Annotated in this window: 43 protein-coding genes (2 of these 43 cut by a window edge); 20 read left to right on the top strand and 23 right to left on the bottom strand. The window is 36.0% G+C overall.

The window, feature by feature from the left end; translation table 11 throughout:
* Both ACFINE_RS02330 and ACFINE_RS02325 read left to right on the top strand, forming a co-directional pair.
* Positions 1–460 carry the 3' portion of a hypothetical protein gene (locus ACFINE_RS02330; RefSeq protein WP_375620898.1) on the top strand. The gene continues 38 nt to the left of window position 1, outside the view, so 460 of the gene's 498 nt are visible here — the last part of the coding sequence; the start codon falls outside the window, past its left edge; the stop codon is at positions 458–460.
* A gap of 196 nt (positions 461–656) precedes the next feature.
* Positions 657–1,124, top strand: coding sequence for a hypothetical protein (locus ACFINE_RS02325; protein ID WP_375620897.1), 468 nt, complete (start codon positions 657–659; stop codon positions 1,122–1,124).
* Between the two features lie 23 nt (positions 1,125–1,147).
* Here ACFINE_RS02325 and ACFINE_RS02320 read toward each other — a convergent pair whose 3' ends face one another.
* From ACFINE_RS02320 to rho, 6 genes are all read right to left on the bottom strand, one after another.
* Positions 1,148–2,044 carry a ParB/RepB/Spo0J family partition protein gene (locus ACFINE_RS02320; RefSeq protein WP_375620896.1) on the bottom strand — a complete coding sequence of 299 codons (897 nt, stop codon included), beginning with the start codon at positions 2,042–2,044 and terminating at the stop codon, positions 1,148–1,150.
* Positions 2,045–2,085: 41 nt separating this feature from the next.
* Positions 2,086–2,883, bottom strand: coding sequence for a ParA family protein (locus ACFINE_RS02315; RefSeq protein ID WP_273790170.1), 798 nt, complete (start codon positions 2,881–2,883; stop codon positions 2,086–2,088).
* A gap of 6 nt (positions 2,884–2,889) precedes the next feature.
* Positions 2,890–3,537, bottom strand: a complete 648-nt coding sequence (rsmG, locus tag ACFINE_RS02310) for a 16S rRNA (guanine(527)-N(7))-methyltransferase RsmG (RefSeq protein ID WP_375611339.1) — start codon at positions 3,535–3,537, stop codon at positions 2,890–2,892.
* A complete protein-coding gene (gene mnmG, locus ACFINE_RS02305; protein WP_375620895.1) occupies positions 3,537–5,405 on the bottom strand; it encodes a tRNA uridine-5-carboxymethylaminomethyl(34) synthesis enzyme MnmG in 1,869 nt (622 codons plus the stop codon). The genes rsmG and mnmG overlap by 1 nt, the downstream gene beginning before the upstream one ends.
* Before the next feature lie 106 nt (positions 5,406–5,511).
* Positions 5,512–6,819, bottom strand: coding sequence for a tRNA uridine-5-carboxymethylaminomethyl(34) synthesis GTPase MnmE (mnmE, locus tag ACFINE_RS02300; RefSeq protein WP_375620894.1), 1,308 nt, complete (start codon positions 6,817–6,819; stop codon positions 5,512–5,514).
* A 31-nt stretch (positions 6,820–6,850) separates the two neighbouring features.
* A complete protein-coding gene (gene rho / locus ACFINE_RS02295) occupies positions 6,851–8,116 on the bottom strand; it encodes a transcription termination factor Rho (protein WP_015857121.1) in 1,266 nt (421 codons plus the stop codon).
* A 551-nt stretch (positions 8,117–8,667) separates the two neighbouring features.
* Here rho and ACFINE_RS02290 point away from each other — a divergent pair.
* From ACFINE_RS02290 to polA, 6 genes are all read left to right on the top strand, one after another.
* Positions 8,668–9,507: a pyruvate, water dikinase regulatory protein gene (locus tag ACFINE_RS02290; protein ID WP_375620893.1), complete on the top strand. Its 840-nt coding sequence runs from the start codon at positions 8,668–8,670 to the stop codon at positions 9,505–9,507.
* Positions 9,504–10,100, top strand: coding sequence for a Maf family nucleotide pyrophosphatase (locus ACFINE_RS02285; protein ID WP_375620892.1), 597 nt, complete (start codon positions 9,504–9,506; stop codon positions 10,098–10,100). Before ACFINE_RS02290 ends, ACFINE_RS02285 begins: the two co-directional genes overlap by 4 nt.
* Positions 10,093–10,965 carry a shikimate dehydrogenase gene (locus ACFINE_RS02280; RefSeq protein ID WP_375620891.1) on the top strand — a complete coding sequence of 291 codons (873 nt, stop codon included), beginning with the start codon at positions 10,093–10,095 and terminating at the stop codon, positions 10,963–10,965. The genes ACFINE_RS02285 and ACFINE_RS02280 overlap by 8 nt, the downstream gene beginning before the upstream one ends.
* Positions 10,962–11,561: a dephospho-CoA kinase gene (gene coaE, locus ACFINE_RS02275; protein ID WP_375620890.1), complete on the top strand. Its 600-nt coding sequence runs from the start codon at positions 10,962–10,964 to the stop codon at positions 11,559–11,561. Before ACFINE_RS02280 ends, coaE begins: the two co-directional genes overlap by 4 nt.
* Positions 11,554–12,261: a DNA polymerase III subunit epsilon gene (dnaQ, locus tag ACFINE_RS02270; protein WP_375620889.1), complete on the top strand. Its 708-nt coding sequence runs from the start codon at positions 11,554–11,556 to the stop codon at positions 12,259–12,261. Before coaE ends, dnaQ begins: the two co-directional genes overlap by 8 nt.
* 301 nt (positions 12,262–12,562) lie before the next feature.
* Positions 12,563–15,490 (top strand): DNA polymerase I, encoded by a 2,928-nt coding sequence (gene polA, locus ACFINE_RS02265; RefSeq protein WP_375620888.1) that lies wholly within the window; start codon positions 12,563–12,565, stop codon positions 15,488–15,490.
* 5 nt (positions 15,491–15,495) lie between these two features.
* Here the strand turns inward: polA and ACFINE_RS02260 are convergent, their stop codons facing one another.
* The 7 genes from ACFINE_RS02260 to ihfB all read right to left on the bottom strand — a co-directional run bounded on the left by ACFINE_RS02260 (position 15,496) and on the right by ihfB (position 21,405).
* Entirely contained in the window at positions 15,496–16,359 is an 864-nt protein-coding gene (locus ACFINE_RS02260) for an endonuclease/exonuclease/phosphatase family protein (protein ID WP_375620887.1), read from the bottom strand.
* A gap of 112 nt (positions 16,360–16,471) precedes the next feature.
* The gene (locus ACFINE_RS02255; protein ID WP_375611347.1) at positions 16,472–17,245 is read right to left on the bottom strand and encodes a Bax inhibitor-1/YccA family protein; all 774 of its coding nucleotides are present in this window, start codon (positions 17,243–17,245) and stop codon (positions 16,472–16,474) included.
* Positions 17,246–18,368: 1,123 nt separating this feature from the next.
* Positions 18,369–18,872, bottom strand: coding sequence for a signal peptidase II (lspA, locus tag ACFINE_RS02250; RefSeq protein ID WP_375611348.1), 504 nt, complete (start codon positions 18,870–18,872; stop codon positions 18,369–18,371).
* On the bottom strand, positions 18,862–19,716 hold the full coding sequence (locus ACFINE_RS02245) for a TrmH family RNA methyltransferase (protein ID WP_375611349.1): 855 nt from the start codon (positions 19,714–19,716) through the stop codon (positions 18,862–18,864). The genes lspA and ACFINE_RS02245 overlap by 11 nt, the downstream gene beginning before the upstream one ends.
* 2 nt (positions 19,717–19,718) lie before the next feature.
* Complete coding sequence (locus ACFINE_RS02240) at positions 19,719–20,651, bottom strand: class I SAM-dependent methyltransferase (protein WP_375620886.1); 933 nt, start codon at positions 20,649–20,651, stop codon at positions 19,719–19,721.
* A 171-nt stretch (positions 20,652–20,822) separates the two neighbouring features.
* Complete coding sequence (locus ACFINE_RS02235) at positions 20,823–21,119, bottom strand: lipopolysaccharide assembly protein LapA domain-containing protein (RefSeq protein ID WP_273790185.1); 297 nt, start codon at positions 21,117–21,119, stop codon at positions 20,823–20,825.
* A 7-nt stretch (positions 21,120–21,126) separates the two neighbouring features.
* Positions 21,127–21,405 (bottom strand): integration host factor subunit beta, encoded by a 279-nt coding sequence (gene ihfB / locus ACFINE_RS02230; RefSeq protein ID WP_273790186.1) that lies wholly within the window; start codon positions 21,403–21,405, stop codon positions 21,127–21,129.
* 183 nt (positions 21,406–21,588) lie between these two features.
* Between ihfB and lptC the strand changes: the two genes are divergently transcribed.
* From lptC to rlmN, 6 genes are all read left to right on the top strand, one after another.
* Complete coding sequence (lptC, locus tag ACFINE_RS02225) at positions 21,589–22,233, top strand: LPS export ABC transporter periplasmic protein LptC (RefSeq protein ID WP_375611351.1); 645 nt, start codon at positions 21,589–21,591, stop codon at positions 22,231–22,233.
* A gap of 76 nt (positions 22,234–22,309) precedes the next feature.
* Complete coding sequence (locus ACFINE_RS02220) at positions 22,310–22,909, top strand: LptA/OstA family protein (RefSeq protein WP_375612778.1); 600 nt, start codon at positions 22,310–22,312, stop codon at positions 22,907–22,909.
* A 6-nt stretch (positions 22,910–22,915) separates the two neighbouring features.
* Positions 22,916–23,710 carry an LPS export ABC transporter ATP-binding protein gene (lptB, locus tag ACFINE_RS02215; RefSeq protein ID WP_012754448.1) on the top strand — a complete coding sequence of 265 codons (795 nt, stop codon included), beginning with the start codon at positions 22,916–22,918 and terminating at the stop codon, positions 23,708–23,710.
* A gap of 912 nt (positions 23,711–24,622) precedes the next feature.
* Positions 24,623–25,087, top strand: coding sequence for a PTS IIA-like nitrogen regulatory protein PtsN (gene ptsN, locus ACFINE_RS02210; protein ID WP_375611353.1), 465 nt, complete (start codon positions 24,623–24,625; stop codon positions 25,085–25,087).
* 1,886 nt (positions 25,088–26,973) lie between these two features.
* Positions 26,974–27,477, top strand: a complete 504-nt coding sequence (locus ACFINE_RS02205; protein WP_375611465.1) for an invasion associated locus B family protein — start codon at positions 26,974–26,976, stop codon at positions 27,475–27,477.
* A 41-nt stretch (positions 27,478–27,518) separates the two neighbouring features.
* A complete protein-coding gene (gene rlmN / locus ACFINE_RS02200; RefSeq protein ID WP_375620885.1) occupies positions 27,519–28,745 on the top strand; it encodes a 23S rRNA (adenine(2503)-C(2))-methyltransferase RlmN in 1,227 nt (408 codons plus the stop codon).
* Between the two features lie 791 nt (positions 28,746–29,536).
* Here the strand turns inward: rlmN and ACFINE_RS02195 are convergent.
* Positions 29,537–30,175 carry a LysE family translocator gene (locus ACFINE_RS02195; RefSeq protein ID WP_375620884.1) on the bottom strand — a complete coding sequence of 213 codons (639 nt, stop codon included), beginning with the start codon at positions 30,173–30,175 and terminating at the stop codon, positions 29,537–29,539.
* 170 nt (positions 30,176–30,345) lie between these two features.
* Here ACFINE_RS02195 and ACFINE_RS02190 point away from each other — a divergent pair, with 170 nt between their 5' ends.
* The 6 genes from ACFINE_RS02190 (at position 30,346) to trxA (ending at position 42,676) form a co-directional block, all read left to right on the top strand.
* Positions 30,346–31,581, top strand: a complete 1,236-nt coding sequence (locus ACFINE_RS02190; RefSeq protein ID WP_375620883.1) for an argininosuccinate synthase — start codon at positions 30,346–30,348, stop codon at positions 31,579–31,581.
* Positions 31,582–31,954: 373 nt separating this feature from the next.
* The gene (locus ACFINE_RS02185) at positions 31,955–33,616 is read left to right on the top strand and encodes a lysine--tRNA ligase (RefSeq protein ID WP_375620882.1); all 1,662 of its coding nucleotides are present in this window, start codon (positions 31,955–31,957) and stop codon (positions 33,614–33,616) included.
* Positions 33,616–35,190 (top strand): peptide chain release factor 3, encoded by a 1,575-nt coding sequence (locus ACFINE_RS02180; protein ID WP_375620881.1) that lies wholly within the window; start codon positions 33,616–33,618, stop codon positions 35,188–35,190. The genes ACFINE_RS02185 and ACFINE_RS02180 overlap by 1 nt, the downstream gene beginning before the upstream one ends.
* 386 nt (positions 35,191–35,576) lie before the next feature.
* Positions 35,577–38,696, top strand: a complete 3,120-nt coding sequence (gene addB / locus ACFINE_RS02175; protein ID WP_375620880.1) for a double-strand break repair protein AddB — start codon at positions 35,577–35,579, stop codon at positions 38,694–38,696.
* 2 nt (positions 38,697–38,698) lie between these two features.
* Entirely contained in the window at positions 38,699–42,175 is a 3,477-nt protein-coding gene (addA, locus tag ACFINE_RS02170; RefSeq protein ID WP_375620879.1) for a double-strand break repair helicase AddA, read from the top strand.
* A gap of 177 nt (positions 42,176–42,352) precedes the next feature.
* Entirely contained in the window at positions 42,353–42,676 is a 324-nt protein-coding gene (trxA, locus tag ACFINE_RS02165; protein WP_375611361.1) for a thioredoxin, read from the top strand.
* 689 nt (positions 42,677–43,365) lie between these two features.
* Here trxA and tsaE read toward each other — a convergent pair.
* From tsaE to ubiB, 9 genes are all read right to left on the bottom strand, one after another.
* Positions 43,366–43,836 carry a tRNA (adenosine(37)-N6)-threonylcarbamoyltransferase complex ATPase subunit type 1 TsaE gene (tsaE, locus tag ACFINE_RS02160; RefSeq protein WP_375612787.1) on the bottom strand — a complete coding sequence of 157 codons (471 nt, stop codon included), beginning with the start codon at positions 43,834–43,836 and terminating at the stop codon, positions 43,366–43,368.
* 51 nt (positions 43,837–43,887) lie between these two features.
* Entirely contained in the window at positions 43,888–46,353 is a 2,466-nt protein-coding gene (locus tag ACFINE_RS02155) for an ATP-binding protein (RefSeq protein ID WP_375620878.1), read from the bottom strand.
* Positions 46,354–46,387: 34 nt separating this feature from the next.
* Complete coding sequence (ahcY, locus tag ACFINE_RS02150) at positions 46,388–47,785, bottom strand: adenosylhomocysteinase (RefSeq protein WP_375620877.1); 1,398 nt, start codon at positions 47,783–47,785, stop codon at positions 46,388–46,390.
* A 713-nt stretch (positions 47,786–48,498) separates the two neighbouring features.
* Positions 48,499–49,497 carry a complex I NDUFA9 subunit family protein gene (locus tag ACFINE_RS02145; protein ID WP_375620876.1) on the bottom strand — a complete coding sequence of 333 codons (999 nt, stop codon included), beginning with the start codon at positions 49,495–49,497 and terminating at the stop codon, positions 48,499–48,501.
* A 44-nt stretch (positions 49,498–49,541) separates the two neighbouring features.
* On the bottom strand, positions 49,542–50,861 hold the full coding sequence (locus tag ACFINE_RS02140; RefSeq protein WP_375620875.1) for a bifunctional folylpolyglutamate synthase/dihydrofolate synthase: 1,320 nt from the start codon (positions 50,859–50,861) through the stop codon (positions 49,542–49,544).
* Between the two features lie 4 nt (positions 50,862–50,865).
* A complete protein-coding gene (accD, locus tag ACFINE_RS02135) occupies positions 50,866–51,786 on the bottom strand; it encodes an acetyl-CoA carboxylase, carboxyltransferase subunit beta (protein WP_375611366.1) in 921 nt (306 codons plus the stop codon).
* Positions 51,787–52,792: 1,006 nt separating this feature from the next.
* Complete coding sequence (locus tag ACFINE_RS02130; RefSeq protein ID WP_375620874.1) at positions 52,793–53,491, bottom strand: sulfate transporter family protein; 699 nt, start codon at positions 53,489–53,491, stop codon at positions 52,793–52,795.
* 1,879 nt (positions 53,492–55,370) lie between these two features.
* On the bottom strand, positions 55,371–56,792 hold the full coding sequence (coaBC, locus tag ACFINE_RS02125; protein WP_375620873.1) for a bifunctional phosphopantothenoylcysteine decarboxylase/phosphopantothenate--cysteine ligase CoaBC: 1,422 nt from the start codon (positions 56,790–56,792) through the stop codon (positions 55,371–55,373).
* 69 nt (positions 56,793–56,861) lie between these two features.
* A protein-coding gene (gene ubiB / locus ACFINE_RS02120; RefSeq protein ID WP_375620872.1) for a 2-polyprenylphenol 6-hydroxylase crosses the window boundary here: on the bottom strand, positions 56,862–57,671 show its 3' portion. Its footprint extends 777 nt past the window's final position; the window shows 810 of its 1,587 coding nt (coding positions 778–1,587); its start codon lies beyond the right edge, outside the window; it ends in the stop codon at positions 56,862–56,864.

The raw sequence follows: 57,671 nt of genomic DNA, 5'->3' as shown, positions 1-57,671 counted from the left end.
TTTCGTGATACATATTCAACTAACAAGGGCAGAGGAAAAGGAAACAGATAATTCTTCTCTTATATCATCTCTCATTGCAAATTATCCCTTAACAGAAGATTTTCTTTTAAAGCTGGAAAAAATTGAAAAAGAATGTAAAAACTTACTTCCAGAAACAAAAAATAATCTTATAACTTATGATTCTAGTATCCACTCTAGTATTGAAAATTACACTACCTATATTTCTAGTAAACCAAAACTTGTAAATATTTTAAAAGAAAATAATATAACACCGAAAGATTTTGCTTCAGGAACCTTAGCTCTTAAAGAAATATCAACGCTTCTCATATTTGTACCTGAAAAGGAATATTCTACTGAGAAAAATACTATATTTCTAAACAATCTTGAATTTGTTAAAAAACATTTTTTTAAAGCGACAATTCTTTTAGATAGCTGTGAAAAACTCATTTTGAGCAACTAATCAGCTATGACACATTAAAAATATCATCCCATTAATCTAATAAAAAAGTACGTGCATTAAAAAATCACCGTGTTTTTATCATTCCTAATAATTGTGTTTATTTCGACTATATTTAACAAATGTTTTTATAAAAATAAAGAATAACAAACGGAAAAATATTTATTGAAATTCAAAAAAGAAAGGATAATTTTTCGTCATGTTTAAACTTCTATTGTGTTTTTTCTTCATTTTTCCTTTTGTAGCATACGCTCAAGAAAAAAAACAAGAAATAGATGATCCTTCTTTTATACCGCCTTTCATTGCAAATTATCCCTTAACAGAAGATCTTCTTTTAAAGCTGGAAAAAATCAAAGCAGAATGTAGAAATTTATCTTCAGAACCAGAACAAACAAATACAAAAAGTGATCTCAGTACTTATGATGATAATATTGAAAAATACGCTTCCTATATTTTTAATAATCCAAAACTTGTAAATATTTTAAAAGAAAATAATATAACACCGAAAGATTTTGTTGTTGCTCACCTAGCACTTCAAGCGACATTGTATGTACTTACTGATGAAGAAAATTCTACTTATGAAAAAAACTCTTTACCTGCAAGAAATATAGAATTTGCTAAAGAGCATATGTATAGAATAATAAAAATTTTAAAAGATAACTGTTAAAAAAATCTTTTTAGAACAATTGATTAACTTTGTAAACGCCGACAAATTTCATCTAATTGTTCTAATGAAGAGTAATGTATTTTTAAATCTCCACCTTTTTTACCATGTCGAATAATAACTTTCATTCCTATTACATCTGCAAGTAATTTTTCTAAAGATTTTGTTTCAGCATCTTTCTCCGTATTGGTACGCTTTTTAGTTTTAGGATTAGCTTGCTCATATGCAAGTATTTCTGTTTGACGTACTGAAAGCCCTTCACGAATAATTTTCTCAGCTAAATTTTGTGGATCATCAACGGTTATAAGACAACGTGCATGACCTGCAGAAAGTTGTCCATCAGTTAAGAATTGTTGTACTTTTTCTGGAAGTTTTAACAAACGAAGCGTATTTGCAACATGACTACGACTTTTTCCTATAACTTGCGCTAAATCTACTTGCGTATAATCATGTTCATTTAGAAGCATCTCATATCCCTTTGCTTCTTCGATAGGATTAAGATCTGCACGTTGAACATTTTCAATAATTGCCAATTCCAAAGCCGTTTTATCGTCCACATCACGAATAATAACGGGTAATTGACTTAAATTTGCACGTTGTGCTGCACGCCAGCGCCGTTCACCCGCAATCAATTCAAACTGATGAGGATGATCTCTTAAAGGCCTCACAATAACCGGTTGAACCACACCGTGTTGACGAATTGATTGTGTCAAATTATCAAGCTCTGTTTCAGTAAAATGACGCCGAGGATTGTGAGGATTACATGAAATAGATTCAATAGAAATAAATCGCTCAGAAAGACTACCGGATTCATTTAATTTATCAAAGCTTGATGAACGTGCAATATTGTTGTTTAAATTGATATCTCCAATCAATGCCGCTAATCCACGTCCTAGTCTTTTTTTTGATAGATCATCGTTCATAATTTTGCTCTTTGAGTTTTCTTACAAAAAATTTTACATTTTTAAGCAGCAGCACGTGCTTGTTTTTCACGTTGAATCATTTCTGATGCTAGACGCAAATAAGCTTGGCTCCCAGCACATTTAAGATCATAAAGCAATACAGGTTTGCCAAAAGAAGGCGCTTCTGATACTCTTACATTTCGTGGAATAACAGTACGATAAACTTTATCTCCCATAAAAGAGCGTACATCTTCAACAACTTGATTTGAAAGGTTATTACGTCCATCATACATTGTTAAAACAATACCTTGGATCTCTAAAGATGGATTAAGTACGGATCGCACTTGTTTTACTGTTTCAAGTAATTGACTTAAACCTTCAAGTGCTAAAAATTCACACTGCATAGGCACTAAAACAGAATCCGCAGCCCCCATAGCATTAAGTGTTAAAAGATTAAGGGAGGGAGGACAATCAATTAAAATATAATTGAATTTTTTTTCCATTTCCGGATCATCATAGAGAGCTTTACGTAAGCGTTGTATGCGATCTTTTGATGAAGAAATTTCCATTTCCACACCTAAGAGATCAAGTGTAGAAGGAACTATATAAAGATTGGGTACGGCTGTTTTTAAAGCCGCCTGTGTAATTGAAACGCCCGAAACCAAAACATCATAAGAAGATAAAGGACGGCTATTACGATCAATCCCTAAACCTGTACTAGCATTACCTTGTGGATCAACATCCATAATAAGGACATTTTCACCAATAGCCGCTAAAGCTGTAGCAAGATTAATTGCTGTGGTTGTTTTTCCGACTCCACCCTTTTGGTTTGCAATAGCGATAATTCGTGTTTCGCTCATTTTGCTCTACCCTCTATATGATCGAATATGAGAAATTTCCAAAATAACAGAATTTTCATCAACTTTACTTTTATGTTTTAACAGATCAAAGTGCCAATTGGCAGAGGCATTTTTTATTTCTGTAGCGTAATCCCGACCTTTTTGCAAAAGAGCTATTGTTTTTTCTGTTAATAAAGGAAAAATGAGTTGTAAAAGAGTATCAAGCGGCGCTAATCCCCGTGCTGTTATAATATCAGATATGGGAATTTTTTGATATATATCTTCAATTCTAGCGTGATAAACCGTTGCTGGAAGATTAAGTTGAGCAATAACTGTTCGCAAAAAAGCAACTTTTTTCCCATTACTTTCAACAAGATTAATATGTCCTGCTTTTTTTTCTTTCAAAAAGATAGCAATCACAATTGCAGGAAAACCTCCTCCTGATCCTAAATCACACCAATGTAAAGAATGAGCATACAAAGGAAAAATTTGTGCTGAATCTAGAATATGTCGTGTCCATAGATCTGGTATAGTTGTAGCAGATATCAAATTAATATGTGCATTCCACTGAAGTATTAAAGACTCAAACTGAATTAAATTTTCCATCGTTTCACGTGAAACAGAAGGAACAATATTTAATAATTGTTGATATTTTTTTTCTGTAGAAAAATTCATTAAGCTGTTTTAGCCTTTTCACGTCGTTGACGTTGAATATGTGTAATAATAAGCGATAACGCGGCGGGTGTCATGCCATCAATTTTTTGTGCATCAGCAATTGAACGCGGCGACACTTCTTGAATTTTTGATTTAAGTTCATTTGAAAGACCTGAAATTGCCTGAACATCGAGAGAAGAAGGAATTTCTAAACGCTCATCTCTCTGAAGAGAGGCAATATCTTGTGCTTGTTTATCTAAATAAACCGCATATTGTGCCTCAATTTCTAAAGATTCTGCTGTTTTAGAATCAATTGTTTTTAATTGTGGCCAAAAATCTGAAAGACGCTCTAAGGTCATATGAGGATAAGCAAGAAAATCATAAGCCGAACGCCGAATTCCATCATGATTAACATGTAATCCATGAGCAGAAGCTTCATTGGGTGTTAAAAAAAGATTTTGACATATTGATCGTGCTTGATCAAGCCGTTGTTGTTTTTTCTGATAACATTCCCAACGTATTTTACTTACAATACCCCATTTTTGTGCCAAAGGTGTTAAACGCGTATCAGCATTATCAGATCGTAAAGATAAACGAAATTCAGCACGTGATGTAAACATCCTATAAGGTTCACAAACACCACGTGAAACCAAATCATCAATCATAACACCAATATAAGCAGTAGAACGACTTATAAGTATTTCATCTAATTTACCTACTTTACGTGCAGCATTTAATCCAGCTAAAAGTCCTTGTGCTGCTGCTTCCTCATATCCTGTTGTACCATTAATTTGGCCTGCTAAAAATAAACCTAGTAAAGAGCGTAATTCTAAGCTTCTCGTTAATTGTTGTGGATTAACAAAATCATATTCAATAGCATAACCAGGTTGCAAAACTATAGCATTTTCCAATCCTTCAATGGTTTTCAATAGAGAAATTTGTACATTTTCAGGAAGAGAAGTAGAAAGACCATTTGGATAAACAGTATCATCATTTAATCCTTCTGGTTCCAGAAAGATCTGATGCCCATCACGTTCTCCAAATTTCACAATTTTATCTTCAACAGAAGGACAATAACGTGGTCCTAACCCTTCAATATTTCCAGAATATAAAGCAGAGCGATAAATATTCTCGCGAATAATTTGATGTGTTTTCTCATTTGTACGTGTTATTGCACATTCAATTTGTGGTTGTTCAATTTTCTCTGTTAAAAGAGAAAAGGGTATGGGATTTTCATCTGCTTGTTGTTTTTGGAGAGCTTCCCAAGCAATTGTTTTTTTACTCAAACGAGCAGGGGTTCCTGTTTTTAATCGTCCAAGTTTTATATGATATTTTTTCAAATGTTCAGCAAGTTTTACACTTGACTGATCTCCCATACGACCAGCAGCCCATGTTTTATTACCAATATGAATAAAGCCATTTAAAAACGTACCTGTTGTTAAAACAACAGCACCAGAAAAAATTGTTCCTTTTTTTTTTAAAATAACACCTGATACACAATTATCTTTAACAACCAGATCAATAACTTCATCCTCAATAAGAGTAAGATTTTCTTGTTCTTTTAATAATTTTTGAATTGCTTTTTTATAAAGTTGTCTATCTGCCTGTGTCCGTGGTCCTCTTACTGCCGGTCCTTTACGTCTATTAAGTAGTCTAAACTGAATTCCAGAAGCATCCGCTGCTCTTCCCATAAGACCATCTAACGCATCTATTTCACGAACTAGATGCCCTTTTCCAAGTCCACCAATAGCAGGATTACACGACATTGTTCCCAGTGCTGATATTTTATATGTAACAAGCGCTGTTTTGGCTCCTACACGTGCTGAAGCTGAAGCCGCTTCACAGCCAGCATGACCACCACCAACAATAACAACATCATATGATTGCATTTAATTCATTCCGTAGAAAATATTCTAAGGTTTCACGTGAAACAGTATATAAATTACATAATCTTTATAATCTGTCTATGAAATAATCAATGTTTCACGTGAATCATTATTTACCAACACAAAATTCTGAAAAAATAATATCAAGCAAATCTTCAACATCAATATCTCCTGTAATTTTCCCAAGAAAATCACTTGCACAACGGAGATGTTCTGCACGTAAACTGAGATCAAGAGAATGATAATTAAGAGAAAATTCAATCTCTTTAACAGCCTGCTTTAATAATTGAAGTTGCCTTTTACGTGCTGGAACAATATTTCCAATTTCAGAAGCACGATGATGACAAAATAATTCAAGTTCTTTTATAAAATAATCAAAATTTAAACCAGTTAATGCGGAAAATTGTATAGACCAACGCTGATCATTTTTTTCATAAAGATCAAGTTTATTGCCAACACACCATATTTCAGCCGATGTTTCTGGTAAATCAACTTGCTTAGGATTTCCTATATCATAAACCAAAATAACCAAATCAGCTTCCCTAACATGCTGTTTAGCAATTTCTATTCCCATCTGTTCTATTTTATTTTCTGTTTTTCTAAAACCAGCAGTATCGGTTAAAAAAATAGGTAAACCACCAAGAATAATTCTCATTTCTAAAGCATCACGGGTTGTTCCTGCTTCTTCCGTTACAATAGCAACAGATCTTCCTGAAAGACGATTCATAATGCTTGATTTTCCAGAATTTGGAGCACCAGCAATAACAATTTTTAATCCATCACGTAAAATACTTGCACGTTCTCCTTCAGTAATATATTCCCGAATAGAAGTACAAAGATCCTCAACATCTTTCCAAACTTTATCAGATATTGCGTTGGGAATATCTGCTTCATCAACAAAATCAAGTTCTGCCTCAATAAAAGCACGCGCCTTCATAAGCTTATGACGCCAATCACGATAAAGCGTCGTTAAATGTCCACTTGTACCCATAACAGCTAAACGCCGTTGGCTTTCCGTTTCTGCTTCTATTAAATCAGCAAGACCTTCTGCTTGAACAAGATCTAATTTTCCTTCCATAAAAGCACGACGTGAAAATTCACCTGCTTCTGCAATACGGCATCCAGAAAATGTCGACAATTCATCGAGAAAACGATTAACGACTGCTTTTCCTCCATGTAAATGGAATTCTGCACAATCTTCCCCCGTAAAACTATGAGGAGCAGGAAAAAAAACAGTTAAACCAGAATCTAAAAAACTACCATCACGAGCAGTAAGATTTCCATAATGCATAAAACGTGCTTTAGGTAAACGACCACAAAGCGTTTTAACTATATCCACAACATGAGGACCAGAAAGCCGAATGACTGCAACCCCTGAAGGTAACAATCCACTCGAAACAGCAAAGATTGTATCCACAGGTTTTATCCTAATAAAAACTTTAATGACTCTACGTATTCATTGAATCAAAAAATTCACTATTGTTTTTTGTTTGCTTTAATTTATCAATCAAAAATTCAATTGCATCTGTTACATTCATAGATGCTAAAATACGACGAAGAACAAAAATTTTGTGTAAATCTTGTCGTTCTACCAGAAGTTCTTCCTTACGCGTTCCTGACTTTAAAATATCCATAGCAGGGAAAATACGTTTATCAGCAACTTTTCGATCAAGAACAATTTCCGAATTACCTGTTCCTTTAAATTCTTCAAAAATAACCTCATCCATACGACTTCCTGTATCAATCAAAGCCGTTGCAATAATGGTTAAAGATCCGCCTTCTTCAATATTACGTGCTGCACCAAAAAAACGCTTTGGACGCTGGAGGGCATTTGCATCCACACCACCTGTTAAAACTTTACCCGAAGAAGGAACAACTGTATTATATGCACGCCCAAGACGTGTAATAGAATCGAGAAGAATAACAACATCACGCCCATATTCAACGAGACGTTTGGCTTTTTCAATAACCATTTCTGCCACTTGTACGTGACGTATTGCAGGTTCATCAAAAGTAGAAGAAACCACTTCTCCTTTTACTGAACGCTGCATATCAGTAACTTCTTCTGGTCGTTCATCAATTAAAAGAACAATGAGATAACATTCAGGATGATTAGTGGTAATAGAATGAGCAATATTTTGAAGTAAAACTGTTTTTCCCGTCCGAGGAGGAGCTACAATTAACCCTCTTTGTCCTTTTCCCAATGGAGATATCAAATCAATCACACGTGATGACATATCTTTCTCTGTAGGATCTTGTATTTCCATTTGGAAACGTTCATTTGAATAAAGAGGAGTAAGATTATCAAAGTGGATTTTATAACGAATCTTTTCAGGTTTTTCGAAATTAATTGTATTAATTTTAAGGAGAGCAAAATAACGTTCTCCCTCTTTTGGACTGCGTATGGGGCCTTCAATTGTATCGCCTGTTTTTAAAGAAAACGACTGTATTTGTGCAGGTGAAAGATAAATATCATCAGGACCAGGAAGATAATTAGCATCAGCAGATCTCAAAAATCCAAATCCGTCTTGTAAAACTTCAACAACACCTTCTCCTATAATTTCAACGTCTTGTAGAGCAAGTTTTTTCAAGATAGCAAACATTAATTCTTGTTTGCGCATAAGGGAGGCATTTTCAACTTCTAATGTTTCAGCAAAAGAAACAAGCTCAACGGGATTTTTGCTTTTAAGTTCTTGTAGTTTCATTTTTTGCATGAAATATGCTCTTTGTAATTAAGGAGAAGATTGTTCTAAATAATTTATGGAAATTTATGAGTGAAATATTACTAAGAAAAAATATCCTACACTCAATTTTTTTAATCTGCAAGTACCATTTATATGAAATTTGTTCCTGTAATATTAAGTAATTATATGAAAAACTTGAAAAAATATAAAATCCAAATAGTATTTAATTATTTTAATAACAAAAATGTGAGTTAGTATTATAGCATTAATGAAATGCTATTCAAAAGTATTTTTTACAGAAATTTATATTAATAAATTTATATTAAAGAAAGGATTATTCTTATTTATAACTGTGTTTAGTGTGGATTATTATTTATCCTCAATTTTATCCACAAAAGGAACTGAAAAAAGAATAAAAATATCACTATCTTAAAGATATTATCCCCTCTTTTTTATAAGAGGGATTAAATTATCACAAGCATTTAATTTGTGCATAAAAAAGGAGAATTTTTCATAAATTTTAGTTTTATAAAAAACGGCGAGGATATATACACATGTCTTAACAAGGAGTTAAAATTTTTGTGACAAAAGAAAAAAAATTCTTTCATTTACACATGCTTTCTGATGCAACAGGAGAAACATTAATTTCTGTTGGAAGAGCTGTAGCATCGCAATATGCAATGATTCAGGCAACAGAGCATATCTATCCTATGATTCGTAATAGAATACAGTTACAGAAAGCTCTTGATGAAATACAACAAGAGCCAGGTATTGTTCTTTACACAATGATTGATGAAGAATTTAAACTTCTCCTTCAAAAAAGGTGTAAAAAAATAAAAGTTCCCTGTATTGATATATTGCATCCTGTTTTAAATGCTTTTCAGTCTTACCTTGGAATGCCAACACATTTACGTGCGAGCGCACAACATGATCTTAATGCAGATTATTTTCGCCGTATTGAGGCACTGGATTTTACAATAGAGCATGATGATGGACAGTCTTCCAGTAGCTTATCCGAAGCAGATGTGATCCTTGTGGGAATTTCAAGAACCTCTAAAACGCCAACAAGTATCTATTTAGCAAATCGCGGAATAAAGACGGCTAATATTCCTCTTATTCCTAATATTGATTTGCCAGAATCCCTTTTAGAGGCAAAAAATTCTTTAATTATTGGTTTAATTGCTTCAGCTGAAAGAATCTCACATATCCGCCAAAATCGAGATTTGGGAGAAAGTTTTGCTCTTGATAATTATACAAATCGTATCAACATAGTTGAAGAATTAATCTATGCAAAACGCATTTGCGAACGTTTTGGTTGGCCTATTATTGATGTCACAAGACGTTCTATTGAAGAAACTGCTGCTGCAATATTTGAACTGTTATCACGATTTCGTGAAGGAAATGAGAGAAAATTCTCATGAACGCAGATACTTTAATATTAGCATCTCTTAGTTTTTATCGTGCAAAATTATTAAAAAAAGCAGGTTTAAATTTTTTCATTGAAGGAGCTTCTTTTGATGAAAGAGAAGTAGAAAAAAAAGCAAAAGAAAAAACACCTAAAGAACTCAGCTGTTTTCTTGCGAGCGCAAAAGCAAAAAATGTTTCAGATCGTTTTCCTGATGCTTTCGTTATTGGTTGTGATCAAGTTCTTGATTTGGAAGGTCAAGTTTTTCACAAAGCAACAAATATTAAAGAAGCACATCAACGTTTATGTGAATTATCAGGAAAAATCCATTCTCTTCATAGTGCGGTAGCTTTATTTAAAAATGGTCAAAAAATTTGGGTTGAAGCTTTTAGTGCACATATGTCCGTCCGTTTACTCTCATCAGAATTTATTGAACGTTATTTAGCACGCGTAGGAAAAGATGTTTTAAACAGCGTGGGAGTATATCAAATTGAAGGAGAAGGAATTCATCTCTTTGAAAAAATTGAAGGAGATTTTTTTACCATTGTTGGTTTACCTTTGCTGCCTCTACTCATAAAACTGCGCCACTTAGGAATTATTGATGGTTGACTTAACAATAAAAAAAACAAATTATCCGCGTGCTTTTGTTGTTGGTTCTCCAATTCATCATTCAAAATCGCCAAAAATTCACAATTTTTGGCTTAAACAATATGGTTTACAAGGAGAATATATTGCACAAGAAGTAACATCTGAAGAATTCAGTCATTTTATTGCGTCTTTACAAAAAATAGGCTTTTGTGGAGGAAATGTTACTTTGCCTTATAAACAGGAAGCTTTTCGTTTAGCAGATTATAAAGATGAGAGAGCAACAATGATTGGTGCTGTTAATACACTTTGGTATGAAGGAGATAAGCTTTGTGCCACGAATAGTGATGCCTATGGTTTTAGCGCTAATCTTGATGATTTTGCATCTGATTGGGGAGGGGAAACAGCTCTTGTTTTTGGAGCAGGTGGTGCCGCACGCGCTATCATATATGCCTTAAAAAAACGTGGATTTGAACAGATTTATTTAATTAACCGTACAAAACAACGTGCTGATAATTTAGCTCAGCATTTTGGAAAAATCATTAAAGTTTACGATTGGCATAAAATCCATGAAATACTTCATCAAGCTGATTTGATTGTTAATACAACCTCTATTGGCATAAAAAGTCCAGAAGAAAAAAGTGATTCTTTTTTTTGCGATTTTCATAAAGCAAAAAAAACGGCATTAGTAACAGATATTATTTATACACCATTGATAACTCCTTTTTTACAACAGGCAAAGGCTTGTGATCTCAAGACGGTTGATGGACTTGGGATGCTTCTACATCAGGCTGTTATAGGGTTTGAACAGTGGTTCGGAATAAGACCACAGGTAACAAAAGCGTTACGGACAGCTATTTTAGAGGATATGAGTGAAAAAAGAGAATGAAGATCATAGGATTAACGGGATCAATTGCTATGGGAAAATCAACAGTTGCTGATTTTTTCAAGCAAGCGGGTATTTCTGTTTTTAGTGCTGATGAAGCAGTACAACAGCTTTATAAAAGTGAGCCAGCTTTGTCATTCATAGAGCGTATTTTTCCTGGTGTGGTTGAAAACGGAGAAGTTAACCGTTTAAAACTTTCTGAAATTTTGATTGATGATAAGGAAAAATTACAAACATTAGAAAAAATAATTCATCCTTTGGTGCAAGAAAAAGAAAGGGAATTTATTGATATAGCGCGTGAACAAGGGAAAAAATTAGTTATTCTTGATATTCCACTTCTGTTTGAAAAAAATGGTGAAAGTCGTGTGGATAGCGTTATTGTTGTTTCTGCTCCACCAGAAGTACAAAAAGAACGTGTAATGATTCGCCAAGGTATGAATGAGAAAAAATTTGCCTTTATCAACGCTCAACAAATGCCAGATGAAAAAAAACGAGAACGTGCTGATTTTATTATTGATACAGGGAAAGATTTAGAGAATACACGTCAACAGGTTTTTGATGTGATAAAAAAATTGCTAAAGAATTTAAATTATGCGTGAAATTATTTTTGATACAGAAACAACAGGTTTAGATAAAGAGAAAGATCGCATAATCGAAATTGGTTGTGTAGAAATGGTTGATCGTTATCTCACAGGACGCCAATTTCATGTTTATTTAAACCCTGAAGGCGTTATTATTCCTGATGAAGTTGTAGCAATTCACGGATTAACCAATGAACGCTTGAAAAACGAGAAAAGTTTTAGTGATATTGTTGATGAATTTTTGGAATTTATCAAAGACGTGACAATGATTGCGCATAATGCGAGTTTTGATATTGGTTTTATTAATGCAGAATTAAAACGCGTCAACAAACCGCTTATCAGTGTTGATAATATTATTGATACATTGGCTATGGCGCGGCGTAAATTTCCTATGGGTCCTAATTCTCTTGATATTTTATGCAAACGTTTTGGAATTGATAACAGCCATCGTGTTCTTCATGGTGCTTTGCTTGATGCAGAGATTCTAGCCGATGTTTATATTGAGCTCATCGGTGGAAAGCAAGGTGTATTGGGTTTTGATAACAGAAGGGATGTTGATGAACATATCCAAAACGATAAAGATACATCTTATGCCGTTAAAATTCGCCCACAGGCTTTACTTTCAAGATTGAGTACGCAAGAAAAAAAGTTACACGCTGATTTTATCTACAAAATGGGTGAAAAAGCTCTGTGGAAAAATTTCAAAATTCATGAATAACATCATTTTTTATCTAAAAGAGTCACGATTGAAATTAAAAAATATCGATGTCAAAAAAAAACGGTCGTTGTGGGGAGGGGAACACCACAACGACCCTGTCGCTACATCGTACCTCAGCTATCATAGGAGGAGCAAAATGAAAGCTATTAATCCTGTAACAGCAAAGAAAAGCTCTAGGTACTTAATATAAAGTGCAACGACTTCACGTCTTATGAAGAGAAAAAATGGCTTTTTAGAGGCAAAGTGAAAAAATATATAAGGGTAATTTGTTTTTTTTAGCTGAAATGGAGAAAAAATTGTCATGAAAGCAACAGATCGTCTTTTTTTGGTTGACGGATCAGGCTATATTTTTCGTGCTTATTATGCTTTGCCGCCTTTAAAACGTAAAAAGGATGGACTTCCTGTAGGAGCAGTAGCTGGTTTTTGCAATATGTTATGGAAATTACTTTGTGATGCTCGTAATACAGCTACGGGTGTTGTTCCAACACATTTTGCTGTTATTTTTGATTATTCATCTGATACTTTTCGGAAACAAATTTATCCTGAATATAAAGCGAATCGCGTTGAACCTCCTGAAGATCTAATTCCTCAATTCGCGCTAATACGCCAAGCAACGAAGGCTTTTAATTTGCCTTGTATTGAAAAGGAAGGCTTTGAAGCGGATGATTTAATTGCTACCTATGCAAAGTTGGCAACAAAGGTTGGGGTAAAAACAACCATTATTTCTTCTGATAAGGATCTTATGCAACTCGTAAATACGCATGTATCTTTGTATGATGGAATGAAAGATAAGCATATAGGTATCTCAGAAGTTATAGAAAAATGGGGTGTTGCGCCTGAAAAAATGATTGATTTACAAGCATTAATTGGAGATTCAACGGATAATGTACCGGGTATTCCAGGCATTGGTCCAAAAACTGCAGCTCAGTTGTTAAATGAATTTGGTTCTCTTGATCTTTTATTGCAAAACGTAACAGAAATTAAACAAACAAAACGACGTGAAAACATTCAAGCTTATAAAGAACAAGTTAAAATATCTCGTGAACTTGTCAGGCTTAAAACAGATGTTCCTATAGATAATGATTTAGATGATTTTATTTTGGAGCCACAAGATGGTCCACGTTTAATTGCTTTTTTGAAAGCAATGGAGTTTTCAACATTAACGCGTCGCGTGGCAGAGGCAACAACATGCGATGCAGCTGTTATTGACGCACTTGATATAGATGTTGAATGGGAAAAACTAAGCCCCAGGAATGATTCTGATATCAGGCATGATTCTGATATCAAGAATACTGAGCGCGCATCCCTTCATAATTTTTCTGAAAATTCTCCACAAGTTTTTGCACAAGAACGTAAAGATCAAGCGCTGACTCAAAAAATTACAAGAGATGCTTATACAACAATTCTTGATGAGGAAATTTTAAAAGACTGGTTATCACAAGCACAAGAGCGGGGTTTTTTCGCTTTTGATACTAAAACAACATCTCTTGATCCGATGCAAGCAAAGCTTGTTGGTTTTTCACTCGCATTACAGCCGGAAAAAGCAGCTTATATACCTCTTGAACATTTTGATGAAGGAGAAGAGGACCTTTTGAGGGGCGGGCGCATTGCTTCACAGATTGGGGCTCGAAAAGCTTTAGCACTTTTAAAACCGATATTAGAAGATTCAGCGGTGTTAAAAATTGGTCATAATATAAAATATGATTGGTTGGTGATGAAGCAATACGACATTATGATAAGCTCTTTTGACGACACCATGCTTTTATCATATGCTTTTGATGCTGGAATGTTAACCCATAATATGGATGATTTGTCTGAACGTTGGCTTAAGCATAAACCAATTGCCTATAAAGATTTAACGCATAACGGGAAAAAAATTACTTCTTTTGCACAAGTAGATTTAAAACAAGCAACCCTTTATGCGGCGGAAGATGCTGATATAAAGCTACGTCTTTGGCAAGTATTGAAACCACAACTTGTTGCTCGTGGAATGACAAAAATTTATGAGCGTCTTGATCGACCTCTTGTAGAAGTTCTTGCAAGAATGGAAGAACGGGGGATTCTTATTGATAGGCAGATTTTATTGCGTCTTTCAGGAGAGTTGGCACAAGCTGCTTTGATTCTAGAAGAGGAAATTTACAAACAAGCTGATGAAAAGTTTAATCTTGCTTCGCCAAAGCAATTAGGGGATATCCTTTTTGGCAAAATGGGATTGCCTGGAGGCGCTAAAACAAAGGGTGGACAATGGTCAACTTCTGCACAGACCTTAGAAGAGTTGGCTGCTGAAGGTCATATTTTACCGCGTAAAATTATTGAGTGGCGTCAACTTTCAAAGCTAAAATCTACCTATACAGATGCCTTGCCTTCTTATATTTTTTCAAAAACAGGGCGAGTTCACACGAATTATTCTTTGGCAATAACATCAACAGGTCGGTTATCATCATCAGAGCCAAATTTGCAAAATATTCCAGTGCGAACTGCTGAAGGACGTAAAATTCGAACAGCTTTTATTGCTCCCAAAGGACATGTGTTACTTTCTGCTGATTATAGTCAGATTGAGTTGCGCATTCTTGCACATATTGCGGATATAAAAGCATTAAAAGAAGCTTTTGCTAAAGGGCATGATATTCACGCTATAACGGCATCACAAATGTTTGGTGTTGCGATAGAAGGAATGCATTCAGATATACGACGGCGTGCAAAAGCGATTAATTTTGGTATTATTTATGGTATTTCAGCTTTTGGATTAGCCAATCAGTTGGGAATTTCACGCCAAGAAGCGGGTCGTTATATTCAACTGTATTTTGAAAGATTTCCAGGAATTAAAGATTATATGGAGAAGACCAAAATCTTTGCACGTGAAAATGGTTATGTAGAAACAATTTTTGGACGTCGTATCCATTATCCAGAAATAAAAGCAAAGAATGTAAAAATTCGTTCTCTTAATGAGCGGGCAGCTATCAATGCTCCAATTCAAGGTTCTGCAGCCGATATTATTCGCCGCGCTATGATACATATGGAAGATGCTTTAAAAGCAGAAAAACTATCAGCAAAAATGTTGCTGCAAGTTCATGATGAACTGATTTTTGAAGTACCAGAAGAAGAAAGTAAAAAAACCATGACTGTTGTTAAAAATGTTATGGAAAATGCTACAATACCGGTTCTATCTTTATCTGTCCCGCTTGAAGTAAAAGTTATGACGGCTCAAAATTGGGATGAGGCACATTAATTTTTTTATTTATTTTTAAGAATATTGATTGCGTTGGAAAGATTAAGATAGGCTTTGATAGGCAAATGATCTGAAGCAATGCGTGCAAGTGGTGAATAATGATTTTCAATACTTGTTACCAATTGGTGGGGAAAAGAAAAAACTCTATCAAGGGCTAACAAAGGAAAACGAGAGGGAAAGCTTGGTACAACTTCAAAAGTGCTATCAAAATAGGGAAAAAAATGATTTAAAGATGAGCCTTTTCCCATTCGCCATTCATTAAAATCTCCTATGAGGAGTGTAGGCATAAGGGGGCGTTTTTGGAAAATTTCAAGGAGCATTTTTGTTTGTTGTTTACGAGAGTAACGTAATAAGCCAAAATGAGCCGCAATAATACGAATAGGTCCTGCTGCCATTTCCAACTCTACAATTACAGCCCCACGTGGTTCAATACTAGGAAGAGTGACTTGTAAAGTATCACGTACATATCCCTTTCGCAAAAAAAGAGCATTCCCATGCCAACCATGGCCATGAGGTGACATAGTATTAAGAGGTACAGGAATCAAACCGGTTTCAGCTTTTAATAGCTGAAGATTAATCAAACCGATGCGTTCCCCAAAACGTTTATCTGCTTCTTGAAGAGCAAGGATATCAACTTGTAATTCAGTAATAACACGGACAATTCTTGTAGGATTAAAAACTTTATCAACACCTACACATTTATGCACATTATAGGAAGCAACGGTCAGATCATAATTACTATTTTGATTGACGATGTTTGATTGATGATGAGAGCGGCTGTGAATTGTATTTAAAAAGGAGCTATGGAGTTTTTGTTGGATAAAACCGGTAAACCAAGGGAATTTTTGCTTATAAGGGATTTTTGTCATTTTGCGAAAAGAATAGTTTCTAAGAAGCAGAAGGTAAAGATTTACACTAAAAACAAAAGAACCTTGTTTCTTTTAGAAACAAGGTTCTTTAATTAAGTAATGATTTTTGCAATCAATCACGATTTGAGCCAAGAAACTGTAGCAAGAAGACAAACATATTGATGAAATCAAGATAAAGATTCAGTGCGCCCATAATAACTTTACGTCCTCTGGTATCGCTTTCATCTCCTTCATAATACATCAACTTAATGCTCTGGGTATCGTAGGCTGTTAAACCAGCAAAGATAAAAACACCAATCACAGAGATAGCAAACTGCAAAGCGCTTGATCCAAGAAAAATGTTCACAATCATGGAAAGCAACAAGCCGATCAATCCAATGAATAAGAATGAACCGATTGCTGTGAGATCACGCTTTGTTGTGTATCCATAAAGTGAAAGAGCTCCAAAAGTTGCGGCGGAAATGACAAAGGTTTGCACAACACTTTCTGTCGTATAGCGCAAAACGATTGAAGACAGTGAAAGACCAACCAGAGCAGCATAACCAAAAAAGAGACTACGAGCAGCATTTGTGCTCAATGTATTAATTTTAAAACTGAGAAATAAGACTGCTATGAGTGGTGCAAACATAACAATATAAGAGAATGGCGATGTATAAAATGTTACTCCAAATGGTGTTAGATAAACACTGCTATTGATTTGAGCTGCTGCTTGGCTCATATCTGTTGTCGTTGCTAATGATACAATTGCATAAGCGGCAGCAGCTGTAATAAGCAAACCAATGGCCATTGCATTGTAGACACCCAACATATAGTCGCGTAATCCCTGATCAATTGATGCATCGGCATGAGAAGCAGGTGCCGAACGTAAATCTTTAAAATTAGCCATAATATAAAATCCTTTAGCATATGTTCTGTCAGATATAGGGCTTTAAAGGTGTCTCTGTCATTACACAGATAAGCTTGGTATAAGCCTTAATTGGGCAAATACAAAAACCCTTAAGAATCACTGACAGAATTCCAGCATATATGCTCTTATTATGGAGATTTATTTAAAAATTACAAGAGATTTATATGAAGAAGGAACCTTACAAATTGGTAAGGAAATAGTTCATTTTAATAAAAAATATTTCCATTTTTTGCCATATTTTTGCAAGATAAAAAGACTACACTTAAAAACTTTTCTATTTTCACAAAAACTATGTAATACAATCCCTTATAAAATATTCACTATTTTTGCGTTTATGAGAAGAGCGGCAAGTATCATCACACTATTTTCAACCTCTAATATTGCATCTGTTTTGCACGGTTATAAGAGCTATTGAATTGGATTTTTATATAATATATCGATGTATAATGATAAATTGTCTTTTTGAATGCTAAATGATACTCCGAATATCGCAAGATTCTCTGGTTGAAAATCTGTTCATATTAAATCAATCAAGATTATTGACTTGCTTGTGTCTTGCAAGAGACATGGTTTTAATGGATTCAACATGAACAGATTCCAAATAAAAGAGATTTAGGATAGTAAGGGCTTTTATTCAATATGAAAAACGGTAATTTATATTTATAATCAATATGTTGCTTTAACAAGACACTATTGAAAATAGTTGAAAAAATGTTTTTTATTAAACAATATATAAAATAAAAAAGGAGAGTTTTTAAACGAAGCACTTAAGAAAGGCTCTGTAAAATCGATATCTGTAAAAACTAAAAAACATACGAAAAGCAATTGTTCTAATCAAATAAACAGAACTTCAAATGCTGTGAAATGTCTCCTCAAAAATTGTGATGTAGGACACATGGATAAAAAATATTGATTCTATTTGAGTTCATTTCTTTTGCACTAACTAAGTGTAGAAATGTAAAGTTGAAAAGAAAGTAAGATCTTATAGTCCCATGAAGAGAAACACGTGAAATGACGAGCAACAAGAATTGATTAAGAGAAATCAATGCGTAATCAGACTTGTGATGGTCAATAATCTCTGTTTTCTAAGGCACTGAACATATCAGTGAGAAGATGTACTATTGGAATGACGCCTTGCTTTCATCCAAGTACGCAATTCTTCAATAAGGATGGCAATAACACCGAGAGTGATAAAACTATCTGCAAGGTTGAAAATAGCAAAATAAAAAATATCATCAATATGAAAAAGTATATAATCAGTGACATGATGAAAGCGAATACGATCAATGAGATTGCCGATGGCTCCCCCAATAATAAGAATAAGGCCAAAGCGCATTAAAGACTTATTATATTCAGTATTTTTCCATAACCATAGAAGGAAGATAATCACAATGATCGTGATGGCGATGATTCCCCACTGAGAAAAGGAAGAAAAAAACGAAAATGCAATGCCAGAATTGCGCACATGATAAAGGGAAAGAAAAGGAATAAGCGAAATTTCTGTTCCTAAAGGCATATTGTGCATAACCCAGTATTTGACAGCTTGATCAAGTACTACTGTAAAAGCCAAGCCCAAGAGAAGAAAAGGGAGTGATTTACGAATCATGTTTTTCCTCACATGGTTCCAGTATTAAATAGGGGCGACGGATTTCATAAAGCATAACAGCTGTTGCTACAGCTAGATTAAGCGAGTCTGCACGTCCGCTTTGTGGAATACGCGTAAGTTTATCACACCGATTTGTAAGAAGATCTGATAATCCCTGTTTTTCATTCCCCATTAAAAGGATAATAGGGCCATTTTTGAAGTCAAGTGTGCGATAATCCAGAGAACCTTTGAGGTGTGTTCCAACAATCATACCTTTAAAGTGAGAAGACCAGTTTAAAAAGCCGTTTTCATCAAAACGATAAAGTGGTACAGAGAAAATAGATCCCATGGTTGCACGGACTGTTTCAGGCGAGAAAGGGTCTGTTGTCTCGCCAATTAAAATAACACCTTTAGCACCTACAGCATCAGCGGTTCGAATAATGGTACCAAGGTTTCCAGGATCACGTACACGATCAAGCGCGATGTAAACATCTTTAATCTGCCCTTTTATCATTTCAAAAGAGTGCCATTTTTGCTTGAAAATACCAATAACTGTTTGTGGATTATCGCGTCGGGTAAGTGATTCCATAACCTTTTGTGAGGCTTTAATAACAAAACCACCGTTGGCTACAGCACGTGCGGCAGTATTTTCGATAGTAGCATTACCGATTTCACTTTTAGAAAAAATAAGCGTCTGTATTGTCCAGCCAAGATTGAGAGCATCAATGACCAATTTCAATCCTTCTGCCATGAAAAGACCTTCTCTATTACGGTTTTTCTTTTGGCTAAGTGCTTTAAGATTTTTTATGATGGGGTTGCTAAGAGAGGTAATTTCTTTCACTCTACCAGTTTTGGGTCTACACATATTCAAGCAATCCAACGGCTAAAAAGAGAAGTAGAAAGAGCACGTCCTGCAACTTCTTCACGCAAAATAAGTTCTCCTGATTCGACCGTACCACCAAGATTTACAAATGCATCACGCATTAAAGCATGAAGTGCAAAGAAGGAAGCACGAATAGAATAAGCTGTAAGGACAACAGAGAGCGGTTTATCAGAGAGAAGTTTACGACAATTTGTGATCATGGCGGGTAAATGATCAAACAGTTGCCAAATTTCACCATGGGGTCCACGCCCATAAGCAGGGGGATCAAGAAGAATCATATCATAGCTTTTCTTACGACGCAGTTCACGCTCGACAAATTTCATAGCATCATCGCAAATCCAGCGAATAGAATGATCTGGTAATCCTGCTCTTTCTTGATTAGCTTTTGCCCACGCAATGGCTTTTTTAGAAGCATCAACATGGGTAACATTCGCACCCGCTCGTGCTCCAATCAAAGAGGCAATACCTGTATAGCCAAAAAGATTCAACAATTTTATAGGGCGTTCGGCTTTAACAATTTGTTCTTCCATAGAGCGCCAATGGGCATCTTGTTCAGGAAAAACCCCCACATGACGAAAGGAAGTAAAACGGCCTAGAAAAGACAATCCATTCCAAGCAAGAGCCCATGTTTCATCAAGTGGCTTTTTAGGAAAATGCCAACGCCCAACCCCTTCTTCATCAAGGTTTCCTGTGAAAATAGCATCAACATCAGCCCATTGTTTTTGTGGTAAAGCGGGTTTCCATAGTGCTTGACCTTCTGGTCGAATAATGCGGTAAGCTCCATAACGTTCTAATTTTTGTCCATGACCAGAATCAATGAGAGCATAGTTTTCGCTTATACCCGTTTCTAAAATAAGGGGCAGCTTTTCCTGCGGATATCTATTGTTATGGGAGAATTGAAAGCATTGTGCGGGCATGTTTTGTATCACGGTATATGAGGTATAAAAATATATTATAAAGCTCTTAAATGTTTCGTAAAAGTGCAAAAAAGCTAAAGTCAATTAAAACATGTATAAAAAAGAAAAAGAGCACTTTTAACTCTGTACTGAATATAGAATACAGAGAGAAAAGATTTCATTTAAATACCATTACACCAGATTTGTGATAGATGTTTTCAATTTTTCAATCTCGGCTTTACTTTTTTTGAGAGCTTTTTTGTATTTGTGATAGGAAAACCAACTGATCAGATTTCCTAATAAAATACCAAAACCAAAGAAAATAAAGAGCCATATAAAGAGGGGAGCATGATAAGTAAAACTTTCAGGATTTGCTCGAAAAGGATCAAGGGTTAACGGAACCATTTGACGATTAGCCACGATAAAAACAATCAAAACCGCTGCGAGAATCACACCGATACTTGTTAGAAGAATACGTTTAATTATCATAAGTTTCTCACTGATTAAGACGGTCGCGTAAATCCTTGCCAGTTTTAAAAAAAGGAATCCACTTTTCTTCAACAGAAACGGCTTCACCTGTTCGTGGGTTACGTCCATTACGGGCTGAACGGCTTTTTACAGAAAAAGCTCCAAATCCACGAAGTTCAACGCGATTGCCATTTGCAAGTGCTGTTGCAATTTCCTCAAAAATAGCGTTTACAATATTCTCCACATCCCGTTGAAAAAGATGCGGGTTATGACGAGCGATAATTTGTACAAGCTCTGATTTTACCACAATAGCCTCACTTTCACACAAAAAAAATTTGTAATTGTGCACTCCATGCATATTACAATATATAAACGGATAAAAGCAAAATAAAATCAAGAAAAAACAAATTGCAAGAAACAAAATTTGAAAATACCTTCTATAAAGGGTATACAGATTAAAAATGCGGAGGATTTAAGAGATCAGGAGAGTATGTCCGTACACAATCATTATAAAGCCTTTTCAACGCAATCATCTTTTGGAGATGTTTTAAAAAAAGCATCCCGTCATTCGCGTCGCATTAGCATATTAAAAATTTTTTTACCTCTCTTAGCGTTGATTTCAGCGCTGGTTTTTTGCTGGTTTACGTTTTTCTTGGTTCCCGTTACTTCTGATTCTATGCCTTTGAATAATGGAGAAAGTGGCGTGATGAATTTGACGATGCTCAATCCAAAATTAGAAGGGTATACGCGTGCTCATGAACCTTATTGGCTTAAAGCAGAAAAGGCATTTCAAGATCATACCCACGCTGGAATGATTGGGTTGCAAAACATTACAGCTAGAGCATTTATGGGCCAACAACGACAGGTTTTTCTCGTCGCACAAGGGGGGGTTTACGATAACATTAATGGTTTTTTACAGTTGGATAAGCCATTCACGATTACGACGAATGATGGGATGATGGTACAATTTATGTCAGCTAGTATTAACTTATCCGAGGGACAGTTAAAAACAGATCAACGTGTTAATATTCAGCAAGCCGGTTTGAATCTTGCCGCAAACGCCTTACAAATTCGAGAAAAAGGAAAAAACATATATTTCCATGGTGGTGTGCATTTAGTGCTTCAAAAGCAATAACGCAATATCAATACAAATCTTTAAAGGATATTTATAAAGAGAAGTATGTGTATATACAAACAGAAGAATTGAAATAATGAAATCGTACAAAAGATGGATAGGTGTGATGTTAGCTTTTAGCATGGGAATGTTAGGAGAAGGAGCAGTTTTAGGATATGCTGAAGTGGCTCATTTTGGAATAAGTCTATCAAGCGACAAAGAACCGGTAGAACTTCATGCAGATTCTTTGGAAATACGTGATAAAGAAGGGATAGCGCTTTTTAAGGGTGATGTTTCAGTGGTACAAGGTGAACGTCTTTTAAAAACGGCAGAATTAGTTGTTTACTACGATAAAGCATATAAAGAAATTGATAAAAACAAGGAAGATACAAAGGCATCATCTGTTTCTTTATTTGGTTCGTCGAGTATACAAAAAATGGAAGCTTTAGGAAAAGTTTATATAAAAATTGCTACGCAAGTTGCTACGGGTGATAAAGGTGTTTTTGATGGAAAGTCAAAAATGATGAGTTTGACAGGGAATCATGTTGTGTTAACTGATGGTGACAATGTGGCAACGGGGTGCAAACTAACGGCAAATATGGAAAGCGGAAAGGCTTTTTTAGAAGGTTGTGAGACGCCTAAGAAAAAAGGTCGTGTTTCTATTATTTTAAAACAAAATCAAAAGAATGGCCATTAAGATTTCATGTTTGGAATCAAAAGAAAAAAACAGACCGATAGGTATAATCTTGAAAGTGAAGCTTCAAAAAATCCCTTAAAAGGGACCTTGATTGCCAGTAATTTGATTAAAGTTTATCGAGGAAGACGAACTGTTAATGGTGTTTCTTTTGGCATTCGTACAGGAGAAGCCGTTGGCATTTTAGGGCCCAATGGGGCAGGTAAAACAACTTGTTTTTATATGGTGACAGGGCTTATAAAATCTGATGGAGGATCCATTAAAATTGATGGATTTGATATTACGCATCTTCCGATGTATCGACGTGCGCGTTTAGGTATTGGATATCTTCCACAGGAAGCGTCTATTTTTCGTGGTCTTTCAGTAGAAAATAACATTAAAGCTGTTTTAGAGGTCGTTGAAAAAGATCGCCTTAAACAACGTGAAGAGTTAGATAGCCTTTTACATGAATTTAAAATTGATCATTTACGTAAAATGTCTGCACTTTCGTTATCTGGAGGTGAACGTCGGAGACTTGAAATTGCGCGCGCTTTAGCTTCTCGTCCCCATTTTATGTTACTTGATGAACCATTTGCAGGAATTGATCCTATCGCTATTTTCGATATTCAACAACTTATTCGTCATTTAACGAGGCGTGGCATTGGTGTTTTAATAACGGATCATAATGTGCGTGAGACATTAGGGCTTGTCGATCGCGCTTATATTATTCATACAGGGCGGGTGTTAGTGCACGGTTGTCCTAACGATATTATCAACAACGTTGATGTACGCAGAATTTATTTGGGAAATCAGTTTTCTCTTTGATTTTACAGCTTTCACGAGTTTCCATTTAAGTTTAACCAAACATTATTACTGAAAATTTCCTTATTTATGCCAAAACTTCTTTTATGACTATAACCTTAATGTTGTTATTGAGTGGTGAAAAAGGCTTCATCATTAGAGGTTAGTTTGTTGTTTTATAAGTTTAGCTTACTCATAATTGTATCATAGAAAAGATATCACTAGATTAACGTGATAATGAGTGATAAACGAAGCTCTCAATAAATGCGTGTGTTATTGAAAGGTAAGAGATATTTATCATATTTTTCTCTGTCGAATCAAAAAATATATCGATGATGCTGTTTTAGGTATTTTGATGGGAGCACCGGTTTATATATTGCGGTTATTCAATAGGAGTTGTCGTATTTTATTGGTTTATATCGCCTATTTGAAAACAGGAGCTTGGCTACAGATATCAGGCTAAATCTATAAATCTTTTAAAATAATCATTAAATTTCTAAAAATCTTTATATTCTTGTTATAAGTCGATGTTCAAGCTATACAGTAATTTTCAAAGTAAAGGTCCATTTTGCTCAGTATGCTTTTCATCTTAATTTAAGGGCTCATTTTTAAAGAAAGAAAAACTTTGATGGCGGATTATACATCAAACTCTTATGACAAGTTTAATAAATTTATGAATAATGGCCTTTTCTAGAGTCGTAAGGAAATTAACTTTATGAACAACTTCATTTCTTTGGTTTCTCATGCCGTTAATGATGATCCGAATACTATTTATTATTGTTTTAGAAGTGATATGAGATGTATTGAGCCATCACCTATTATAAATTGAAAAGTAAAAACACATGCGATGTTGCGAAAAGTGAAAGAACATTAAGTATCTATAGCGTTTATAGGTTTATTGATGAGCATTTTAGCGTGTAAGAGGAAAATTAAAGTATGAATTTGAGTGAGTTAATAGCACCGGAAGCGATCATTCCGGCTCTTAAGGCTAATTCGAAAAAACAGGTTCTGCAAATTTTAGCCGAAAAAGCTTCTAAGCTAACAGGTCTTAGTGAGCATGTGATTTTTGATGTTGTTTTACAACGCGAGAAGCTTGGTTCAACGGGTTTGGGTGGAGGTATTGCGATTCCTCATGGAAAATTACCTGATATTAATCGGATCATTGGTATATTTGCACGTCTTGAAAGTCCTGTTGATTTTGAAGCTCTTGACGATGAACCTATAGATCTCGTTTTTCTCCTTTTAGCACCTGAAAATGCTGGTGCAGATCACTTAAAAGCTTTATCACAGATCGCACGTGTTTTGCGTCACACTGATGTTGTACAAAAGTTGCGCAGTACGCATAATGCCAATGCGCTTTATGCTTTATTGATTCAAACTTCAGAATCAAATGCAGCTTAAAAGTTATTATGAGCGTATAAATTGCGAGGTATGCACTACAGAGCGTAGGAAATAATATAATTTGCATCTTAAGACTAATAACAAAAGGTTATGTCATGAGATTTAAGAAAATTACTTCTAATTGAACCTTCTTTTTAAAGAGCAACCAACAAAAACGAAGGGCTTTTCCTTTCTTGTTCTCGTATATTAAAGCATCTAATTATTATGTTCGTGGATTCTTTTATCCTGTTATACTGTAAAAACACTATCATTTGAGATATGGTGAGATAAATTCTGTAAGTCTTCTTAATATATTAAGTGCTTTTAGAGTGTGTGGTAAATATTTTTAAACAGGACTTGTCTGTAGAGCCTTTAGTTAAGTGAATCACATGAGTGGGAAGAAAAGAGGAGATCGCTCGACAAGAATCCAAACTTTTTCAGTCCAGATTGGATTAAGAATCTTCGTCCTTTGAAAGCGGGAAAGAAATCAACAGAAAAGTTTATTTGTGCATTGAATTTTTTTGTAAGTTGAGTTTGAGTGTTTAGGGATAATATTTTAATGCTCAAGAAGAAATAAGAGATATATTGTATCTTCAGTATAGCAAGATATTGATTTTAAATATAATTCACTATTTCGCATGTTAGATGAGAGATCCGAATATTGTAAAATTCTCTCATTCCAAACTTGCTTATGTTGAATCAATCAAAACCATTTCCTTGCACGTTGTAAACGAAATTAGCGTGTGGATAAAAACTGTACAAGAAAGGGGTAAAAATGCTTCCTATGAATCGTCTCAAGTATCGAGAGTTGTAGCAAAACATTGGGAGCTGGAAAATAGTGTTATGGTGCCAGCTTTCTTCTTCACAAGTGGAGAGATCAACTATTTTATAGATATGATTTAGATGTCTGCTGTTGTATAGAGCTCATGCTAAAGAACAATTTTGTACGGTAAGAATGAAAATTATACCTTTAGGTTAGGTGAAAGAGTTTTTATGCATAGGAAGATTTATTTAAGTGTCTTTAATTGATTAAAATATTGTTTAAAAAACGGTAATGTTAGAACTGCTATAGAAAAAAGTTTTATATTTCTTTTTATAAATTACTTAGAAATAAGATAAGAAGACTTTCCCAAAGAATTCTTAAGAAGTTTTTTATAACAGAAAGAAAAATATCGTCTAATACATTAAAATAATACGATTAAGCTATTATAAGCTACTAAAATCATTTTAGAAATTAATAATTGGAGATGAAATATATAGGGAAATAAGATAAAAAGAAACAAAATTGTATGTGATTATTGAGATAGAATCTAAACTCTTTATGTTTTATTATTAATATCTTGATAATATTTTATTATTTTTACAAGGTCTTTTGAAGATTGAGAAAAAGTGTTATCGGGACGATATTGAATACGAAATATGAATGCACTATAATGAATAAAAGATGGAGTATTTTGCGAACATAAATGTATTGAATGCATAAAGTCGAGAAGTGATATTCGTAAGGCGATTAAGCTTTTTTGCGGGGAGTCTGGGGTGTATTTTCAAAATTTTGCATCAGATTGCTTGTGATATAAAGAGTATGGTTTATTTCTTAACAGAGTGATGGTATATTTTCATCTCGTTTTGAAGTTCTATAGCTTAAAGAAATCGTTTTTTATACAAAAATGAAATAAGTAGCGTAAAATGAAGATATTATTTTTTAATGTGGTTATTGAATAAGAAGTTTATGTTTTGGTAACGATTAAAAGGTCACAATGAAACGTAGAAATCTATTTTGATTAGTGTGAAAATATTTCGCTTATTGAAGGAATTAGGACAATAACACATGAATATCGAGGAGTTTTTGTTGAATTTTTCCAATGAAGAAAATCTTGTTAGAGACTAAAGAAGTGAGCTAAATGAAGATGTTTGAAAAGACTGTTATTGCTGCATCTGTAATGGTTCTTGTTACAGCGGGAGTGGCATATGCACAAACGCCAAGCCGTTTAAATCAATTTGAAGCGTGGGGAGCCTATTCTTATAAATCGCCCAAAAATACGATTTGCTATGTGTTATCGGTACCTTTGAAGGCTCTTCCAACGACAGTTAATCATGGTGATAATTTTTTCTTGGTTACCAAGCGTTCTCATTCACCTATTTCGTTTGAACCGCAGTTTATGGCTGGTTATACCCTTCAAGAAGGGTCGAGAGTGACAGTGACCATTGGAGGTAAGGACTTTGATTTTTTCACGAAAGATTCCTCAGCTTGGCTGGCGTCATCAGAGCTAGAAAAGCAGCTTGTTTCTGCTATGCGTGCTGGAAGCAATATGACAGTGCAAGCGATATCAAAACGAGGAACGCATACCACTTATACTTATTCCTTAAAAGGGGTCACTGCTGCATTAAATGCAGCTCAAAAGTGCCATTAAGGTTTCGATAACTCTAAAATAGTGATGTGAATTGGAAAGCAATGGCCATTTCCTATGACCTTAGACCAGTTGGTTCATGTTTTGCACGAAAAACAGATAATGTGGTCGTGAAGGAGAGTTCTAAGCTCTCTTTAATTGGTTTGTCGCAAGATGAAATGATGCAAGCTTTAAAGACAGTTGGTGTACCAGAGCATCAAACGCGTATGCGTGTGCGTCAGCTTTGGCATTGGCTTTATGTGCGTGGTGTTTCAAATTTTGATGAGATGCTGAATATTTCTAAAGCAATGCAAGAAACACTTAAGTGTCATTTCTCCATTGCGCGCCCAGAAATTGTTGGAGAACAAATATCAAAAGATGGTACGCGTAAATGGCTCTTACGTTTTCCTGCACGTGGAGCTGGAAGGCCTGTTGAAATTGAAACGGTTTATATCCCTGAAGAAGGACGTGGTACTTTATGTCTTTCATCGCAAGTAGGGTGTACGTTAACCTGCTCTTTTTGTCATACGGGAACGCAGATACTTGTTCGTAATCTGACCGCAGAAGAAATTTTGGCACAATTATTGGTTGCACGTGATTGTTTGGGTGATTTTCCTGATAAGAATACCCCTGATGGAGCAATTGTTCCCATTGAAGGACGAAAAATTACCAATATTGTTATGATGGGAATGGGAGAACCTCTTTATAATTTTGAAGCTGTTAAAAAAGCTTTATTGATTGCCTCTGATGGCGATGGACTTTCTTTATCAAAACGTCGAATTACGCTTTCAACTAGTGGAGTTGTTCCTGGAATTATCCGAACTGGAGAAGAAATTGGTGTTATGTTAGCAATTTCACTCCACGCAGTACACGATACACTAAGGGATATGCTTGTTCCCATTAATAAAAAATATCCGCTTGCTTTACTAATGGAGGCTTGCCGTAATTATCCTAGTCTTTCCAATGCAAAACGAATCACATTTGAATATGTTATGCTGAAAGATATCAATGATAGTTTAGATGATGCTAAGCGATTGATTCAGTTATTGAAAGGGATTCCTGCTAAGATTAATTTAATCCCTTTTAATCCGTGGCCAGGGAGTAATTATCAATGTTCTGATTGGGAGCAAATCGAGCGTTTTGCTGATGTCGTTAATCAAGCGGGCTATGCTTCTCCTATTCGGATACCGCGTGGACGCGATATTTTAGCTGCATGTGGACAGCTTAAATCAGCTTCAGAGCGCTTACGTAAATCTGAACGTTTACGACTTGAAAATGCCATTGGTCATTAGGTAACGCAATTTTCAGCGATATCGAGGCCTATACTTTTTTGTTTGTAATTTAATATCCAAACTTCATGCGATGGCATATGTGAGACAGAGATTAAGATGGATAAGTGCTAGATGAACAGTTTCAGCGTTTATATGCTAAATGGGGTAAGAGATTGTCTATAGTCTGTTTACATAATCTCTGAAATAAGAAGGAAACCTAATTTAGAGGGAATATGAGGTCTTAAGGATTATAACTAATTTCTACCTTATTATCATACTCGTTAATTCGGTTTTATGTCTTTTAAAAGCATCTACGGTAATATCTTTTAAAAAGTGGAGATTGTGCAGTGCTTCATGCTTTTGTTTATTATTTTTTTTAATAAGATCACGCTTCACAAGCAAAACAGAGGATCTAAAATATAAATACCATTGAGTTATCCATTGATATGTTTTTTAAGTATCTCTTAGTGCACTCTTCATATCACGATAATGCTTGTGAGGAGTATAACAAAAAGCTTCTGTGAAATGTATTGTACTCCTCCACCTTTATGTTTAATAAAGGTGTAAATTGGTACCACCATTCTATTTTTCAGCTCCCAATGTTGTAACAGCTTTTAGTACTTGAGATGGTTTATAAGAGGTGTTTTTATTCTTTTCTTAGATAGTTTTTATCCATACGAAAACTCCAGCTTCTTTTGTGATGTACAAAGGAAAGGTATTGTTTTATTCAAAATAAACAGGTTTGAAATGAAAAAATCTTATAATATTTGTTTTTTTATTTAAATTAAAAGCGATACATTACACCTTATAAATCAATTTGTAACGATAAGAAGATGGAGGGCAAAGCTGGTAAAAATACCTGCAATAAGCCAGTCAAGAAAGCGAATATAAAGAGGGTTCTTTTTGAGAGTTTTGGTAAGTTTATGCGCTGTAAAAACGATTGCAATTGTAATGGGGAAAGAAATAGGAATATAAGAGAGTCCTAAAAAGAGTAGCTTTTGTGTTGCCATAGGATCATTCGCATTGATAAATTGTGGTAAGAATGTTGCGTTAAAGAGTATGACTTTAGGATTGAGAAGATTAATTCCAATACCAGCAAGATAGTTACGTTTAGCGCTTTGAGATTTAGAAGATGTCTGTTCAAAGGAAAAAGTGGGGTTTCTCCGTAAAGCTTGAAAGGAAAACCATAAAAGATAAAAGGCGCCAACAATTTTCAGAAGAACAAAAGTATGTGGGGCAGCAAAAATAAGCGCTGATAAGCCAAGTGCTACAGCCGTAACCTGAATGGCAAATCCTGTTGCACTACCCAAGGCGCACATAATTCCAGCTTTTTTGCTTTGTGTAATGGTTCGTCCTACAGAAAGCATCATATCTGGTCCTGGAATAATTGCTAAAATCAACGATGCTAAAGCAAATTGTACAACAATAGACCACTCCGGTAGAAATGACACGTAAATCTCCTTTTATTTTTAAGCAGTGTTCACTATTTATACTTTGAGGCGCCTTTATTTACGCTTTTTGCGTCTTTTTAATGTTGCTTAAAAAGAATTTATTTTTATATTTCTTGCATCGTTTTGATTTTTGGGTAGAAATAAAAAAGTAGCTCATATAGAACGTTAAAATGAAAAAGTGGCAAAATATTAGAAAAGTTGTTTTGGCTTATTCAGGTGGATTGGATACGTCAATTATTCTCAAATGGTTACAAAGTGCGCTAGGTGTTGAAGTTGTAACTTTTACAGCAGATTTGGGGCAGGGAGAAGAGCTAGAACTTGCTCGTCGTAAAGCTGAAATGCTAGGTGTTAAAGAGATCTACATTGAAGATTTGCGCGAAGAATTTGTGCGTGATTTTGTGTTTCCGATGTTTCGAGCCAATACCGTTTATGAGGGGACTTATCTTTTAGGAACATCAATTGCACGTCCACTTATTTCAAAACGCCTTATTGAAATTGCTGAGGAAACAGGGGCAGATGCCATTGCTCATGGAGCAACAGGAAAAGGCAATGATCAGGTACGCTTTGAGCTTTCCGCTTATGCGCTTAATCCTGATATAAAGATTATTGCTCCATGGCGTGATTGGGATTTTAAGAGTCGGACAGATCTCTTTGAATTTGCTCGTATTCATCAAATTCCTGTAGAAAAGGATAAGCAAGGTGAAGCGCCTTTTTCAGTGGATGCAAATTTATTGCATTCTTCATCAGAAGGAAAGATTTTGGAAGATCCAGCACTTCCTGCTCCTGAATATGTCCATATGCGTACTCTTTCGCCGGAAGATGCTCCAGATCAAGCAACCAGAATTACTCTTGGCTTTAAAAAAGGCGATGCTGTTTCAATCAATGGAAAAAATTTATCACCTGCAACTTTACTTGCAGAGTTAAATCATTATGGGCGCGATAATGGTATTGGTCGGTTAGATTTGGTAGAAAATCGCTTTGTGGGTATGAAATCGCGGGGTATTTATGAAACACCAGGTGGAACCATTCTTTTGACGGCTCACAGAGCTATAGAATCTTTAACGTTAGATCGTGGCGCAGCTCATTTAAAAGATGAATTGATGCCACGTTATGCAGAACTCATTTATTATGGATTTTGGTTTTCGCCGGAACGTAAGATGTTGCAGGCAGCGATTGATTTATCTCAAGAACATGTTGAAGGTGAAGTCACGTTAAAGCTTTATAAGGGGAATGTAATTATTGAAGGGCGCCAAAGTAAAAAATCACTTTATTCCAGTGAGTTGGTAACTTTCGAGGATGATCAAGGTGTTTATGATCAAAGAGATGCAACTGGTTTTATTAAATTAAATGCTCTACGTTTGCGTACATTAGCAAGGCGTCATCAAGTTGATAAAGAAAAGAAATAGAAAGTTACGGTGACAAGTGTAATGTGGATTAATGCTTTTGTATGAAATGCCTAGTTTAAACATTTTTCTGTTGGTTTTTACCGTTCTTTCGTTCAATACTAGAAGCTTATCTTCTGCGTTAATAAATATAATAAGCAAAACCCATGATAATAATAGCAATGGAGGCTTCGATAATCAAAACAAGTCAATTTTGCTTTATAATATTGAATGTTTTTGATTTTTATCAGAACAAAATATGTTTATAACGAGGGCGGTTTTTGTATAGTGACTTAAGAGTATAAAGAAATTTTCATCTTTTTGCTTGCTATTATTGACGAATAAATTCAAGAACCATACACCCTATTTTGAAAGAGTGTAATTTTTAGGATAAATAATGATGCGTGATCAGTGTGATACCCTCAACCTTACGCCTGAATTAAAAGATGCAGCTTCTCAATCGAGAACTTGGCCATTTGAAGAAGCACGTAAGATTATCAAACGGTATGAAAAAACGGGTTATCCAGACAGTGTGATATTTGAAACAGGTTATGGCCCTTCTGGTTTACCGCATATTGGAACTTTTGGGGAAGTTGCACGTACAACCATGGTGCGTCATGCATTTCATATTCTCACGGAGAATAAAGTAAAAACAAAATTACTTTGTTTTTCTGATGATATGGATGGTTTGCGCAAGGTTCCTGAGAATGTGCCTGATCGCGAGAGGATGGAACATTATCTTGGTCAACCGTTGAGCCGTGTACCCGACCCTTTTGGAGATGATTATCCTTCTTTTGGAGCGGCAAATAATGCGCGGTTACGGGCTTTCCTTGATCGTTTTGGTTTTGATTATGAATTTGCAAGTGCTACGGATTATTACAATTCCGGTCGTTTTGATGAAACACTTTTGAAAATCCTTGCCTGTTATGACAAGGTTATGGCAATTATTTTACCAACATTAGGTGAAGAACGGCAAGCGACCTATTCACTCTTTCTACCGATTTCTCCCTTTTCTGGAAAAGTATTACAGGTACCGATGATTGCGCGTAATGTTGAAAAAGGGACTGTCACTTATATTGAACCTGAAACAGGAGAAACCATAGAAACAGAGGTTACGGGGGGCAAAGTTAAGTGTCAGTGGAAGGTAGATTGGGCAATGCGTTGGACAGCACTTAGCATTGATTATGAAATGGCCGGAAAAGACCTTATCGATTCCACAAATCTTTCTTCTAAAATTTGTAAAGTATTAGGTGGAACCCCCCCAGAAGGATTCAACTATGAGCTCTTTTTAGATGAGAAAGGGCAGAAAATTTCCAAATCCAAGGGAAATGGCTTAACCATTGATGAATGGCTTACTTATGCCCCAACAGAGAGTTTAGGGCTTTATATGTTTTCAAAACCTAAAACAGCAAAAAGGCTTTATTTTGATGTTATTCCTAAAGCTGTAGATGAATATTATGCTCATCTTTCTGCTTATGGTCGTCAAAAATGGCAAGAACGGCTCAGTAATCCTGTATGGCATATTCATAATGGTTGTCCACCGCAGGTTGATTTGCCTGTATCCTTTGCGATGCTTTTAAATTTGGTAAGTGCTTCAAATGCGGAGAATGCAGAAGTTCTTTGGGGTTTTATTTCTCGTTACGCTAAAGAAGCAAATGCACAAACTTATCCAGAACTTGATCAATTGGTGAAGTTTGCCATTAAATATTTTGATGTTTTTGTTAAACCAAACAAGAAATTTCGTATACCAGATGATAGCGAACGAGCAACATTAGCACAAATTGATGAAAAATTAGCTCATTTACCTGAAACTGTTGATGGCAACATATTACAAAATATGCTTCTTGATGTTGCACGATTAACGGAACGCTATCAAGATCATAGCAAAAAAAGCCCTGAAGGTGGGCCTGGTGTTTCTAATGTTTTTTTTCAAATGTTGTATGAAGTCCTTCTTGGACAAGAGCGAGGTCCACGATGGGGATCATTTATAGCGCTTTATGGGATTAATGAAATGCGTGCACTGATTGCTGAAACACTTGCACGTCCTGTGGAGGAATAATGGAACGAAGAGTGCAGGAAGTAAAGCGACGCCGTACATTTGCAATTATTGCTCACCCAGATGCGGGGAAAACAACATTAACAGAAAAGCTTTTATTGTTTGGTGGTGCTATTCAACTTGCAGGAGAAGTAAAAGCCAAAAAAGATCGTATTCAAACCCGTTCTGATTGGATGAATATTGAGCGTGATCGTGGTATTTCCGTTGTGACTTCGGTGATGACGTTTGAATATGAAAATCATATTTTTAATCTCCTAGATACCCCAGGCCATGAAGATTTTTCAGACGATACCTATCGCACACTCACAGCTGTTGATAGTGCTGTTATGGTGTTGGATGGGGCCCGCGGGATTGAGCCTAGAACATTAAAATTGTTTGAAGTGTGTCGGATGCGGGATATTCCTATTGTTACTTTTATCAATAAAATGGATCGTGAGGCACGTGATCCTATAGAGCTTTTAGATGAAATTGAAGAAAAGCTTGCTCTTGATACCGCCCCCATAACATGGCCCATTGGGTCGGGTAAAGATTTTGTCGGGACCTATGACCTTCATCATAACCGTTTTCGCCAAAAAGATGATGAGATAACACAGCGGATCGTTTCAAATCCCAGTGAGGTTGTCCATTTACTCCCTAAATATCAACGTTCCACTTTTATTGAAGGGGTAGAACTTGCTCAAAGTGTTTGCAAGAATTTTGATCTTCAAGCTTTCCGTGAAGGTCATATGACTCCGGTTTATTTTGGTTCAGCTTTACGAAATTTTGGTGTTCGTGATTTGATCAATGCACTTATTGATTTTGGTCAAAGTCCTCGTGATCAAAGTGCAGATCAGCGCAATATCATAGCAACTGAACCTAAAATGACGGGATTTGTTTTTAAAATTCAAGCGAATATGGATCCTAATCATCGTGATCGTATTGCATTTTTTCGGGTATGCTCGGGAACACTTGAACGTGGTATGAAAACAAAGTTGGTCCGAACAGGAAAACCGATGACACTTTCGGCTCCACAATTTTTCTTTGCGCGTTCGCGCCAAATTGCTGATCAAGCCTATGCTGGTGATATCGTAGGAATCCCTAATCATGGAACATTGCGTATCGGCGATACTTTGACTGAAGGAGAAGATATCCTCTTTAAGGGAGTACCAAATTTTGCACCAGAGATTTTGCGTCGTGTTTGTTTGGGCGATCCAATGAAAGCAAAAAAGCTCAAAGAAGCTTTGCAACAAATGGCTGAAGAAGGGGTTGTGCAATTGTTTATTCCTGATGATGGGTCGCCTTCTCTCATTGGTGTTATTGGTGCTTTGCAAATTGATGTTTTAAAAGAGCGATTAAAAATAGAATATTCTTTGCCAGTGAATTTTGAGTTTGCACGCTTTAATTTATGCCGTTGGATTTCAGCGCAGAGCAAAGATGAGTTGCAAAAGTTTCTCAGCAATCACCGCTCTGCTATTGCGTATGATTTAGAAGGTGATCCAGTTTTTTTAGCGGAGAACCATTTTTCATTAAATTATGAAGCAGAAAGAGCTCCTAAGATAAAATTTTCTACTTTTAAAGATTATCAAGTAAGCTTTTAATGTAAAGAAGAATTTTTTATGTAACAATTTGGTTGATAATGATTTTTCATATTGAGTTGGGGATCTGAATATTGTTATTTTTTCTGAAAACAAAAGGAGTATGTAAAGAACACTTTCAGATTGCACTGTATAAAGAATACGGTAAATTTATTTTATAATATTCAATAAGTTATAATATATTTGTAATTGTAACGTCTTTTAAAATTTTGATATATTTTTTCACAATAGCTTAAGACAAGGTCATATATTTCAGTATTTTGAATGTCAGCTAAAAATCTCCTGTATAAATAGAGCTTTTCAGTTTTTTCTTGTATGAAAATTGTATACAGTCAAAATAAAGCAAATAATCAATAAGATGAAATTTGTTATTCCCAATATGAGATCATATGACTTATAAACCACGTGTCTTTTCTATATCTTCTGGAATGGCTTTTTTGCCTCACTTTGTTGAGGCACTGCTCTCCGGTACCCTTATTGATAATTTCGCTCCCAATGGAGACATTCAAACTGCTCTTGCCGATAGCTTTATTTATGTTCCGACACGTCGTGCTGCTCGCGCTTTACGTTTAGCCTTTGTTGAAAGAAGCGATACACAATCAACTTTCTTACCAACCATTCGTGCTCTAGGCGATGTCGATGAAGACAGTTTCCTTTTTGTTGAAAATCATACCAGCACTCTGAATCCACCCATTGGAAAAAGTGAACGCTTACTGCTTTTAGCGCGCCTTATTCGCCCATGGCGTGAAAATTTACCTGCGCATCTGCGTGCCATGTTTGGTACAGAAGATGTACTTATTCCGGCTCATAGTGCTGATGCAATTTGGCTTGCTCAGGATTTAGCGCATTTGATGGACGAAATTGAAACAGAAGGAGCAGATTGGTCGAAACTTAAAGATATTGCACCTGATATGGTCGCTGAATGGTGGCAAATAACGCTCGACTTTCTGACTATTGTTACGCAAAATTGGCCACAAATCTTGACCGAAAGGCAACGAAGCAATCCCGCGGAATGGCGTAATCAAGCACTCACAATGCATGCAGAGACTTTGCGATGCACGCAGCCTGATAAACTTATCATTGCTGCTGGTGTGTCAGGTTCTATGCCCGCAGTTTCTCATCTTTTAAAGGTTATAGCTTCTCTGCCCAAAGGGGCTGTTGTTCTTCCTGGCCTTGATCTTCATATGGATGAAGAACAATGGAATGCACTAAGCACAAGCAATAAAGAAAAAACAGCTTGTGATTTTTTTGATCCTGCAGAAAATGTTTTTAGCCATCCTCAATATCATTTAAAAAAACTTCTAACTCTCATGGAGTGTCAACGTCATCATGTTTGCGAAATTGGCCAACAAAGTATAACAAAGAAAAAACGAATGGCTCTTTTATCAGAAGCACTCCGACCTGCTTCTACAACAGATAAATGGATACAAATTGTCCGTGATGATTATGAAAATCTTTGTGCAGATTGGTCATTTATTGAAGCTATAAATGAACGTGAAGAAGCTCTCGCTATAGCTGTTACCTTACGCAAAGCTATTGAAAAACCCAAAAAAACTGCAGCCCTTATTACAAATGACCGTAATTTAGCACGCCGTGTTGCCGTGGAATTACAGCGATTTGGAATTGAAGCAAATGATTCAGGCGGAATACCACTTGCACAAACATTGCCTGTAACTCTCTTACGACTTATCTTAGAAAATGTATTGCAACCTGATGATCCCATTGCTTTTCTTTCTCTTCTTAAACATCCCCTTACAACACTCCAACAAAATCGTCATCGTTTACGGGAAATGGCAGAAAATTTTGAACTTTTTGTTCTTCGAGGGAATACAGGGGGCATCAATCTTTGCGAGTGTGATCAATTTCTTGAAAAATGGATTGATACATCCTTTCATAATAGTTCTGAAATCGACACCCTTGATCAGCAGAAATGTGAAGAAGCACGTCTCCTTTGTCATCTTTTGAGGACAGCTGTTGAACCTTTAACATCTCTTATGAAACAAGAGAAAGAATGCACCATCAATGAGGCTGCAATAGCAACTGTTGAGGTTTTTGAAAATTTTGGTCGCAATGAGGATAATTCTCTTGCACATCTTTATCAACACGAAGCAGGACAAGCCCTATCAAAGTTTCTACGTGAATTGGTCAGTGATCAATCAGGATTAACATTTCATCTTTGCGAATGGCCTGCTATGTTTTCTGCCATAATAGCAACTCGTTCCGTCGCACCTTCGCCTGGAGGACATCCACGTTTATTCATCTGGGGTACTTTGGAATCGCGTTTGCAAACGGTTGATACAGTGGTCATCGGCGGTCTTAATGAAGGATCATGGCCAATATCAACCCGAAATGATGCTTTTTTATCGCGACCGATGAAAATGATGTTAACTCTGGAACCACCAGAGCAGCGTATTGGTCTTTCTGCGCATGATTTTCAATGGGCGATGGGAATGGATAAAGTGGTGATGAGTCGCGCATTGCGCGTTAATCATACGCCTTCCATTCCATCACGCTGGCTACAACGCATGGAAACAGTTGTAGGAAAACAGGTTTGGGAACAAATCCGTGAACGAGGTGAAATACTACGCCATTGGGCAAAGATGCTTGATCATACAAGCATAACTTCTGAGGTGGAACGTCCTTGCCCTTCTCCACCTCTTGATATACGCCCGCGCCATTTTTCAGTCACTGAAATAGAAACATTGCGATATGATCCCTATGCTATTTATGCCAAAAAAATCTTAAGGCTCAAACCACTTAAAGAACTTATTCATGATCCTAGCGCTTCAGAACGTGGAACACTTTATCACGCTATTCTTGCAGCTTTTTGCACACAAATGAAAAATCCAAATGCTGCAAATGCACTCAATGTACTGCTTGCTATTGGGCGTAAAGAGTTTGATAAATTCAACTTTCCACCCGATATTGAAGTAATTTGGTGGAATAGTTTTGAAAATCTTGCTCCACGCTTTATTCAATGGGAACAAAGTTTAGGACTGCGAGAGCGATATTCGGAAGTGGTATCACAAAAAATCCCTATAGGAACAACAGGGGTAACCCTTTCAGGACGTGCTGATCGTCTTGATGTTTTGCCAGATAAAACGGTTGAAATTCTAGATTTCAAAACCGGAACGCCTCCTTTATCAAAACAAGTTCGTGAATTATTATTTCCGCAATTGGCTTTAGAAACAGCTTTACTCATACAAGGGGGCTTCCCAGATTTTCAAGATTTTACACCCTCAAATTTATTTTACATTCCCCTTAACAAAAAAGGTGAAATTAAATCCCAATCAATTCTTTTAAAGAAAAAAGACGGAAAAACTTATCTAAGTGCTGTTGATCTTGCTGAAAATGCATGGGAAAATCTTATCGCACTCATAACTTATTATCAAAATCCACAACAAGGCTATCTCTCACATGCTGTCCCCATGTCAAAACGATATGAAGGTGACTACGACCATTTGGCTCGGTTGTGGGAATGGTCAAGTGGTTTTCATAAAGAAGAGTAATCATGACGTTTTTTTCTATTCCTGAAGCCGCTCTTGATGCACAAGCAACAGCAACACATCCCCAAAAAAACGTGTGGGTTTCTGCAAATGCTGGATCTGGAAAAACCCACGTTTTAAGTGAACGTGTTATCCGTTTGCTTTTAAACGGTACGCCTCCAGCACGTATTTTATGCCTTACTTATACAAGAGCTGCTGCTGCTGTTATGCAATCACGAATTTTTCGCACGCTTTCTAGTTGGAATGAGCTCGATGATGCACAGCTGCAAGAAACCTTAACACGGTTTGAAAAAAAACCTGTTAATGCGCAAAAACTAACTTATGCAAGGCAACTCTTTGCGCGTGCCCTCGAAACGCCTGGTGGCTTAAAAATTCAAACGATTCATGCTTTTTGTGAAGCTCTCTTACATCAATTTATGTTAGAAGCCAATATTGCAGGGCATTTTGAACTTCCCGATGATATCGGTCGAAAAAAATTACAACAAGAATCCCGTCGCGAACTTTTAGCCCGTCGTGATGTACAACCTGCTTTGCAACAGTTACTTCAAGTTATTAGCGAACATACTTTTAATCAATTGCTCTATGAGGCAGTTGAAAAGCAACATAAATTGTCTGATTTTTTATCTTCTCTTTTATCTGAAAATGGAGAAGAAAAATTGCGCGCGCTTTTTAACTTAGCGCCCAATGAAACAAATCAATATCTTCTGGAACAAATTAAACAAACAGCGCGCCTTCCTCTTTATGCTCTTAAGCATTGTGAAACCAATGGTAATCAAAGCTTTAAGGATATGGTGGCAAAACTTTCCCAATTAGAAAAGGTGCATGATGAGACAAATATTCTCAATATTATTTCTGATATTTATTTTACAACAAAAGGTGAGCCGCGTAATTTTTCACATTTATTTCATAAAAAATCAGATGAAATTTGGCCTTTTATTCAACAAATGCTTGAAGATAAACAAAACAAGCTTTCTGTTCTTTTAGAAAAATATCAATGCGCAAAGGTTGCCACCCTCAATATGGCTGCTTTTCAGCTCTGTACTATTTATCTCAAAATTTATAAGAATCTAAAAAAGTCCAATGGCTTCTTAGACTTTGATGACCTTATTGAGCGTACACTTCATTTGTTACAGCGCAAAGGTGCAAGCCAATGGGTGCACTATAAACTTGATCAGGGACTTGATCATATTCTACTTGATGAAGCACAAGACACCAACCCTGAGCAATGGCAAATTATTCAACTGTTGGCACAGGAATTTTTTTCAGGGTATAGCCAACGAACAAACATACGGACTCTTTTTGCTGTTGGAGATGAAAAGCAATCTATTTATTCTTTTCAAGGCGCTGCTCCAGAAAATTTTGCTGCAAATGGACGAATTATTCAAAAAAAAGTGCAGCAAACAAATCAGCAATTTGAAAAAATACAACTGCATTATTCTTTTCGCTCTACAGCAGATGTTCTTAAAAGCGTTGATCTTGTTTTTGAAACACCAGAAAACTATAAAGGACTTTCGGCAGAAAATACAAAAACGGTGCATGAAGCTATCCGTGTTCACAGTCCCGGTGAAGTTGTTATATGGGATGCCATTTCAAAAGAAACGAGTGAGTTTCCTCAAGATTGGCATGCAACTGTTAATCATTTAGATACACCTGAAGTCCGTTTAGCAGAAAAAATTGCTGAAACGATTGCTGACTGGTTACAAAAAGGCGAAATGCTTCCAGCAAAAGGACGCTTAATACGTGCAAGTGATATTATGATCTTGGTCCGTAAACGTGATCAATTTGTCTCAGCTCTTTCTCGTGCTCTTAAACACCGTAATATTCCCGTAGCAGGGGCTGATCGTTTACAGCTTACCAAACATATTAGTATCCGTGATTTAATGGCGCTTGCGCGTTTTGTTTTACAGCCACAAGATGATCTTTCTCTTGCTTGTGTTTTAAAAAGCCCACTTTTTGCTCTTAGTGAAGAGGAACTCTATCAGCTTGCTGCACACCGCACCGGCTCTCTTTGGCAAAGTCTGTGTGCGCATACATCATCGCAGGTATCTTTTAAAGATGCTTTTGAAAAGCTAAACCATTATCGCGCTTTAGTGGATAAAATACCAGTTTTCGAGTTTTATAGCCATATTTTGAATAATGATAAGGGACGGCAAAAAATTCTATCCCGTTTAGGATCTGAAGCAAATGATGTGCTCGATGCTTTTATGGATTATACGCTCACTATTCAAAAAACAGGATTACCAGGATTACAAGCTTTTTTAGAAACATTAAGTGCAAGCGAACCAGAAATTAAACGTGAATTTGAACAAAGTAATGAAGAAATTCGCATTATGACTGTTCATGCTGCAAAAGGACTAGAGGCTGCTGTTGTGTTTTTAGTCGATCCTGGCAGTGCGATTTGGCATCCTCAGCATGCGCCTCACTTGCTTAAAGTTCCTTTAAACAATGCACAATGGAACGGAAAACAAGCCTTTATTTGGCATCCCAATGAAAAGTTTAATACAAAACTCTCTAAACAAGCAATTTCATATTTAAAAGAGCGTGCAGAAGAAGAATATAGGCGTCTTCTTTATGTAGGAATGACACGCGCTGAAGATCGCTTGTTTATTTGTGGGTATAAAGGTCCGAAAACGCCATCTCATACATGGTTACAACTCGTAAAAAAAGCCCTCGAACCGCATGCCCTTGCTATAAAAGATTCTTCGGAAGATATTGCAGCTTGGCGTTATTGCATTACACCTGCTTCTTCTGCTTCTATAAACTCAAAAGTTCCTTGCACTGAATCTCAAACCTTACCAGCGTTACCTGCTTTTTTCTCTCATAAAGTACCAGCAGAACCAGTGTTACCAAAACCGTTAAAACCGTCAGTGGCGAGCCTTTCCATTGAGGCTGATACCGAGATTTCTTTTAATTCAAAATATCATAGCGTTTCGCCTGTTTTGGGAGAAAAAAATACCAACAGGGCTTTTTCCATTGAATATGGTAATCTCGTTCACCGATTGTTACAATACTTACCCGATTGTCCCCCACAAAAACGTCGAGATTATGCTCGAAACTATCTCAATATCAAAGCCTCTCATTGGGATGAAAGCCAAAGAGAAGATGCTCTTCGCCATGTTTGGAAAATATTAGATCATGTTTACCTCAAGCCCCTTTTCTCTGAGCATTCACGTGCTGAGGTCTCCTTAATGGGTATTGTGAAAATTCGTGGAAAAGAACAAGCAATTTCTGGTCAAATTGACCGTCTTTACATCACGCAAAACAGCATTATCTTTGCCGATTTTAAAACAGGAACCCCACCAGAAAATGAAGCTGCTATTGCTTCCCATCACTGGTTGCAAATAGCTCTTTACCGAAAATTGTTGCAAGCTATTCATCCCGATAAAGATATCCAGGCTCTGCTTATCTACAGTAAAGAAGCCAAAATTTTTAAACTTCCTCCAGAAAAACTTGAGGCATTTCTTAGTGAAGTTGCTTTATAAGCTACTCTTTTCCTTGCAAATCATCTTTACACTTTATTTACTTTCATAAAATCGCTCAAACAAACACAACGCACAATCTCTGGTGTAAAAAAGTCCTTTAATAATTTATCTTTGCAATAACTTGATATGAATTGTTATTATACCAATCTATAAAAAGTGAATATAAAGGATAAATCAATGACGTGTATAAAAGTTGATAAGGACAATTTCGAAAGTGAAGTTCTAACCTCTTCCACCCCTGTTGTGGTTGATTTTTGGGCAGAATGGTGTGGCCCTTGCAAAGTGATTGCTCCAATTTTGGATGAAATTTCAATAGAAATGCAAAATCAAGTTAAAATTGCTAAGGTAAATATTGATGAAAATCCGGAACTGGCTACCCAATACGGAGTACGTTCTATCCCTACATTATTAATGTTTAAAAATGGAAATATTTCATCGAATATGGTTGGCGCTACCTCTAAAGGACGTCTTTCTGAATGGATAAAAGATGGGCTTAGTTAATTCCACATATAATCACTCTAAAGGAGAGAAGTTTTGTCTCTCCTTTTGACTTTTTTAAAATATTCTTTTTTGCATTATATTATAATGAAAAGACAATAAAAATCAAAATTTTAAATGAATTTAAGAATTCGTGCTTTTATGCATGATTCAATTGACCATTTTTATAAAAAATTACTTTGTATGAAGAATATAGGCAATTCTTTCCTTATATGCGCGTTAAAAATATTGGGTGAATGATAATTTCATAAAGGTATTTCTTCTTAGATAAGACTATTGAGATAGATAGTGCTTTCAACACATAAAAGGAGATTTTAAGCAAAAACTTTGCAAATTACTTTTCTGAAGCTCACAATTTTTAAGCAGAAAGAAACAAGCAATTCACTACAGGTTATAGAATGTTCTTCTAAAGGGTTACCACTTCAATTTAAAATTCTCTTATACTATTCTCTAGAATCAAAATTGTAGGTATCAGATTCTCTAAAATAAATTGATGAATTCCTATAAATTAACGGCTGTCCTTTGCAATTTATGTCATTTTTATATGAAAGAGTCAGCACTTCGTTTCATCTTCCATGGTTGCTGCCTCCATGAAGCCTTCTTTATGTTGTTCATCATCTCAAATTTCATAGGTATATCCTGAGATATTACCAACTAAAAAATGATGATGCCCATGATTATATCTATATTTTTTAAAATGTACGAATTGTAAAAGACTGTTGCAAACATTCAATGGAATGTTGCGCTGATCTAACTGTTACATGACGCCCATGTTCTTTATAGTGTAAGGTGAGTGCAAAAGTGGCGAGCTCTAAAAGAGCTGTATTTCTTTCTGGCCATTCAACAAGTAAAATATTTTTCTCACGAGCTTCATGAAGCCCTAATTCATCAATTTCTTCTGCCATAGAAAGGCGATAAAGATCAGCATGAATAATTTCAAACTTTGGAAGTTGATAGCTTTGCACAAGAGTAAAAGTAGGGCTTGGAACATCCATAGTGTTATCGTTCGCAAGTGTTTGAATGATTGTACGTGCAATGGTTGATTTTCCAGTTCCAAGATCTCCTTGCAGCGTTACAAGATCTCCTGGCTTTAAAGAAAGAGCTAAATTTTGTGCAAAAAGCTTTGTTGCCTCTTCATTTTCAAGAAAAAAACTAAAATTCATTAAAAGTTCCATGAAATGGATGAAAAATTTTTGTTATCATAAAGGTTAAAATTAAAAAATCGTATCTCCTTTGGAGAGTGGGAAAAAACATTTAACTGTTGTTCCTTTTCCAGAACCGGTAAGAATTTCAACATGTCCACCGTGTAGTTCAACGAAACTTTTTACAAGGGAAAGGCCAAGACCCGCTCCCGCACGCCCACCATGGTGTGAATGGGAAGAAAAACGTTTAAAAATACGATCAAGGACGTCTTCTGGGATGTCAGAGCCCTGATTGTGAACGCTAAAGACAATGTTATCATCTTGTTCATCGACGCAAAATTCAATAGTACTCGCCTCCGTTGCAAAATTAATAGCATTACTCAGTACATTCACAAAAATTTGATGCAAGCGTTTTTCATCAGCAGAAATAGAATTTAAGGAAGGAGAAATTTGTTGTAAAAGCGTAATATGACGTTCATTAAGGCGATCTTCTACACGTGCTACTGCTTGTATCATAGCATCGGCAATGTTAACCGATTTTATGTCCAACTCCATAATGCCTGCATCAAGGGTAGCAAGATCAAGAATATCGTTAACAATATTTAAAAGAGTTCCTGATTCTGAATGAATGTGTTCAAGATATTCTTGTTGACGTTCATTGATAGAGCCGAAAATTTGATCACGTAAAATATCGGAAAATCCAATAATATTGGTGAGAGGTGTGCGTAATTCATAAGAAACATGTTGGACAAATTCATTACGCAAACGATCAGCACTTTCTAATGCTTCATTTTTTTCTTGAAGAGCACGCGCAACATGGACAGTGTCCGTAACATTCACAAAAGTAAGCATCGTTTGTCCATTAGGAAGAGGGACCAGAGTATAGTCAATAATCATATCATTTTTAAGATCTATACGACCTGAAAATGTTTCACGTTTTTCAGCAAAACCGGTAATGAACTTGGTAAATTGATCCCATTCTTGCCCCAAGGTTAAGGCTGAACAATGGCTTTGTAACTGCGTAATATGGGTTCCTTCTACCAGTAAATTATAAGGAAGAGACCACAATTTCGACAAGGCAGGATTCGATAAGCGAAGGCGTCCATCAGTACCAAAAACGACCACACCTTCAGAAAGTTTATCAAGTGTTTCACCTTGTATTTTAATAAGTGTATTATAACGGCGCTCAAGATCAATTTTTTCTGTAAGGTTTTCGTAAAGCCAAGTGACACCTCCTTGTGGATGAGGGTTCGAGACAACACGCACCGTACGTCCATCTGGAAGATTCCAAATTTGTTGGTTCGATTCTGTTTGCCAATAGGCTTTTAAAAGTTCTTCTTTCCATGCGCGCCAATCAGGGTGTTCAGCAATGAGCCCCTTTTCACGTAAACGTTCAAGAAACAATGTATGGCTTGGTTCACTTTCTAAAAAAGAACTCTCCAACGGCCATAAAATTTTGAAAGCATGATTACAGAATTTTAATTTTTGGTTTGTATCAAAAATGGCTACAGCTGTTGAAATTTGGTCAAGTGTTTCACAATGGCTTTGAAGAACATATCTTAATTCATGAGCAAGATTTTCATATGCGCTGTCATCACGTGCAAAAGCTGCCATCCCTTCAGCTGTTGTAATACGTGTGAGATGAAAACGGTGCCGTTCTCCACCAATAACCGTATAAACATGTTCTTGAAAAATTGTTTCTGTTTCATCTGTTTTGCGTTGTGTATTTTCATTGAAAAGATCCCCCACGTCATCACTGTCTTCACGAAAGTCTGTCATTTCTCTAAAGGCGCGATTGATAAAACAAACTTTTCCTTCACAATCTTTTATCCATACGGGCTCTTGAATAAGATCAAGAAGATTACGCTGCATTCTCAATTCAGTAAGAAGGCGGGCGATATCTTTCTGTAAACGAGAATTTTCTTTCTGTTGTTTTGAGATATCTTGAAAACGAGCAATGGCGACTGTTCCTGCGATGACTCCTGTAACTTGTAGCGGTACATTGTTTGTGGTGGTGATAGAAAGATCAAAAGGGTGACATTTACAACGTAGTTGAGTCAATGCATAATCAAGTTCTCGCAGAGAATTTTCTTCAACCCAGAGCTCAAAACGCTGAAAATCTTTCTGATCGATTCCTATTTTTTGCAATGCAGAAAGAGCACCAACAACACGGGGTAAGGTTGTTGGATTTTCCCAAATAAGAAGGAATTGCTCGGTTTCTTCCAGAAGCCATTCATAATATTTAAGTTTTTCAGAAAAATTTGCCTGAATTATCTTCAAAGGCTTCTGTGCAGTTTTTTTTGCACGCACGGTAACAGCTATACACAAGAGAAGTGAAGCACAAGAAATTCCTCCACACAGCGCTAAAAGCAGCCATGGACCATTCGGCAAAGTGAAGAAAAATGGTAAATAACCTTCCAATGACTGAGCAAAAGCGCATGTTGGAGAAAAAAAGAAAAAAAAGCAAAATATATACGTATAGATTCGGATCTCTTTTTGAGTTTTTTCTTTGGGGTTATAGTCACCAAAGCTGAGCACGGCATCTTTCCCTTTTTTAACCCAAGGAAACGTATTAGTAACGGTAATGGTTTGGTTTATAAGGTCCTTGTGGTGAGACTCCAATATAAGCGGCTTGTTCTTCTGATAAAACACTTAATTTTATTCCTAACCGATCCAGATGTAGACGTGCAACCTTTTCATCAAGATGTTTAGGCAAAACAGTGACTTCATTTGTATAGTGTTCTGAACGGGTAAAAAGTTCAATTTGCGCTAAAACTTGATTAGTAAACGAGGCCGACATGACAAAAGAAGGATGCCCAGTCGCATTCCCGAGGTTTAACAAACGCCCTTCAGAGAGCAAAATGATGCGTTTTCCATCGGGAAAGGTGATCATATCAACTTGTGGTTTAATATTTGTCCATGGCAAATTTCTAAGGGCAGCGACTTGGATTTCGTTATCAAAATGACCAATATTTCCAAGAATACACATATCCTTTACTTGTCGCATATGATCTAAACGAACAACATCTTTATTGCCTGTTGTCGTGATGATAATATCAGCACTGGAAGCAGCATCATCCAAATTAACAACTTCATAGCCATCCATAGCGGCTTGAAGAGCGCAGATAGGATCAATTTCTGTTACTTTAACACGAGCCCCAGCACCAGAAAGAGATGCTGCTGAACCTTTTCCTACATCACCATAACCACAGACAATGGCAGTTTTACCAGCGATCATCACATCTGTTCCACGTCGAATACCATCGACCAATGATTCTTTACATCCATATTTATTATCAAACTTTGATTTAGTGACGCTATCATTAACATTAATAGCAGGAAAAGGTAGAAGTCCTTCTTTTTGTAACTGATAAAGACGGTTTACACCTGTTGTGGTTTCTTCGCTTACACCTTTAATTGCCGCGCGCTGTCGTGTAAAAAAACCTGGCGTTGCATCCATACGCTTTTGTATTTGTTTGAAAAAAATTTCTTCTTCTTCTGTTTTGGGATGCGATAAAATATCTTTATTTTGTTCTGCACGACTTCCCATTAAAATATAGTTTGTGGCGTCAGCTCCATCATCTAAAATAAGATTGGAAGGATTACCATCTGGCCATTGGAAGATTGCATCTATATAAGTCCAATATTCTTCCAATGTTTCACCTTTAATGGCAAATACAGGAATGCCAGTTGCGGCGATAGCTGCTGCTGCATGGTCTTGCGTAGAAAAAATATTGCTAGAGCTCCATCGTATATCGGCGCCAATCGCTTTTAATGTTTCAATTAAAACAGCTGTCTGAATTGTCATGTGCAATGAGCCAGAAATACGCGCTCCGCGCAAAGGTTGACTGGAAGAAAACTCCTTACGACAAGCCATCAAACCAGGCATTTCTGTTTCAGCAATATCAAGTTCTTTACGACCATAAGCAGCAAGTGCAATATCTTTGACAACAAAATCTTGAGCTGCCATTCTTCATTCCTTTAAAATAAGTTTTTCCAAGACGGTAGGAGAAATTAAAAAAAAATGCAAGACAAGAAGAGGACTTCTTTATGTGAAAAAGCTCTTTTAAAATCTCCATAAATTTGTGCAACAAATATGCATTTATGGATCTGAGTAGTGATGTTGCTGACGGAGTAGGAGATCTTCATGATAAGTTTTATTATATAAACAAAATTCTATCCTTTTCACGTAACTTTAAAGCTTTTAAAAGTCTCCAGAGGGAATACCTTTTAAATAATAAAAATGGTGCATTGCTTTACAGTTTTTATATTGATTTTTATGGGATAATATCGAAAGTAGTATACTCGTATTCTACTCACTTATGCGGTTGTTGAAAAAGGAAGAATTACTTTAATCTCATTATTAAGCTTTTTAGCAAAATAATATAAATGTAAAGCCATAGATTATCATGTTTATGGATAGGCAGTTCAGAATCGGTTCTTTAGGATTCCAATGTTGCACCTGCTCTTGGATAAAGACAGTTTATAAGAAGTGCTTTTCTCCTGTTTTCAACGATTTTTATCAAAAGACTATAGATATACGATTAAACATTTTTTGTGATACTGAATAGAGTATTTAAAATGTAAAAACATCACTCTATTGAACACTCTGATTTTAAAACCGCTAACAACGCGCTATGAATTATAAATCAAATAATTAACTCAGTTTTGGAAGAATTTATTCTAGACGAGTAGGTTTTGGGAAAATTGACCATGTGGACGAAATCGCCAGAGATAACTTGGCAAGAATGCTGCCATTGCTCTGGGGGTAATACCCACACCTTCTAGAGTATATCCATTCTCTATAGCTTCTTTAGAAACAATGTTATCCATTTGCAAAAAACGTATCTGATTGGCTGTTACGAGTGTTGGTACAAAAGGCAATTTACCGATTGTTCCCAAAATTCCTCCAATCAATAGACCAGCAGAAAGGGGCATGGATAGGATTGTTTTTTTACGGTGAATAATTTTGAGTATATTTTCAAGAGTATTTTGGAAGGTGATAATCTGGGGACCACCAAGATCATAATTTTTTCCCCAAGCAACCTGTCCATCTAAAGCGCGCACGATAAACTCAGCAACGTCACCAACATACACGGGTTGCAATTTGCTTTGTCCACCTCCAAAAAGAGGCATAATTGGTAAAAAACGTGACAAATCTGCTAAGGTGTTAAAGAAACAATCCTCTGGTCCAAAGATAACGGATGGACGGATAATAATTGCTTGAAGATGCTTGTTGTGAATGATTTGTTCACCCATAAACTTAACACGTGCATAAAGACATGAAGCATTCTCGTTAGCCACAAGTGTTGACATATAGATGAGCGGAATACCAGTTTCTGCTGTTAATTCAGCAACATTGTAAACACCATCAATTTGTGTGTTTTTAAAATTCGATTGACTTGCTTGTTTTAAGCTACCAGGCAAAAACACTGCCGCATCAGCTCCAAGCAACGCGCGTGCAACAGAGGCACGATGCTTGATATCTGTTTTAAGCATTTGGGTTTGTCCTACTTCTCCTATTTGGAGCATATAATAAGCTTTTTGCGGACAACGAACAGCGATACGAACGCGATATCCCCGCTTAGTCAAAGTTTCAACGACATGTCGTCCTACAAAACCGGATCCGCCAAAAACAGTAATGAGTTTAGGATGTTGATAAAGTGCACAATCAAGTTGCATGATTAAAAAGTCTATCTTTCAAAGCTTTAAAAATAGCTAATTATCTAGCACGGTGGTGTTTTATTGTCACGCAAAATATCACCCGCAAGATAAAGAGAACCACTAATAAGAACAATAGCCTCTTTATATTCCATTTTAATTTTATGTAAAGCATCTTGTAGGTGCGCTTTTGGGGCAGCAGGGATTCCTACTTTTTGGGCTGATTTAGCTAAGTCTGTTGGAGAGATACTGGCATTATTGTTAAGCAGCGGTATCGTATATACTTTATCGACAAGGTTAGCTAAAGGACGAAAATAACCGACAGCATCTTTGGTATTAAGCATGCCAGCAATCATAATAATGGGGCGATCTGTTTTTTTTCTCCATTGTGTAAGTTCTGCCGCAATAACTTTTCCTGCAGCAGGATTGTGACCACCATCTAACCATAAATCAATATCAGGAGATAGTTGATCAACCAAAAGTCCTTGGGTAAGATGCTGCATTCGTGCGGGCCAATAAATATTTTTCAAAGCGTCATTTATGGTTTGTTCTGAAAGTTGAAAACCCGCTTGATAAACTGCTTCAAGAGATGCACCAGCATTAGCAATTTGGTGGTCTCCAATAAGGTTAGGAAGAGGAAGATCCATGAGACCTTGATGGTTTTGAAAAACCATACGTCCATGTTCTTTATAGCTTTGATAATCTTGATCAAAGAGAGCATAAGATGCTTTATTTTTATCGGCAAGGGGTATTAAAGTAGCAAGAGTTTCTTCATAATTCTGCTTTCCGATGACCACTGGAACGTTTGGTTTTATAATTCCCCCTTTTTGAAAAGCGATTTGAGCAATTGTATTTCCAAGAAAGCTCTCATGATCATAATCAATGGGCATAATAAGCGATACAGCTGGTTTGTTAACGACATTGGTAGCATCAAAACGTCCTCCCAATCCAACTTCTAAAATGACAACATCAGCTGGATGTATACTAAACAACATAAAGGCAGCGGCTGTAAAAATTTCAAAAATAGTAATCGGCTCTTGACGATTTACTTTTATAATTTCACGGATTGTCTCAGCCAATTGGTTTTCTGTAACAAGTTGACCACCTCCTTTTTGACCTAACCGGCAGCGTTCATTCCAGTTGACGAGATGAGGTGAGCTATAAACATGAACGCGGTATCCTGCACTTTCCAAAAGAGCACGGCAAATTGCTGAAGCAGATCCTTTGCCATTTGTTCCAGCGATGTGAATAACAGGGGCAAGTTTTAAATGTGGGTTACCAAGACGCTCTAAAAGGTGAACAATACGCTCTAAAGAAAGATCAAATTTTTTCGGATAATTTCTTAGTAAATCATCCACCACCCTTTGTATTTGACTTTGTTGCATAAACTTAAGCTGCTTTTGTCCTAGAAAGCGATGTTTGAGAGTCTGTTGGGGATGGATCGGAAGGGTTAAAAACAGCAGGGCGTTTCATCATCAAGCGTAAAATACGCGCAATTGTTGTTTTCATTTCTAAACGCGATACAACCATATCAATCATACCATGTTCAAGCAGATATTCACTACTTTGAAAACCTTCTGGTAGGGTTTCGCGTATAGTTTGTTGAATCACACGTGGACCAGCAAAACCAATCATAGCGCCAGGCTCGGCAATGTGAATATCACCAAGCATGGCGTAAGAAGCAGTAACACCACCGGTGGTTGGATTAGTCAGCACAACAATATAGGGAAGCTTTGCTTCTTTCAACATTTCAATCGCTACAGTTGTACGGGGCATTTGCATCAACGAGAGTGTTCCTTCTTGCATTCGTGCACCACCAGAAGCAGCAAAAAGAACCAGCGGACGCCTTTCAGCAATGGCAGTATCAAAAGCTTTGATAATAGCTTCTCCTGAAGCCATACCAAGTGATCCACCCATAAAGGCGAAATCTTGAACAGTTGCAATAATTGGTAAGCCTTCAATCGTACCACGTGCACTTAAAATATTGTCATCAACCCCAAGTTTAGAACGATAATCTTTTAACCGGTCAATATAGCGTTTTTCGTCACGAAATTTTAAAGGATCTGTTACAACTTTTGGATTTTCAAGAGCTGTATAAACACCATCATCAAAAAAATGCATGAGACGATTTTTAGCACTGATACGCATATGATGACCAGAATTGGGAGCTACAAATTGATTAGCTTCCAGATCTTTATGGAAGACCATTTCACCACTGGTAGGATCTTTAATCCATAGATTTTCTGGAATTTCACGGCGCCCCAATATAGAGTTAATTTTAGGACGAACATAATTTGTAATCCAGTTCATCTTTATAACCTTCCTTTAAATATTGTGCATCTTTTGCATGATTTGAAAGAATATAGAACTTAAGCAGTCACATTTACTTTACCGGTTGAACAAAGGAGTCTATTTAATACTTTTATCAGCGTACGTATAGCTTGTTTTTTAATTTTTAATTTTTCCCATATCATAACAATCATATGCATCATGAAGAGTATTCCCTATAATAAATTTCTCATAAGTTCTAAGAACTTACATGTTTGTATTTTTTACTTTGGTGTTAAAATTTACTCCTTGCGATGGTTAACAAACGCCTTATTTTTAATAAAAAATGAATATCCAATTAATCATTCGTATCAACAGTTTTGAAGAAAAGAAACCTTATAGTATAAGGCGCTAACAAGGCTAAAATAATCCATTAAAGATAATGAATACAATAACGCTATATTAGCGAAACGCTAACATCAGAGCAAGATTTTTTTCAAAAGGTTTCTTTAAAGCGCACGCTTTTTACAATTAAAATAGAATACGCTCAAAATATCATTATATTACTCATTTACGTGCTTGTTTTACACAGATATCTTTCAATAATTTCCAAAACTCTCTTATGAAGAGTATACACTCTCCATGAATGGTATAAAAGACATTATGCTATCCGTTTTTACTGAAATAGAGGGTACAAAGCGGCACCATCATATTCTTTTTCAGTTTTCAATACGACGATAATGTTTGCATTAAGAGGATTCATATAAAGATATTTCACGCTTTTTTGAAAGTACTTTTACCCGCACACCACCTCCGTTTATGACATATTAACAAACGATTTCAATTGATCCAATATGAATAGGATTAAAATGAGAAACCCTCATAATATTTAGGTTTTTCACTCATGTCATAAAACGATAAATTATCATTATAAATCAATATATTGCCTTAATAAAAAGAAAAGCATAAAATTTTATATTATGCTTTTGGGGGCTTACAAGTTTTGTTTGATTTAAAGTTAAGGAGCATTATTTTTGTGTGATGCGTGCTATGTCTTTTGGGAAAGCGTTTTGTGTAAATGTGTCATAAAGGCGGCGGCAAAAAGCGGTGTTGCTAGATTAATAATAGGAATCGAAACAAAAAGCGCTATCAATAATCCTGCGCCAAAAACCGTTGTGTAATGAGTATGTAAAAAAGCACGGGCATCTTGTTCTGTTCGAAAACGGTAAGCTGCAAACAAGAAATATTCATGACCGAGCAAATAACCATTAATAAGATAAAAAGCAATTAAATTAATACCTGGTATGAAGAATAAAATAAAAGCAATTCCATTACCAAGAAGGCTTAAAATAACAAATTTAAAGGAAATGATAAGAGAACGCTGAAACGGCAAAGCTTGTCCAATAGGCTCGTTTGGGTAATCCTCTTTTTCAATGATTTCAGCAGCAGAGTCAATGAAAAAACCACCAATCATAGCTGAGATCGGTGCAATCAAAAAAGCCAACAAAAGAGCCAAACCAAGATTAAAAATGATAAGCATGCTAAAACCAATCCATCCCGCCCAACTAGGGAGTCCAGGAAGAAATTGAGCAATCCAGGGCCAAAAGTAAGACACAAAAAGTTGGTGCACACATAACCATAAAATGGTGAGAATGAAAAAAGTAACCCCCAATGCTTTCAGTATCATAATACGATATTGCGAGGTTAGAAGACGTTGTAAAGCACGATAAGCAGCAGTAAAAATCATAGATTAGTAAATTAAGGAAAGAAGCAAAAAAAACAAGAAATATATTTATTGTATGATTTTTTCTTTCTTTGAATTACAAGATTTTTTTCAAGAACATTATAAAAAACGGTTAAGGTTTCTTTGTTAAAAATAAAGTTTGAATAAATAGAAATTTTGATTTTTAAAAACAAAGAAGAATTTAACAAAGTAGCTGTTGTAGAAGAAATTTTTAGTATTTTTGTACATAGTGTAGATTATTGCGTTTATATGATATATGTAAAAAATTAAGGAATAAGAACTATTTGGTAGAAAAGTTGTTTATTTCTATTTATTCAGTAGAGTTATCTAACTTCGTTTATCTAAATGTTTAATTGTTTTGCACAATTCCTAAAATTCTGTACTTTTCTACTATTTGGCGGCATGCTTTTGCCTCTCGCTTTCAAAAAAATATTGAGTTCAATGGAATAGGGGTAACGTAGTAGCTCCGTAGATATTCTAATTTTGGGCAACAGAATGATTAATATGATAGAAGTGGAAAAAATAAGCTTAGGCGATTGACCGTCAGATCCCATAGAAAAGAGCAGTTTTTTGAGAAGAAGCAAAGAAAGGGAGAAACCACGGATGCTTAAAAATGATGAGATTTTGAATTTTAAAAGCTATAAGTGCAATGAAGTAAGCATTCATTGAAGCACTTTTCATACAAGTGGTGCACTGTATCAAATAATTTTTAGATAATAACACCACTAATTTATCGAAGAGAATTGATCATTTTCAACTTGAATAAGAATCCCAAATATAGAAATATTCTTTAATTTCAAAGACTCTATTCAACATCAAAAAATTATTTACGTACACATTATAGGCGAGACCAATGTATGGATACAAAGCTTTCGATAAAGGAATAAAAATGCTTCTCATGAAACATCACAATGTGAGGATATCATGGATAAAATTCTAGTTTTTGTGGTCTTGGTATTCTGGAGAGAGGACATACACATTTAATCTTAAAGACCGATCACTGAGGAAAATAATAAAGGCTTCAGTTTCATAAACTTATAGACAGTGGTGCAGTGAATTTTGTCTACACTCTTTATAAGCGTCAGTGTGAGATATGCTTCAAATTGCATTGAGATGTTATAATATCATTGATTTATACATTATTTTTCATAGCGAATAAGAGCTCAAAATAAAGTTGTCATATTTTCTCATTAGCTGCTCTCATTATGAAACAATCAAAATCATTTATTTGCATATCATAAATATGACCAATATGGGGATAAAAACATTGAAGAAAGAAAATGCTTTTTATAAATTTTATCCATTACAAGAGCTTTGTCAAAATTGATGGTAGCCAAAGTGAATGATAGCTTGTTTTTTATAAGCTGGCGAGACAGTGGTGCAATAGATTCTACTTTTATGAAGGCTAGGGTGAGATAGGATTTTAAAAAAACATTTCCCAACGCTCATCATACCCATTTCGCAACAGCGTTTGTGAATGGTATATGGGTAAAGCTCTCGTGAATAATATAAAACTTATAGGGCATCACTAACTTTACGCTTAATAAAAAGAGCACGCTGGCACCATCATCCTCAGTGTTGTCCGAGACAAGCCCTTGGTTCTTGAGACGGTCCATTATAAGCGCTTTTAGTTCTTTCTTAAACGTTTTGTATTCATACAGTTATCCTTGTTTAAAACGTGCAAGAAAATGATTTTTATTGATTCAATATGAGAGAGATTGGAAATAAGAGAATCTTACGATGTCTGGGATTCTAATTTAATATGAACAATGCTAGGTTATCATTATAAATCAAAAATATTATATACTAATTGAGATGGATAGACACCTATTGTCAGTTCTATTTTATAAGGTGTTTTAATATCAACGCGTTTGAAGAGTTCTTATTTGCAAAGGGGTATATTTTTCTCATGAGGAGTAGATGTTTGGGGGGCAAAAAATGATACAATCACGTTTGCTAATTTTTGCGCTACGTGTTGTTTACTCATATGAGGCCATTGTTCAACTTTTTTTCTACTTACGAGATAAACTTGATTTGTATCAGCACCCATGACACTTGTACCATCTACTTGAAGAGAAATATCATTAGCAAGAATGAAATCAGCTCCTTTTTCAACACATTTTTTTTGCGCATTGGCAATGATATCACATGTTTCAGCAGCAAAACCAATGACCAATGAGGGGCGGTTTGGAGCGTGTCCAATCGTTGCTAAAATGTCAGGATTTTCGACTATATCAAGGGATGGTGGTATTTTATGAGCATTCTTTTTAATTTTGTGTAAAGACTGCGTTTGACTGCGCCAGTCACAAACAGCGGCAACAAAGATGGCACCATCAGCAGGCAATGCGGTTTGAACGGCTTTTAACATCTGTTGTGCTGTTTCAACATGAATTGTTTTTACTTCTTGTGGGTTTGCAAGATGAACAGGTCCACAAATAAGTGTTACTTTTGCACCCAAATGTGCAAGAGCGGTTGCGATGGCATGACCTTGTTTACCTGAGGATCGATTAGCAAGATAACGTACTGGATCAATTGGTTCATGGGTAGGACCAGAGGTAACGATGAAATGGCGGCCAAAAAGAGGTTTTTCATGCACATTCAAAAGATTCTCTATAGCAGCGACAATAGTTAAAGGTTCGCTCATACGTCCATATCCAATCTCATCACGTTCAGCCATATTTCCGATTTCTGGTCCGATGATATGAACGCCATCTGCGTGCAATTGTGCAACATTACGAATAGTTGCTGGATGCACCCACATGGCTGGATTCATGGCGGGTGCAATCAAGAGTGGACAGCGTGCTGCTAAAAGGACACAATCAGCCAGATCATCTCCTATGCCATTGGCTATTTTTGCAATGCGGTTGGCTGTAGCAGGAGCTAAAATAATCAGATCAGCATCACGTGCTAATCGGATATGTCCGATATCATGTTCTTCTTCGCGTGAAAATAAATCAGTATATACAGTACCACCGCTTAAAGCTTCAGCGGCTAAAGGCGTAATAAATTTTTGCGCCGCTTTTGTCATCACAACTTTTAAATGTGCTCCACGTTCTTGTAAACGGCGAATCAAATCAAGGGCTTTATAAGATGCAATACTTCCACCAATAATAAGAAGGAGAGATTTTGATTTCAATGATTGCACTTCAACAGCACTGGCATGAGAGGGGAGTGTGGTGTGAGTAGGGGGATTGCTTAAAAGACGGCGGGCTTCTTCTTCCATAGAAATACCGTTTTGCGCGGCGCGTATGCGCAAAGCTTCTTTGGTTTCAAGAGACAGGTTACGAATAGTAATACTGGCCATAAAATACCTCCAAGAAATAAAAATGATTTCAATGATTTCATTGTTGATATTTTTAGCATATTAAGGAGATTAGAAAAGATGAAAAAAGTAAAAAGTAAGACAAGCGCAACAAAGTGCAATGATGAAAAGACTATAACGACCATAACGGTTTCTGTGGCTTTGTTCCACAGCAAGTTGTTTGAGGGTAGCAGGAGAAAGATTAAAACCTGTTTTTCTCATTTGATTGAAATCTTCTTCTATTCGTTGGAAATTTTGAACCAATTGTGGTGTTTTGCGTGCCAGCGAAAGGAGAGCTTGTGCTCCTTCACTAAAGTCTTTTGCAACGCCTACGGGTCCTAAATTTTTACTAATCCATTCTTTGACAATGGGTTCAGAAGCTTTCCACATATTAAAAGTGGGGTCTAATGTGCGGGCAACACCTTCCACGACAACCATCGTTTTTTGCAGCAATAAAAGTTCAGGTCGCGTTTGCATGTCAAATAATTCAGTGACTTCAAACAATAAAGTGAGCAATTTAGCCATGGAAATGCTTTGTGCTGATTGTCCGTGAATTGGTTCGCCAATAGCGCGATTGGCTTGTGCAAAGCTTTCGATATTATGGTGTGAAGGAACATAGCCTGCCTCAAAATGGGCACGTGCAACTCGATGGTAATCGCGGGTAATAAAGCCGTAAAGAATTTCAGCAAGGAAATGCTTTTCTTTTTTGCCAAGCCTTCCTGTAATGCCTAGATCAACAGCGACAATACATCCTTTTTCATCTACGAATAAATTACCAGGATGCATATCGGCGTGAAAAAAACCATCACGCAGTGTATGACGAAGAAAAGATTGAATAAGCGTAATAGCAAGCGCCTTCAAATCAAATCCTGCCTCTTTGAG

It is taken from the genome of Bartonella sp. AA97HXZ (assembly GCF_042196985.1).
Classification (GTDB): Bacteria; Pseudomonadota; Alphaproteobacteria; order Rhizobiales; family Rhizobiaceae; genus Bartonella.
This window is presented reverse-complemented; position numbering and strand designations above follow the sequence as displayed.

Excerpts from the sequence above, each read along its gene's own strand:
- ptsN (WP_375611353.1), top strand. The coding sequence starts at position 24,623 with ATGAATTTGAGTGAGTTAATAGCACCGGAAGCGATCATTCCGGCTCTT.
- ACFINE_RS02235 (WP_273790185.1), bottom strand. The coding sequence starts at position 21,119 with ATGATAATTAAACGTATTCTTCTAACAAGTATCGGTGTGATTCTCGCA.
- ACFINE_RS02255 (WP_375611347.1), bottom strand. The coding sequence starts at position 17,245 with ATGGCTAATTTTAAAGATTTACGTTCGGCACCTGCTTCTCATGCCGAT.
- ACFINE_RS02145 (WP_375620876.1), bottom strand. The coding sequence starts at position 49,497 with ATGCAACTTGATTGTGCACTTTATCAACATCCTAAACTCATTACTGTT.
- ACFINE_RS02185 (WP_375620882.1), top strand. The coding sequence starts at position 31,955 with ATGATGCGTGATCAGTGTGATACCCTCAACCTTACGCCTGAATTAAAA.
- polA (WP_375620888.1), top strand. The coding sequence starts at position 12,563 with ATGAAAGCAACAGATCGTCTTTTTTTGGTTGACGGATCAGGCTATATT.
- ACFINE_RS02320 (WP_375620896.1), bottom strand. The coding sequence starts at position 2,044 with ATGAACGATGATCTATCAAAAAAAAGACTAGGACGTGGATTAGCGGCA.
- ahcY (WP_375620877.1), bottom strand. The coding sequence starts at position 47,785 with ATGGCAGCTCAAGATTTTGTTGTCAAAGATATTGCACTTGCTGCTTAT.
- ACFINE_RS02315 (WP_273790170.1), bottom strand. The coding sequence starts at position 2,883 with ATGAGCGAAACACGAATTATCGCTATTGCAAACCAAAAGGGTGGAGTC.
- lptB (WP_012754448.1), top strand. The coding sequence starts at position 22,916 with ATGTTTGGAATCAAAAGAAAAAAACAGACCGATAGGTATAATCTTGAA.
- addA (WP_375620879.1), top strand. The coding sequence starts at position 38,699 with ATGACGTTTTTTTCTATTCCTGAAGCCGCTCTTGATGCACAAGCAACA.
- accD (WP_375611366.1), bottom strand. The coding sequence starts at position 51,786 with ATGAACTGGATTACAAATTATGTTCGTCCTAAAATTAACTCTATATTG.
- ACFINE_RS02285 (WP_375620892.1), top strand. The coding sequence starts at position 9,504 with ATGAACGCAGATACTTTAATATTAGCATCTCTTAGTTTTTATCGTGCA.
- ACFINE_RS02190 (WP_375620883.1), top strand. The coding sequence starts at position 30,346 with ATGAAAAAGTGGCAAAATATTAGAAAAGTTGTTTTGGCTTATTCAGGT.
- coaBC (WP_375620873.1), bottom strand. The coding sequence starts at position 56,792 with ATGGCCAGTATTACTATTCGTAACCTGTCTCTTGAAACCAAAGAAGCT.
- ACFINE_RS02205 (WP_375611465.1), top strand. The coding sequence starts at position 26,974 with ATGTTTGAAAAGACTGTTATTGCTGCATCTGTAATGGTTCTTGTTACA.
- ACFINE_RS02240 (WP_375620886.1), bottom strand. The coding sequence starts at position 20,651 with ATGCCCGCACAATGCTTTCAATTCTCCCATAACAATAGATATCCGCAG.
- ACFINE_RS02140 (WP_375620875.1), bottom strand. The coding sequence starts at position 50,861 with ATGCAACAAAGTCAAATACAAAGGGTGGTGGATGATTTACTAAGAAAT.
- ACFINE_RS02245 (WP_375611349.1), bottom strand. The coding sequence starts at position 19,716 with ATGTGTAGACCCAAAACTGGTAGAGTGAAAGAAATTACCTCTCTTAGC.
- trxA (WP_375611361.1), top strand. The coding sequence starts at position 42,353 with ATGACGTGTATAAAAGTTGATAAGGACAATTTCGAAAGTGAAGTTCTA.
- ACFINE_RS02130 (WP_375620874.1), bottom strand. The coding sequence starts at position 53,491 with ATGATTTTTACTGCTGCTTATCGTGCTTTACAACGTCTTCTAACCTCG.
- dnaQ (WP_375620889.1), top strand. The coding sequence starts at position 11,554 with ATGCGTGAAATTATTTTTGATACAGAAACAACAGGTTTAGATAAAGAG.
- ACFINE_RS02280 (WP_375620891.1), top strand. The coding sequence starts at position 10,093 with ATGGTTGACTTAACAATAAAAAAAACAAATTATCCGCGTGCTTTTGTT.
- rsmG (WP_375611339.1), bottom strand. The coding sequence starts at position 3,537 with ATGAATTTTTCTACAGAAAAAAAATATCAACAATTATTAAATATTGTT.
- lptC (WP_375611351.1), top strand. The coding sequence starts at position 21,589 with ATGTCCGTACACAATCATTATAAAGCCTTTTCAACGCAATCATCTTTT.
- rho (WP_015857121.1), bottom strand. The coding sequence starts at position 8,116 with ATGCAAAAAATGAAACTACAAGAACTTAAAAGCAAAAATCCCGTTGAG.
- ACFINE_RS02180 (WP_375620881.1), top strand. The coding sequence starts at position 33,616 with ATGGAACGAAGAGTGCAGGAAGTAAAGCGACGCCGTACATTTGCAATT.
- tsaE (WP_375612787.1), bottom strand. The coding sequence starts at position 43,836 with ATGAATTTTAGTTTTTTTCTTGAAAATGAAGAGGCAACAAAGCTTTTT.
- addB (WP_375620880.1), top strand. The coding sequence starts at position 35,577 with ATGACTTATAAACCACGTGTCTTTTCTATATCTTCTGGAATGGCTTTT.
- coaE (WP_375620890.1), top strand. The coding sequence starts at position 10,962 with ATGAAGATCATAGGATTAACGGGATCAATTGCTATGGGAAAATCAACA.
- ACFINE_RS02220 (WP_375612778.1), top strand. The coding sequence starts at position 22,310 with ATGAAATCGTACAAAAGATGGATAGGTGTGATGTTAGCTTTTAGCATG.
- ACFINE_RS02325 (WP_375620897.1), top strand. The coding sequence starts at position 657 with ATGTTTAAACTTCTATTGTGTTTTTTCTTCATTTTTCCTTTTGTAGCA.
- ACFINE_RS02260 (WP_375620887.1), bottom strand. The coding sequence starts at position 16,359 with ATGACAAAAATCCCTTATAAGCAAAAATTCCCTTGGTTTACCGGTTTT.
- lspA (WP_375611348.1), bottom strand. The coding sequence starts at position 18,872 with ATGATTCGTAAATCACTCCCTTTTCTTCTCTTGGGCTTGGCTTTTACA.
- rlmN (WP_375620885.1), top strand. The coding sequence starts at position 27,519 with ATGGCCATTTCCTATGACCTTAGACCAGTTGGTTCATGTTTTGCACGA.
- mnmG (WP_375620895.1), bottom strand. The coding sequence starts at position 5,405 with ATGCAATCATATGATGTTGTTATTGTTGGTGGTGGTCATGCTGGCTGT.